A 56,411-nucleotide genomic window follows, 5' to 3' on the forward strand; every position below is an offset into this window, starting at 1 on the left:
CGGACCCGGCTCAGACAGGTCGGCATGGTCGACCTCGATCAGCACATGCCAGGGCGTGCGCGTCTCGATCGGCGATCTTGTGCCGGGGATGTGCCCCAGCACGAACCCCAGCGTCTCGTCGGCGATCACCTCAAACCCCTCGACGCTGTCGCCCAACAGGGTTTCGGTCAGCCGCAGCAGCGCCAGCGCGTCGGCGGGCGAGGCGACCCCGACCCATCCCACAGCCCGCGCGGCGATGGCGGGCGCGAGCCGCAGCGCCGCGGCGGTGACGACGCCCAGCGTGCCTTCCGCCCCGATCAACAACTGTTTGATATCGTAGCCGCGATTATCCTTTTTGAGTGCATCCAGCCCATCGAAGATGCTGCCGTCGGGCAGCACCGCCTCGATCCCCTCCACCAGCGCGCGCATCGTGCCGTGGCGCAAGACCTGCGTGCCGCCCGCATTGGTCGACACCAGTCCGCCGATGGTCGCCGACCCCTTGGCCCCGAGGCTCAGCGGAAACCGCCGGCCCTGTTCCTCGGCCGCGTCGTGCAACACGCTCAGGATTACGCCCGCCTCGCACACCGCCAGATTATCTTGCCGAGACAGGCTGCGAATGTGGTTCATTCGCCGCAGCGACAGGATCAGAGCCGATCCGTCCGCCGGTGGCGTCGCGCCGCCGACCATCGACGTATTGCCCCCCTGCGGCACCAGCGCCACGCCCAGTTCCGCGGCCAGCGCGACGGTGGCGGCGACCTCCTGCGTGGAGGCGGGCGCCAGGATCGCGGCCGCCGCGCCATGATAACGGCCGCGCCAGTCGCTGACCCAGGGGGCGATTTCGTCGGGATCGGTGACCACCCCCTTGGGGCCGAGCAGGGCGATGAATCGATCGATCATATCTTGTCCAATCATGGGACGCACCTATCCCCGGAATTCATCGACGGTTCAACCACCACCCGATAGCATCGCTTCCCATATAAGGGGTCCGTCTTGGTTCATTCCATATTGCTGCTGCTGTCCGCATCGACCGGTGATCCGGTCCAATGGGCGCAATTGTCCATCCAGCAGCGCGTCATCATTCGCGTGCCGATGGTGCGCAAGGGGCGCGCGCCTGCCCGGATCGCGCCCGATGCGCGTGAGCGATGGCAGGAAAAAAAGGGGCCGCGCTGCGTCGCGCTGCGCTCGATTCGCGGCGGCAGCATCGTCGTGGACAATGGCGTGGACCTCATTCTGGCGGACAATCACCGCTATCGGGCGCGGCTGGACAAGGGATGCGACTCAGTGGGTTTCTATTCCGGCTTCTATGTCGAACCGGACGATGACGGATCGCTCTGTTCGGGCCGCGACGAATTGCAGGCGCGCAGCGGCCTGAGTTGCGCAATCGACAGTTTTCGTCGCCTTATCCCGGTCGGCGAGGAGGATTGATCCGCCGCCATCGCCCGGCAACCGCGCGATTTTCTTGACAAGAGGCCGATATTTCCGCAATGCGCGGCCGATTTCCGTCTCGCATCCGCGCAGGACGGATAAGCCTCCTGTTCCCGGACCATTGAATGACTTTTGCCGATCTCGGCCTTTCCGACGAATTGCTCAGGGCCGTAACCGAATCCGGTTACGACACGCCCACCCCCATTCAGGCGCAGGCGATCCCCTCCGTCCTGATGATGCGCGACATTATCGGTATCGCCCAAACGGGGACGGGAAAGACCGCCAGCTTCGTGCTGCCGATGATCGACATCCTGGCCCATGGCCGCAGCCGTGCGCGGATGCCCCGTTCGCTGATCCTGGAGCCGACGCGCGAACTCGCCGCGCAGGTGGCCGAGAATTTCGAGAAATACGGCAAATATCACAAGCTTTCGATGGCGCTGCTGATCGGTGGCGTGTCGATGGGGGACCAGCTCGCCGCGCTCGAAAAGGGCGTTGACGTGCTGATCGCGACGCCGGGTCGCCTGATGGACCTGTTCGGTCGCGGCAAGATCATGCTGAACGGCTGTTCGCTACTGGTCATCGACGAAGCCGACCGGATGCTCGACATGGGCTTCATCCCCGATATCGAGGAAATCTGCACCAAGCTGCCTGCGCAGCGCCAGACTTTGCTGTTCTCCGCGACGATGCCGCCGGTCATCAAGAAGCTGGCCGACAAATTCCTGTCCAATCCCAAGTCGATCGAAGTCGCGCGCCCCGCCAGCGCCTCGACCAACATCACCCAGCGTCTGGTGAAGGTCGATTCGCGCAAGAAGCGCGACACGCTCTCCAAAATGCTGCGGGAAGCGGACGTCACCAGCGCGGTCATCTTCTGCAACCGCAAGACCACGGTGCGGGACTTGAACAAGAGCCTGCAACGCGACGGCTTCAAGTCGGGCGAAATCCATGGGGACATCGACCAGGGGTCGCGCATCGCCGAACTGGAACGCTTCCGCGCCGGCACCGTCAACATCCTGGTCGCATCGGACGTCGCGGCGCGCGGACTGGACATCAAGGGCGTCAGCCATGTGTTCAACTATGACGCGCCCTGGCACCCGGACGATTATGTCCACCGCATCGGCCGCACCGGCCGCGCGGGCGCCAGCGGCGTCGCCTACACCTTCGTCACCGAAGCGGACGCCGAGGCGATCGACAATATCCAGAAGCTGATCGGCACGAAGATCGAGGTCGTTGGCGCCGCCGATGTCGTCGCATCTGCCGAACCCGTCAGGGACGAACTCGCCCGCGCGCCGCGCGGTCGCGGTCGCGGCGCACGCCCCGCGCCGGTCGAGGAAAGGCCTAGCGCGGAGATTGAACAGCCGACGCCGCGTGAAGAAAAGGCCCGTGAGGATCGCCCGCGCGACAATGGTCAGCGTGAAGACCGCTCCCGCGATTCGCGCCCTGATCGCACCACATCTGCCGCGCCGCCGCGCCGCCGCAACGACCAAGCCGATGACGGCCCGGACGATGGCTGGAACGGCCCGGTCCCAGAATTCCTGAACTTCGGCTTCACCCAATAGGCGCGTCATCCCGGCGACGGCTGGGATGATGGATAAAGGCTGCGGATGGAGGTGCTACACGGCGACGCCATAGGCTTCGCGGATGTGTGCCTTCCGCAGCAAAATCGGGAAATCCCCAGGATCAGGCGATAATTGAGAGGTCGCGGGCAGCGAGTTGCCGGTCGAAGCGGACGCGACCCACCCCATCCACGCGCATTCGCCGCCAGCCATAATCACAACAGCCCCTGCGCCCGCAAACTGGCATGACCGCTCGCCGCCATGATGATATGGTCATGCACGCTGATGCCCAGCCGCTTGCCCGCCTCCACGATCTGCCGCGTGATGTCGATATCCTGCCGGCTGGGCGACGGATCACCCGACGGGTGGTTATGCACCAGGATCAGCGCCGCCGACCCCAATTCCATCGCCCGCTTGATGACCTCGCGCACATAGATCGCCGCCTGATCGATCGATCCGTCGCCCATATGATCGTCCCGGATCAGCATGTTGCGGCTGTTCAGGTGCAATACGCGCACCCGTTCCACGCTCAGATGCGCCATGTCCGCGCGCAGATAGTCGAGCAGCGCCTGCCAACTGGCCAGCACCGGCCGCGCCGCCACCTCGTTGCGCAGCGCCCGCAGCATCGTCGCCTGCACGATCTTGATCGCCGCGATGCTGGTATCGCCCATGCCTGGCAACCGCGCGATCGCCTGCCAGTCGGCGCTCATCAGGCCGCCGATGCCGCCAAATTCGCGCAACAACGCCTTGGCCAGCGGTTTGGTGTCGCGCCGCGGAATCGCCAGGGCGAGGAGATATTCGATCAGTTCATGGTCGTGCAGGCCATCGCCGCCGCTCTCCGCCAGCTTGCTCCGCAACCGCGCGCGATGGCCGGCGCCGTCATGCGGGGCTTTTCCATCCTGTTCCGACAACAATTCGCCCCCTTTACCGGCTTTGTGACGCTATGCGTTGCGGAATCGCGGGGCAAGGATATTTAGAAGGTGACAGACGTTATGGTCCCGTTACGGACCATCAGTGTCGCAGCAAGCCGGGGTTGGCCATAAGCATGGAAGAACAGGACGGCGAAGAGACGGTTCGCCGGGCATGGCTGCGCTGGCTGGGCGTTGGCACCGGGTCGCTGGCGCTGGTGCTGGCGGCGCTGTGGACGCAGCGCGCCCCGATTGCGGAGAATTTCGTCAGCCGGGAACTCAACCGGCGCGGGGTGCAGGCCAATTATGACCTGGTCGATGTGGGCCTGCGCACCCAGCGGATCGAAAATATCGTGCTGGGCAATCCGGCCAAGCCGGATCTGACGGCGCGCTGGGTGGAGGTCGACGTCGCCTTTGTCGGCCTGACGCCGCAGGTCGCGGCGGTGCGGGCAGGTGGCGTGCGGATGCGCGGCTCCCTGCATGATGGCGTCCTGCGTCTGGGCGAACTCGACAAGTTCCGCGACCCCGATTCGACTGCGCCGTTCAGCCTGCCCGACATCATCGTGGCGCTCGCCGACGCGCGACTGACGCTGGATACCGACGCTGGGCGCGTAGGTATGCAGATTGACGGCAACGGCAATCTCCAGTCGGGCTTCCGCGGCAAGCTGGCCGCGGCGATGCCCCGCGCGTCGCTGGCGGGCTGCGGCCTGACGCAGGCGACGGCCATGCTCGATGTCGCGATGCGGCAGGGCCAGCCGCATCTGTCTGGTCCGATCCGCGCCGACGCCGTCGCCTGCCGCGACGCAGGCGCGGCGATCGCCCGGCCCGTCGCGGCCATCGACCTCAGCCTTGGGCAGGCGCTCGACCGCTGGAGCGGCCATGTCGACCTGTCGGGCGAGGCCTTCAGGGGCAATGGCCTGGTGCTGGCGTCGCCCGATGGCCGCATCGATTTCGACGGCACGGCTGTGCGCACCGGCGGCAAAGTGCGCTTGGGCGCAAAGGCGGTGACGGGACGCGGCGCCTTGCTGCGCGACGCGCGCCTGACCGGCGACTGGGTGGTCGGCGCGGAGGGGACGAGCCTGAAAGGCGCGCTGTCGGGGCAGGATATCCACCTGACCGGACGTGACCCGCTGGCCGGTGTCCGCACTGCTGCGGCCGGAACGCCGGTGGGGCCGCTCGCCGCGCGCCTGGCCGATGCGGTCGAACGGGCGGGCGCGGCCAACCGCGTTCACACCCGCTTCGCTTTGGTGCAGAAACAGGGCAGCGGCAGCGTCGTCATCACTGATGCGGGCCTCGACGCGCGCAGCGGCGCGCGCGTCGGCCTCGCGCCGGGCGCATTGGCGACACTGGCCTGGCCGGGCAAGGTCGGCGGCCTCGACTGGGCGCTGGACGGCGCGCTGACCACGGATGGTGGCGGCCTGCCCAGGGGTGCGCTGCGCCTGAAGCGGCGACCGGGCGGCGGGTTCGGCGGCGAATTGTTCGTCGATCCCTATGCAGCGGGCGACGCGCGCCTGGCGCTCGACCGGGTGCGCTTCACCGCAGACGCCAGTGGCGCGACCCGCTTTTCCACCGCGGTCCGGCTCGACGGCCCCCTGCCCGACGGCCGCGTGCGGGGCCTCAGCCTGCCGGTCGAAGGGCGCATGGCCGCCAATGGCGCGCTGACCGTCAACTCCGCTTGCGTTCCCGTTTCGCTGGTCGAGGCGCGTTACGGCAATTTCGCGCTGGGCCAGACCCGCCAGACTCTTTGTCCGGTCGGCGGCGGCGCGATGTTCGCGACTGGGTCGGGCGGCGCCAGTGGCGGCGCGGAAATCCGCAACCTCGACTTGGACGGCCGCAGCGGCGACAGCCCGATGCGCCTGACCGCCGATCAGGCGCGGGTCGTGCTGGGCCGCACCGGATTCGCGCTCGCCAATCCGGCCCTCACGATCGGACCGCAGGACGCGCCGGTGCGCCTGTCCGCCGCGGCTCTGGACGGCGCGCTGACCAAAGACGGTTTCGGCGGCAAGGTGACGGGTGCGGGCGGCCAGATCGGCAGCGTGCCGCTGATCATCGAGCAGGGCGCGGGCGACTGGAGTTTTGCCAAGGGCGTGCTGGCTTTCAGCGCCGCCATGACCGTGCGCGATTCGCAGGCGCCTGCGCGCTTCACCCCGCTCTCGGTCCCCGACTTCACGCTCAGCCTCAAGGACGGCCGCATCGCCGCCAACGGCACGCTCCATGCGCCGCGCAATGACGCGACAGTCGCCCGCGCCGATATCGCGCACGACCTGTCGAGCGGGAAGGGCCATGCCGACCTGATCGTCTCCAACCTTGTCTTCGGTCCCGGCTTACAGCCAGAGGATGTGACCCCACTCGCGCTCGGCGTCGTCGCCAATGTGAACGCGACCGTGGCGGGGCAGGGGCGTATCGACTGGACCGGGTCGGCCGTGACATCGACCGGCACCTTCCGCACCGACAATGCCAATCTCGCCGCCGCCTTTGGCCCGGTGCAGGGGCTGTCGGGCGAAATCCGCTTCACCGACCTGATCGGCATGGTCACCGCGCCGGGGCAGGAAGTGCGGATCAAGTCGGTCAATCCGGGCGTCGAAGTACGCGACGGCGTCGTGCGCTATCGGCTGGAGGCCGGGCAGAAGGTGCGGATAGAGGGCGGCGGCTGGCCCTTCTCCGGCGGCGAACTTTCCCTGCTGCCCACCACCATGGATTTCAGCGCCGATGTCGACCGCTATCTGACCTTCCGCGTCGTCGGGCTGGATGCGGGCGCGTTCATTCAGGCGATGGAACTGGACAATATCTCCGCCACCGGCACGTTCGACGGCATCATGCCGCTGATCTTCAATGCGCAGGGCGGTCGTGTCGCCGGCGGTGTGCTGGTCGCCCGGCAACAGGGGATGCCGCCGCTCATCATGCCCGAAGGCGTGCTGCCGACCATACCCTGCGACCCCACGCGCCAGTCCGGCGTGCTGTCCTATGTCGGCCCGGTATCGAACGAGCAACTCGGCGTGATGGGCAAGATGGCCTTCGACGCGCTCAAGGATCTGCAATATAAATGCCTGACCATCCTGATGGACGGCGCGCTGGATGGGGAAATGGTCACCAACGTTGTGTTCAATGGCGTCAACCGCGGCAAGTTGGGCGATGCGCCGTCGGGCATCAGCCGCAGCTTCATCGGCCTGCCCTTCATCTTCAACGTTCGCGTGTCGGCACCCTTCCGCGGCTTGCTCGGCACCGCCCAATCCTTCATCGACCCGTCGCAGCTCATTCAGAACAGCATCGGCGACAAGGTGCAGCAGAAGATGAAGGCGAACAGCAACAACGGCCTTGCGGTTCAGCCTGCGGAAAGCGAAACTGTGCCAAACGGGGAGCAGAAATGAAGATACAGGCAATCATGACAGCGGCTTTGACCGCTTCCGCGCTGGGGGGCTGCATTCAGGTGAAGGCGCCCGACAAGCCGATCGAAATCAACCTGAACGTCAAGGTGCAGCAGGAGGTCGTCGTCAAGCTGCAACGCGACGCGCAGGATCTTATCCAGAATAACCCGGAGTTGTTCCCGCAATGACACGCAAGATGCTCATGTTCGCCGCCGGCGCTGTGGTTGCGCTGGCCAGCGGCTTCGTCATGACCGCGCCCGCGCGCGCCCAGTCAGGCCCCGTCGCCGCCGCGATGGCGGCCGGCACGGTGGGCGAGCAGGCGGACGGCTATCTCGGCATCGCCGGGACGGTCGGCGCGGACGTGCGCGCCGAAGTCGAATCGATCAACATCAAGCGCCGCGCCGCGTACACGCAGCTCGCGGGCCAGCGCGGCGTCACGGTGCAGGACGTCGCGGCCGCCACCGGTTGCCAGACGCTCAGCAGCCGGGTGAAGCAGGGCCAGGCCTATCGCATCGGCGCCGGCGCCTGGCAAACCAAGGGCGCAGGCGCGATCGCGCTGCCCGGCTATTGCGCGACGGCTGGTTGATTGCAGCGGGTTAGAGAATGAAGAAAAGGCGCGGTGGCGATGGTCACCGCGCCTTTTTGTTGGCCCAAATCCTCATCTGTCAGGGTAGGAGCTACCGGAAACGACCAGAAATGGACGCAGAACCAATCGCCATGGGTTCCCAATTGCGGACATTCTCACCCGTAGTTATTAACTCGATAAGTTAGCTTAGTATGAAACGGAATGTGCATGTGGCCTTGGAGAGCGAAAGAAGACACCGCTGACCTAAAGGCGCTGATCGAGCGCATAATCGATGATCTTTGCAAGCCAGCCACGGAAGATGAGCATTCACAGGGATGGAACGCTGCTCTGAAAACCCGATGGCGCGATTGGTTTGTTGAGCTTGATCGTCAAATTGCCGCTGGGAACGACATCCCTCCCGGCTGGGGAATTGCCCGAGCGATGGACTTCGATGGAGTGGGTCGAACGCCTATATCGTTACGGGCCTCCAAAATCGGTCGCCTGCTGGATCAAGGCATCAGATACCCATGATAGCAAAATACGATTATATAAGGGTTCGTTGGCTTCACTCATCACAGGATGAGCCGGTGGACCTTTGGAGCGAGCTTAATTCTAACCGAGAAGAGGTGCGTAAAATCGAAATCTGGCATGACGGGCGTATCGGTTACGCTTCTCAGGATAGAGAGGCGGGAGGGACGCAACTCGGAGTGGGGGCGTTGCCTACGTTGGCCGAAATCGCGTCCAACCCGGAGTTTGAACCAATGGAAATCTCTGCCGACGATTTCGAACGATGCTGGAAAAATAGCGTCCACTAGTCCGTGCCATCAATCTAAAAGGCCGACTGTCTGTTTCCAACCCAACCCTTTTATCCTCCCAACGTCATCCCGGCCTTGAGCCGGGATCCCGCTTCTTCTTGGGCCGCTCGAAAAGCGGGATGCTGGGTCAAGCCCAGCATGACGGGAGGCAAATATCCCCAATCCGCTCCTCAATCCCGCCCACGCCGCCGCGGCCTCGCCTCCACAATCCCGCGCGCCTGCGCGCAAAAGGGCGCCAAAAAATCATACAACTGCCCCGTCAGCGCCTCGCCCACCAGCGTGTAGAGCACATATTGCCCGCGCTTCTGTTCGCGCACGACGCCGGCCTCTTTCAGCACCGCCAAATGCCGCGAAATGGACGGCATCGCCATCTCGAAATTGTCGGCGATCTCGCCCACGGTCATCGGCTCGACCGCCAGATATTCCAGGATGCGGCGGCGCGGTTCGGACGCCAGGGCCTTGAAGATCTTGTCCATTCTTATTTAGCTAAATAGGAAAATGACTAAATGCAAGGCTATCGCCCGTCATAGTCCGAAAGGCTGATTTCCCGGCTTTTGCGCGGGGTTGACACTCTTGCCAACCCTTTCTAGAGGGGCCTCGCCTTGACGGGTGCAGCCGCAAGCGCCATGCCGAACGCCACGGGCTGACAATGCCTGATGGAGACGATGCATGGCTGCGGATACACCCGGACAGGACCCGGCGGGCGAGGACTCGCGGATCGCTTCCCTTGAGGAGCGGATCTCGCAGGCCGAGCAGGTCGAAAAGGTCAGGCAAGGAGCCACGGTGCAGGCGGCGGACGATGGTTCGCGGTTGGGCAACAGGGTTCTGGCGGAACTGATCGGCGGTCTTGTCGGTGGTGCGTTGATCGGCTGGGTTCTCGACCGGCTGCTTGGCACGACACCCTGGCTTCTGCTCGTCTTCCTCGGTCTTGGGATCGTGGCGGCGTTCAGGAACATCATCAGATTGACGACGACGAAGCCGCCCGAACAATAAGGCAGCTTCGCTCCAAGTCCGAAGACATTAGGCGTTACAGGGGTCAACGTGGCAGAATCCGGCAAGATCGATCCGATGCACCAATTCGCTATCGAACCCCTGTTCGGTACGGATCATTGGTCGGTGGGCGGCTTCAACATCGCCTTCACCAACAGCGCGCTCTATATGGTGCTCGCCGCTGTGGTGCTGTGGGTCTTCGTGATCGGCGGCATGAAGCGCGAACTGGTCCCCGGTCGCTGGCAGATGGCGGTCGAATATATGACCGGCTTCATCAAGAACCTGCTGATCTCCAACGTGGGTGAAGGCGGCAAGAAATATATTCCATACGTCTTCTCGCTGTTCATGTTCATCCTGCTGGCGAACCTGCTGGGCCTGCTGCCGCTGGGTCTGGTCGGGATGCACCCCTTCACCTTCACCAGCCACTTCACCGCGACCGGCGTGCTCGCGATCATGAGCTTCTCGATCGTGCTGATCGTCGGCTTCTGGAAGCATGGTCTGCACTTCTTCTCGCTGTTCGTGCCGCACGGCACGCCCCTGGCGATGATCCCGGTCATTTTCCCGATCGAGCTGATCTCGTTCATGGTGCGTCCGTTCAGCCTGGGCCTGCGACTGTTCGTGGCGATGACCGCCGGGCACGTCCTGCTCAAGGTTCTGGCCGGCTTCGTCATCAACAGTTCGAACGCGGGCATCGGCTACGGCCTGACCGTGGGCAGCGCCAGCTTCGTCCTGATGATCGGCATCAGCGCGCTGGAAATGCTGGTCGCGGTCATCCAGGCCTATGTGTTCGCGCTGCTGACCTCGGTCTATCTGAACGATGCCGAGAACCTGCACTAAGATTTCTGTAATTTCGTCAACATTATCATTATTCTAAAGAAGGAGTTTATACCATGGACGCAGAAGCCGCAAAGCTGCTCGGTGCTGGCCTGGCCGCGATCGGTGCGGGCATCGCCGCCCTCGGTGTGGGCAACGTGTTCAGCGCGTTCCTCGAAGGCGCGCTGCGCAATCCGGGCGCTGCTGATGGCCAGCAGGGTCGCCTGTTCATCGGTTTCGCCGCGGCGGAACTTCTGGGTCTGCTGGCGTTCGTTATCGCCATGATCCTGGTGTTCGTGGCCTAACACACGACATTCGGAGCGGGCAGGGCGGCTTCACGCCATGGCCTGCCCGCTCCCCCTATTTGACCGCCCTCTGACCGGACGGACCGTACAATGCCTCAAATCGCGCAAATCGCCGATACCTACTCCAGCCAGATTTTCTGGTTGCTGCTGACCTTCGGCCTCGTCTTCTTCGTCATCGGCCTTGGCATGGTGCCCAAGGTGCAGGGCACGGCGGACGCGCGCGACGCAAAGATCAGTGGCGATCTGGACGCGGCGAAGGCCGCCTTCGCCCGCGCTGATGAAGCGGAAGCGGACTATCGCGTCCGTGACGCCGGCAACCGCGCGGCCGCCCAGGCGACTCTGGCCAAAGCCAAGAGCGACGCCGCCAAGGCGACCGAAGTGAAGCTGGCCGCCGCCGATGCGGTGGTCGCAGACAAGATCGCCGCCGCCGAAGCCCGTATCAAGGGCGCCAGCGAAGCCGCGATGGCAGAAATCGAAACCGTCGCCGCCGATGCGGCGCGCGACATGGTGGCCCGCATCTCCGGCGTGGAAGCGTCGGACGATGCCGCCCGCAATGCAGTAAAGGCGGCACTGGCCCATGGCTGAGGCAGCATCCCATAGCGCATCGGAGGTTCCGCACTTGAACGAGGCGATCCACAGCGAAGGCATGGAGCCTGTCGGCACTGTCGCGCATGAAGGCGTCGTGCCCCATACCGATCCGCAGGCGGTCGGCATGGACGCAACCGCCTGGGTCAGCCTGGCGATGGCGGCCTTCATCGTCATCCTGCTGATCAAGAAAGTGCCTGCCCTGATCGGCGGCGCGCTGGACGGCAGGATCGCCCAGATCAAGGAGCAACTGGCCGAAGCTTCGCGCCTGCGCGCCGAAGCCGAAGCGCTCAAGGGTGAATATGAAGCCAAGCTGGCCGCGGCGGCCGGTGAGGCCGACGCCATGCGCAGGGCGGCGGAGCATGAAGCCGAAGGGCTGATCGCGGATGCCAAGGTCAGCGCGGAGGATCTCGTCGCCCGTCGTCAGAAGATGGCGGAAGACAAGATCGGCGCCGCCGAACGCGCCGCCGTCGCCGGCATCCGGGCGAAGGCCGTGAACGCGGCCACCGCCGCCGCCGCGGTGCTGATCGCCCAGGGCCATGACGCCAAGGCCGACAAGGCGCTGGTCGATAGCGCCATTGGCGGGCTCGGCACCATCAACTGATCGGTTCGAGCATAGTCGAAAAACGCGGGCACAGCGTTAAGCGCTTCTCGACACGCCTGAAGAGAACGGAAGAAGAGGGTTCGATTTGAGCGTCCTCATCTTTCAGGCGGGCGGCCGAAGCCGCCGGCCCTGCCTCACGCCGCCAGCGTGGCGCTGTCGATCACGAAGCGATATTTGACGTCGCTTTTCTGCATCCGCGCATAGGCTGTCTCGATATCGTGGATCGCGATCATCTCGATCTCGGACGTAATGCCCTTCTCCGCGCAGAAATCCAGCATCTCCTGCGTTTCGGCGATGCCGCCGATCAGCGACCCGGCGATCGCCCGCCGCTTGAAAATCAGCGCACCGACATTGGGCGACGGGTGGGCATGTTCGGGAACACCCACCAGCGTCAGCGTGCCGTCCCGCTTCAACAGCGCGGTGAACGCATCCAGGTCATGGCTGGCCGCGACCGTGTTCAGGATGAAGTCGAAGCTGCCCGCGTGCGCCGCCATCTCGTCCGCATCGCGCGACACGATCACCTCGTCCGCGCCCAGCGCCAGCGCGTCCTGCCGTTTGGCCTCCGACGTAGTGAAAGCGACGACATGCGCGCCCAGCGCGTGCGCCAGCTTTACGCCCATATGGCCCAGCCCGCCGATGCCGACGATGCCCACCTTCATGCCCGGCCCGACCTTCCAATGGCGCAGCGGCGACCAGGTGGTGATGCCTGCGCACAGCAGCGGCGCAACGGCCGCCAACTGGTCCTCCGCATGACTGATCTTCAGGACGAAATCATCCTTCACGACGATGCTCTGCGAATAGCCGCCCAGCGTATAGCCCGGCGCATCGTCAGTCGCGCCATTATAGGTGCCTACGAAACCCGTCTCGCAATATTGCTCCAGCCCTTCGTCGCATGACGCGCAGGACTGGCAACTATCGACCATGCACCCAACGCCGACCGTGTCGCCGACCTTGAACTTGGCGACATGGTCGCCGACGGCGGTCACATGGCCGACGATTTCATGGCCGGGAACGCAGGGATACAGCGTGCCGTCCCATTCGGACCGGACCTGGTGCAGGTCGGAATGGCACACGCCGCAATAGGCGATGGCGATCTGGACGTCATGGGCGCCGACTGGGCGGCGCTCGATGGTGATGGCTTCCAACGGCTTGTCGGCCGCATAAGCGCCATAGGCTTTTACGCTCATTGGGTGGTCCCTCTGATGCTGATGATTGTTGATGGGGGGAATGGCCGCATCTTTTTGTACGGTACGGTATAGATAGGCGCTGGACGCGGCGCATCAACCCCGGCCATTGCCAAAGAAGCCGCGCACGCTATCTCTGCCCCCATGTCCGGCCCGCAATCCCCCGATCGCTTCAGCGAAGACAAGGCAAGCTTCACCGTCACCGGCAGCCAGCCGGATATCGACATGGGCGTGGAGGCGATCCGCACCACGCTCAAGACGCTGCCGATCCGTCCCGGCGTTTACCGGATGCACGATGCGCGCGGCGACATACTCTATGTGGGGAAGGCGCGGGCGCTCAAGAATCGCGTCGCCAATTACACCCAGGTCGATCGCCTGCCGCGCCGGCTCCAGCGCATGGTGGCCCAGACCCGCAGCATGACCATCGTCACCACCAACAGCGAAGCCGAAGCGCTGCTGCTGGAAGCGCAATTGATCAAGCGCTACCGCCCGCCCTACAATGTACTGCTGCGCGACGACAAAAGCTTCCCTTTCATCCTGCTGCGGGAGGATCATGCCTTCCCTCGCGTGCAGAAGCATCGCGGCGCGCGCAAATATAAGGGGCGCTATTATGGCCCCTTCGCCAGCGCCGGGTCGGTCACGCGCACCATCAACGCGCTGCAAAAGCTGTTCCTGCTCCGCTCCTGCACCGACAGCTTTTTCGCCAACCGCTCGCGCCCCTGCCTCCTCTATCAAATCAAGCGCTGCTCGGCCCCCTGCGTCGACCGGATCGACGCGGCAGGCTATGCCGAACTGGTCAATGACGCGCAGGATTTCCTGGGCGGCAAATCGACCGCGGTGCAAAAGAAGCTGGGCGTCGCGATGGAGCAGGCGGCGGAATCGTTGGATTTCGAGCAGGCGGCGGTCATCCGCGACCGGCTGAAGGCGCTGACCTTCATTCAAGGGTCGCAGGCGATCAATGCCGAAGGGCTGGGCGATGCCGACATCTTCGCGCTGGCGGCAAAGGGCGGGGCGATGTGCATCCAGGCTTTCTTCATCCGAGGCGGCCAGAATTGGGGCCATCGCAGCTTCTTCCCCGTCCACACGACCGACGTGGCGGAGGATGAGGTGCTGGAAAGCTTCATGGCGCAATTTTACGAGGAGGTGCCGCCGCCCCGCCTGATCCTGGCCGATCGCCAGCCCGCCGAATGCGAATTGATGGCGCTGGCATTGAGCGAACGGGCCGGGGGCAAGGTCCGCATCGAAGTGCCCCAGCGCGGCGACCGCACCCGCCTCATCAAACAGGCGCAACGCAACGCGGTCGAGGCGCTGGACCGGCGGCTGGCGGAAACCACCAGCCAGGGCAAGATCCTCGACGAACTGGTCGAAGCCTTCGGGCTGGAGGGCGTGCCAGACCGGATCGAGATTTACGACAACAGCCACATTCAGGGCGCTCACGCTCTTGGGGCGATGGTCGTCGCGGGGCCGGAAGGATTCCGCAAAAACGCCTATCGCAAGTTCAACATGAAGAATCCCGACATCTCGAACGACGATTTCGCGATGATGCGCGACATGTTCGAACGACGCTTCGGGCGCGCGCAAAAGGAAGACCCGGATCGCGACAGCGGCGAATGGCCCGACCTCGTGCTGATCGACGGCGGCAAGGGGCAGCTATCGGCCGCCCGCGCGATGCTGGAGGAAATGGGCATAGAGGATGTCACCATGATCGGCGTCGCCAAGGGGCCGCATCATGGCCGCGACGGGCGCGAAATCTTCCACATGCTCGACGGGCGCGAAATCAATTTCCCCGTCAACCATCCCGTCCTCTTCTACCTGCAAAGGCTTCGCGATGAAGCGCATCGCTTCGCCATCGGCGCGCATCGCGCCAAGCGCAGCAAAGCGATCACCGTGTCGTCGCTGGACGAAGTGCCCGGCATCGGTCCCGCGCGCAAGAAGGCCCTGCTGATGCATTTCGGCACCGCCCGCGCGGTCCGCGACGCCGCGCTGGACGATTTGGCGAGAGCGCCCGGCGTGTCGAAGGCGGTCGCGCAACAGGTCTATGATTATTTTCATGGATGATGGGGCGAAAAGCGGGAGAGGGCTAAGATTAGCGGGAGCAAATGGTCGTTTGCAGTAACGCCGCTCCTTTCATGCGGGCCTGACCCGGCATCCCGCTGCCTGCCCCATGTGCACCCAAACACCCCTTCCACCAATGTAGGATTTTCTCTGATCTACCATGGTGGATGATCCACACGCTCCGCCGCCTGACTCCCCGCAGCCCGCACCAAAAATCCCGTGACCCACCCGGCGCGGCAGGCTTGCGTCACTATGACCTACATGGCGCGCCGGCGACGCGCGCCAAACAGCTGACCGGGGCTTTCTCGGTACGATCAGCCCCATTTCCCCGCGCTTTTCCATATCCAGCAACGGTGTGAACTTCGGCACCATGACCGCGTTGTGACCCTGCAAAGGCGGCCTGCATCGCCTTCCCCCACCCGAATCACCCCGGAGCCGATCATGAAAAGCATCAACCCCGCCACCGGAGAAGAGATCGCCACTCACGAACAATTCACCCAAGCGCAGATCGACGCCGCGCTCGACCAAGCGACCGCGACCATCGCGACATGGCGGACCACCCCCATCTCGGATCGCACCGCGCTCCTCACCGCCTTGGCCGACGCCTATCACGATAACCGCGATCGCCTCGCCCGCATGGCGACTCTGGAAATGGGCAAGACGCTGAAATCAGCGCTGGCGGAGGTCGACAAATGCGTCGCCGCCTTCCGCCATTACGCGCAAGCCGGCCCGGCCATGCTGGAGGGCGGCAGCATCCCGCTCGCCGCCGGGGGGAAAGCCAATTATGTCTGGCTGCCGATCGGTCCGGTGCTGGCGGTGATGCCGTGGAATTTCCCCTATTGGCAGGTCGCCCGCTTCCTTGCCCCTTGCATCCTCGCCGGCAATATCGGACTGCTCAAACATGCCAGCAATGTGCAGGGCGTCGCCGCGCTGATGCAGGAGATGATGGGCGTGGCCGGCGCGCCCGATGGTTTGTTCCAGAACCTGCCGATCCGCTCGGACGCGGTGGCGGCGATCATAGCCGACGATCGCGTCGCCGCCGTCACCCTGACCGGCAGCGAGGGCGCGGGTCGCGCCGTGGCGGAACAGGCGGGCAGGGCGCTCAAGAAGGTGGTGCTGGAACTGGGCGGTGCGGACCCGTTCATCGTCATGCCCTCGGCCGATCTCGACGCGGCGGTCAAGCAGGCGGTAATGGCGCGGGTCCAGAATAGCGGCCAGTCCTGCATCTGCGGCAAGCGGATGATCGTCCATACCGATATTTATGACGCATTTCTGGACCGCTTCTCGGCCGCGATGGCGGCGGTGAAGGCGGGGGATCCCTTCGATCCGGCGAGCGACATGGGGCCGCTCTCCAGCGAGGAACAGCGCCGCACCGTGCAGGAACAAGTGTGGAAGATGAAGGCGGCGGGCGCGACACTGATCGGTGGCGAAGCGCTGCCCGGTCCCGGCGCCTACATGAATGCCGGTATATTGACCGATGTGCCCACCGACCCCGCGTTGATGGGGGAAGAGATTTTCGGCCCCATCGCCATGCTGTTCCGGGCCGCGGACGTCGACGATGCGATCGCCATCGCCAATGGCATTCCCTTCGGCCTCGGTTCGTCGGTCTGGACGACGGACGCGGCGGAAGAGGCGCGCTTCATCCGCGACATCCAGGCCGGTATGACGGCGGTGAACCAGATGCTGGCCTCCGCCCCGGAAGCCCCTTTCGGCGGCGTCAAGCGCTCGGGCCATGGCCGCGAACTCGGCCCGTTCGGGCTGCACGAATTCATGAATTTGAAGAGCGTCTATCGGAGCGAATGATCGGCGAACCGCTTTCCTACCGCCATGCTTGGACGTACAGATAAGCGTCATGCCCAGCCTCAGCACCACCGCGATCGTTTGCGCCGTGCGCCATCATGGCGAACATGGCGCGATCATACGGCTGCTAACGCCCGATCATGGCCTGCTACCCGGCTATGTCCGTGGCGGTCGGTCGCGGGCTTTGCGCCCGGTGCTGCTTCCCGGCAATATCGTGAAGGCCGATTTCCGCGCCCGGACGGAGGATCAACTGGCCGGCCTGACCGTCGAACTGGCGCAGAGCCGTGCACCGCTGCTGGCTGAACCGCTGCCGGCCGTGGCGATCGACTGGAGCTGCGCCCTGACCGCCGCGGCGCTGCCGGAAGGTACGCCCTATCCGGCGTTGCATCAGGCGCTCGACGGCGTGCTGGGCGCGGTGGAGGCGGCTCCGGCGGCGCGCGGCTGGGCGGTGGCGCTGGTGCGCTACGAATTGCTGCTGCTGGCCGAACTGGGCTTCGGCCTCGACCTGACGCGCTGCGCCGTGGGCGGGGATACGGACGACCTCGCCTATGTCAGCCCGCGCAGCGCTGCAGCGGTCAGCCGCGCGGCGGCGGTCGGCTATGAAGCCCGGTTGCTGCCGCTGCCCCCCTTCCTGATCGAAGGCGGCATGGGCGACTGGACGCAGCTATTGGACGGGCTGCGCCTCACCGGCTTCTTCCTCGAACGCTCCATCCTGATCGATCGGCGCGCCGACATCCTCGCTGCGCGCGAAAGACTGGTAGACCGGCTGAAAAGGGCGGTTGCGTGAAACCTTCTGTCTCCATAAGGGCCAGCCACGCAATATCAGCCACGCAATATAAGGAGTCTCGCCATGTTGATCGCCCTGTTTCCCGGAGACGGCATCGGTCCAGAAATCGTCGCGCAGGCCGTGCGTGTGCTCGATGCGCTGGCGATCGACGGCCTGACCTATGAGGACGGACTGGTCGGCGGCGCGGCCTATAAGGCGGTCGGCCATCCGCTGCCGCCCGAAACGCTGGACCTGGCCAAGCGCGCAGACGCCATATTGTTCGGCGCGGTCGGCGATCCCGACTGCGATGCGCTGGAACGGCGCCTGCGCCCCGAACAGGCGATATTGGGCCTGCGCAAGGAATTGGGCCTCTTCTCCAACCTGCGCCCGGCCAAGGTTTTCCCCGAACTGGCCGACGAATCCGCGCTGCGCCCCGAAGTCGCCAGCGCCATCGACCTGCTGATCGTCCGCGAAACCAATGGCGATGTCTATTTCGGCGAAAAGGGCTTCCGCACCACCGCCGACGGCCTGCGCGAAGGCTATGACGTCATGTCGTACAACGAAGCCGAAGTGCGCCGTATCGCCCATGCCGGTTTTCAGGCCGCGCGCGCGCGTCGTGGCAAGCTCTGCTCGGTAGACAAGGCCAATGTACTGGAAACCAGCCAGCTCTGGCGCGACGTGGTGATCGCCGTGTCGGCCGACTATCCCGACGTGGCGCTCAGCCACATGTATGTGGACAACGCCGCGATGCAGTTGGTCCGCAACCCCGGCCAGTTCGACGTCATCGTCACCGGCAACCTGTTCGGCGACATTCTTTCCGATCAGGCGAGCATGTGCGTCGGCTCCATCGGGATGCTGGCTTCGGCCACGCTGAACGGCAGCGGCCAGGGCCTTTACGAGCCGATCCATGGCTCCGCCCCCGACATTGCCGGCACGGGCAAGGCCAATCCGCTCGCGACGATCCTGTCGGCGGCGATGATGTTGCGCTATTCGCTGAACCTGCCCGAACAGGCCGATCGGATCGAAGCCGCTGTGGCCAAGGCGCTGGCCGACGGCGCGCGCTCGCCCGATCTGGGCGGGACCATGTCGACCGTGGAGATGGGCGACGCGGTTCTGGCTGTGCTCTGACCGCTCGGTTCGTCGCATAACCGGGAAATTTCCTTAACTTTTGCGTCCTTCGACCGATCTAATGGGAAAACGGGGACGCACTATGTTGATGCAATTGACACGGGACCATGATGCCCTGCGGGGCATGATGGGGGAATTTGCGCATATCATGCGCACCCGCGGGCCGGAGGCGCTGCCGGACATCGCCCGCCGGCGCATCGCCTTTTCGCAACTGTTCCGCGACCATATGGGCCGGGAAGATGCGCTGGTGGTGGCGCTGCGCAGCGGGTCGACGGCGGCGCAGGCGGACTCTGTCATGCGCGATCACAGCCGCGCGATGGTCGCCCTGTTCCTGCGCTACAGCGATCATATCAAGGACTGGACCCCGGCGCAGATCACCCAGGACTGGCACGGCTATCGCGACGCCGTGCTGGAACTGCAACAGGGCCTGCTGGACCGGATGACATGGGAGGAGCGGCATCTTCACCCGCTGATGGTGGACGCGCCGCGCCGCGCCGCCTGACGGGCTTGGTTTGACCGGACAGGCTGGCCGGACTGGTCGGGTAGGGCCACTTACAGGGCCAATTGCGCACTATCGGTTCTGTCCTACACTCTGCATAGCCATTAGGGGCGACGGGATGAACGATTTCTCCCTGTCAAGCCTCCGCGCCGCCGCCGACATGGTCCATGCCCAGGTTCCGCCGACCCCGCAATATGCCTGGCCGCTGTTGGGCCAGCGGGCCGGCTGCGACCTGTGGGTCAAGCATGAGAATCACACGCCCACCGGCGCGTTCAAGGCGCGGGGCGCGATCACCTATATCGACTGGCTGCGGCGGACTCATCCAGAGGTGACGGGCATCATCACCGCCACCCGCGGCAATCACGGCCAGGCGCAGGTGCGCGCGGCAACCGCCGCCGGCATCGCCGCCACCATCGTCGTGCCCCACGGCAACGCGCTGGAGAAGAATGCCGCGATGCGCGCATTCGGCGCGACCCTGATCGAACATGGCCATGATTTCGACAGCGCGAAGGCCGAAGCGATCCGCCTGTCGGCGCAGCAGGGCCTGTTCATGGTGCCGGCCTATCATGACGAACTGGTGCGCGGCGTTGCCAGCTATGGCCTGGAACTATTCGATGCGGTGCCCGACCTTGATACCGTCTATGTCCCGGTCGGCTGCGGATCGGGCCTGTGCGGCACGATCGCCGCGCGCGATGCGCTGGGCCTGAAGACCAAGGTGGTCGGCGTCGTGTCCGCCCATGTCGATGCGGCCAAGCGCAGCTTCGAAGCCGGACGATTGGTGTCTAGCCCCACCGCCTACACCTTTGCCGATGGCGTCGCGGTCTGCACCCCGGTCCAGGCGGCGCTCGACTATTTCGGGCCGCGCGCCGATCGCTTCGTGGGCGTAACCGACGATGAGGTGGCGCAGGCGATCCGCATCTATTGGCAGGACACGCATAATCTGGCCGAGGGTGCGGGCGCCGTAGCGCTCGCGGCCGCGCTCCAGGAAAAGGAGCGAATGCGTGGCAAGAAGGTTGCGGTTATCCTGTCGGGCGGTAATGGCGACATGAGCCAGATGGCCGAGATATTGGGCGGCGCCACGCCGCAAGTGACGATGGACATGCGGAAAGCGATATGAAGCGGAAAAGCGGTCAGAACCCTGAAATCACCAAGAACTGGAAGCCTGCAACGCTGGCGATCCGGGGCGGCACGGCGCGCAGCGAATATGGCGAGACGTCCGAAGCCCTGTTCTTGACCAGCGGCTATAGCTACGACCGGGCGGAAGATGCCGCGGCGCGCTTCGCCGGTGAACAGGTCGGCATGACCTATAGCCGTCTCCAGAACCCGACCGTGGAGATGCTGGAACAGCGCATCGCCCTGCTCGAAGGGGCGGAGGCCTGCCGCGCGACCGCCACCGGCATGGCGGCGATGACCGCGGCTTTGCTCTGCCAATTGTCCGCGGGCGACCATGTCGTCGGCGCCAAGGCGGCCTTCGGTTCGTGCCGCTGGCTGACCGATACGCTGCTGCCCAAATTCGGGATCGAAACGACGACGATCGATGGCAGCGACACCGCGGCCTGGAAAGCGGCGATCCGGCCCAATACCAAGGTCTTCTTTTTCGAAACCCCTGCTAATCCCACGATGGACATTGTCGATCTGGCGGCGGTCTGCGCCATCGCCAAGGCGCATGGCATCACCAGCGTCGTCGATAATGCCTTTGCCACGCCCGCCTTGCAGCGGCCGATGGAATTCGGCGCGGACGTCGTCGCCTATAGCGCGACCAAGATGATGGACGGTCAGGGCCGCGTCCTCGCCGGCGCCATTTGCGGCACGCGCGACTGGATCGACAATGTCCTGTTGCCCTTCCACCGCAACACCGGCCCGACATTGGCCGCGTTCAATGCCTGGGTGGTGTTAAAGGGGCTGGAAACGCTCGACCTGCGCATCCGCCGCCAGAGCGAAAATGCGCTGAAGGTCGCCGCCTTCCTCGAAGGGCGCGTCGCCAAGGTGCTCTATCCCGGCCTGCAAAGCCATCCCCAGCACGCGCTCGCCATGAGTCAGATGGCCATGGCCGGCCCGATCTTCTCGCTCTATGTCGGTGGTGGCCGGGCGGAGGCGCACGGCCTGCTCAACGGCCTGGAACTGATCGACATCAGCAACAATATCGGCGATTCGCGTTCGTTGATGACCCACCCTGCCTCGACCACCCATTTCGGCATGGCGGAAGCGGCGCGGCTGGAAGTCGGCATCACCGAAGACATGCTGCGCCTCAATGTCGGGTTGGAGGATGCGGACGATGTGATCGCCGACCTCGATCAGGCGCTGCGGTCGATAGGGCGTTGACGAATGAGGGGGTTAGGGCGCATTTCCGGGACGTGAACGCACTCTTCCCCTTCCACGCCACCACGCGGGACATCATCGTCCATGTCGCGGTCACCTTCCTGCCCGAACAGTCGGAGCCGGACCGGGGCCGCTGGTTCTGGGCCTATCATATCCGCATCGAAAATCAGGGCGACCAGCCGGTGCAACTCCTGACCCGCCACTGGATCATCACTGATGGCCGCGGGGTCCAGCATATGGTCGATGGCGATGGCGTCGTGGGGGAGCAACCCGTGGTGCAGCCGGGGAAAAGCTATGACTATGTATCGGGTTGCCCTCTCAATACGCCGACCGGATCGATGAAGGGCAGCTATCGGATGATCGGCGTTGGCGGTGAGACGTTCGATGTGGCGATCCCCCATTTCGCCCTGATCGCCCCGGCGGTGGCCGAATGAAGCGGACCCATTTGCCGCTCAACGGTCTGCGCGTGCTGGACGCGGCCGCGCGGCACCTATCCTTCACCCGTGCCGCGGACGAACTGGCGGTGACGCCGGCCGCCGTGGGGCAACAGATTCGCGCGCTGGAGGATATGCTGGGCGTCGTCCTCTTCCGCCGCACGCCCAAGGGGTTGGAATTGACGCCGGAAACGGAGGGCGGCCTTGACGCGCTGCGCGCCGGCTTCCTGGAGTTCGAGGAAGCGGTGCGGGCGATGCAGGCGGGCCAGTCCAGCCATGCGCTGACCATCGCCGCGCCGCGCGACATCACGGGCAAATGGCTTCAGCCGCGTCTGGCCGCCTATGCCGCCGGCCAGTCCGACCTGACGTTCCAGCTGATCGCTGCGGACGAGGCGCTCGATTTCACCGAAGCCAATCTGGACATCGCGATCCGCCTGGCCGACGGCGCGGGCGAGCATGAAGGCGTTAAGATCGGCGAAGCCGCTTATGTCACGGTCGAGGCGGCGGCGGGTGGCCCCGATCATCGCATCGATTGGCCCGGTTGCCCGGCGGGCGACAAGCCCGCGATCATTCGCGTTGCCGATGGAGGGCTGGCGATCGAGGCGGCGGCCAGCGGCTTTGGCCGTGCGCGCGTGCCGCTGCTGCTGGCGCAGGCCGATCTGGCGGCGGGCCGGGTGCGGCAGGTGGGCGATACGACCCCGACGCTGCTCGCTTATTGGCTGATCGCGCCGTTGCCGCAATGGCGGCAGAAGAAGGTCAAGGCGCTGGTCGAGGCGCTGACGGGGTAAGGGCTGTTGTCGGCCATTTTCAGCCACTCACCATGGTTGTCCCAGCGAAGGCCGGGATCTCACTTTTCCGGGTTTAAGACAGTCGGCGAATAAGACGTGGTCGTCATCAACGCCCATCTGCCGCCGCCAGATTCATCGCCCGCGTCATCAGCGCCACGAACTTTCCTTCATCCACCCGCGCCGTCGGGTTGTTCCAACCGCCGCTGACGGCATACCAAGCGCCGTTCGGTGCCTGGCCCAGCATGTTCATCGCCATCACGCCGGGTTCGCTGCCGCCCTTATAGCCCAGATAACGCCAGCGTTTCGCATCGGCGGGCGCGATGCCGGGGTTGACGGCCAGGATCGGCAGCGCGTCGCCGCCATGCAGGCGCAGCCAGTCGAGCAGGCCGATCATGTCCCTTGATGATGCGAACCATTCGATGCTGTCGATCGCCGTGGGTATTTCGGCCACGCTGCCCACATCCACCTTGTCCGCGGTCAGGCGGCGAGCCGCATCGTGCAGCAGCCCGCGACGGTCAGCGAGCGATCCCGTTGCGTAACGGTGGCGCAGGTCGGCATTGACGGGCATTTTGAGCGCGAAGGCTTCGGCGGTGCTGAGTATAGGCAGCGCTTTGGCCGCGTCTGAATGGCCGGTCGTGGCCAGCATGGCGTCTACCCGATCCCGCCCCAGCGCGCGAAGCAGCGTATCGCTCGCGCTATTGTCGCTTTCGGCGATCATCGCCGTGGCCAAGCTGTGCAGCGTCATCGGCGCACGGTCGGGCCAGTTCATCAGCCGCCCGGAAAAGCTTTTCGGGCCTAGAGGGATGACATCGCTCCAGCGCCGCTCGCGCGCCGCCGCCGCGCGCGCCAGTTCGGCGAGAATATACAATTTGAAGCTGGAGCCGGTCGCCATCTGCACGTCGGCGCGGTGGACATGCAGCCATTGCGGACCGGAGTCGGTCAGTTGCGCGATCGCGACGGCGGTGGCGCCGGGCAAGGCGGCGACGTCGGCCATGACCTTGTCCAGGCTGTCATTGGCGGTGCGGGCGCCCACGATATGCAGGCCGACGACCAGATGGGGCGTTTGCGGCGCGACCACCAGGGTAAAGCCTACAGTGGCGCGTTCATAGCGGATTTCGACCTGCCCGGCAGTGGCGCTGTCGGTCCGCACCGCGCCGAGCGAAAGCGGTTCGCCATGCTGGGCGCGCAGGTCGGCGGCGATGGCGCGCCAGCGATCCACCGGCACGGCGTCGAGAAAGAGGGTAGAGAAATAGGCCTCCTCGCCGCCGGGCGCGCTGAGGATGCGGAGCAGTTGTACCGCACGGGCCTGATAGGCGGGGGAGGGGGCAGCACGGGAAGGGGAAGGAAATACGGCCATGACGAATAGGGATAGCAGGACAAGGAGCCTGGCACAGCGGGCTCCTGCGAAAGTGGCAGCACGCTTCTGACGGACCATAGCCCTATTCAAGCGTCGATCGCTTCCTCGTCCACCGCCGCGGCATTTTCCTGGATGAAGGCGAAGCGATGCGCGGGGTTGGTGCCCATCAGCCGATCAACCAGATCGCGCACCTGCGCCCGGTCCTCGACATCGTCGGGCAGGGTGATGCGGATCAGCATCCGGGTCTTGGGGTCCATGGTGGTTTCGCGCAATTGCATGGGGTTCATTTCGCCCAGCCCCTTGAAGCGGCTGACTTCTACCTTCTTGCCCTTGAACTCCTTCGCCATCAGCTGTTCGCGATGGGCGTCGTCCTTGGCGTAGAGGCTCTTGCCGCCCGCCACGAGCCGATAGAGCGGCGGCTGGGCGAGATAGAGATGCCCGCGCCGCACCAGTTCGGGCATTTCCTGAAAGAAGAAGGTCATCAGAAGCGTCGCGATATGCGCGCCGTCCACATCGGCGTCGGTCATGATGACGATGCGTTCGTAGCGCAGATGATCCGGGTTGCAATCCTTGCGCGTGCCGCAGCCCAGCGCCAGGATCATGTCGGCAATTTCCTGATTGGCCAGGATCTTGGCGTTATTGGCGGACGCGACGTTCAATATCTTGCCGCGCAGGGGCAGGATCGCCTGGGTCTTGCGGTCGCGCGCTTGCTTGGCCGAACCACCGGCCGAATCGCCCTCGACCAGAAAGATTTCAGCACCTTCCGGGTCGTCGTTCGAACAATCCGTCAGCTTTCCGGGCAAGCGCAGTTTGCGGCTGTTGGTCGCGGTCTTGCGCTTGACCTCCTTCTCCTGCTTGCGCTTGAGGCGCTCATCCATCCGGTCGAGCACATAGGCGAGCAGCGCCTTGCCCCGATCCATATGGTCGGTCAGATAATGGTCGAAATGGTCGCGCACCGCATTTTCCACCAGTCGCGCGGCGTCGGGGCTGGTCAGTCGATCCTTGGTCTGGCTCTGAAACTGCGGATCGCGGATGAAGACGGACAGCATGATTTCCGATGACGTCATGATGTCGTCGGCGGTGATGTCCTTGCCCTTCTTCTGCCCGATCAGTTCGGCAAAGGCGCGGATGCCCTTGACCAGAGCGGTGCGCAGGCCCGCTTCATGGGTGCCGCCATCGGGGGTCGGGATGGTGTTGCAATACCAGCTATAGCTGCCATCGGACCACAGCGGCCAGGCGACCGCCCATTCGACCCGGCCAGCCGTGCCGGGAAAATCCTGATTGCCCGAAAAAAAGACGCTGGTCGCGCAATCGCGGCCGCCCACCTGTTCCTTCAGATGATCGGCCAGGCCGCCGGGAAACTGGAACACCGCCTCCGCTGGCGTATCGTCGCTGATCAGTTCGGGCGCGCATTTCCAGCGGATTTCGACGCCCGCGAACAGATAGGCCTTGGACCGCGCCAGGCGATGCAGACGGGCGGGCTTGAACTTCTGCTCGCCGAAAATTTCGGTGTCGGGGACGAAGCTGACCAACGTGCCGCGCCGGTTGGGCGCCGCGCCGACTTTTTCCAGCGTCGTGACGGGCAGGCCTTGCGCAAATTTCTGGCGAAACAGTTCCTTGTTGCGCGCGACTTCGACCACCGTGTCGGTCGACAGTGCATTGACCACGGAAATGCCAACGCCATGGAGGCCGCCTGAGGTGGCATAGGCCTTGCCCTCGAATTTGCCGCCCGAATGGAGCGTGGTCATGATGACCTCCAGCGCCGACTTGCCGGGAAATTTGGGATGCGCATCCACCGGAATGCCGCGGCCATTGTCGGTAATGGTCAGCTTGTTGCCGGTCTCCAGCGTCACCTCGATCCGGGTGGCGTGACCGGCGACGGCCTCGTCCATGCTGTTGTCCAGCACTTCGGACGCCAAGTGATGCAGCGCGCGCTCGTCGGTGCCGCCAATATACATGCCGGGGCGGCGACGGACCGGCTCCAGCCCTTCCAGCACCTCGATCGTGGAAGCATCATATTGCGGGGTGGCGGGGGTGTTGGCGGCGAACAGGTCTTCGGACATGCCGTAAGCTATAAGCGGGCGCGCGGCGGGCGCAAGCGCCGAGCCATGTCCGGGCAGCAACGATATGTCACAAAAGGCAGTGAAACAAAATGGACGGTGGGTTCGTTAGCGGCAGGAAGATGGGTCGAAAACGGCCCGTCCCGCGAGGAGACTATATTCATGAAGATCAAGCATATCGCGCCGCTCGGCGCCACCCTGGCGCTTGTCATGGCGATGCCGGCCGTTGCGCAGGACAGCGCGCCGGTCGACTGGAGCGGCCCTTATGTCGGCGGCTCCTTCGGCTATAATTGGCAGAAAAGCGACCAGGGCGAACATCTGCGTTTCGATACGGACGCCGATGGCGACTATAATGACGTGATCCGCACCACGTCGGGCGCCAACGCCTTTTCGCCGGGCACCTGCGGCGGCGCGGCGCGCGGCCCCACGCCAGGTGCTGGCTGCGACGACGACAAGGATGCGATCGGCTGGATGGGTCATGTCGGCTATGACCGGCAGTTTGGCAGCATCGTCGCGGGCGTGGTCGCCGAAGCGGGCAAAGCCTATGTCAGCGACAGCGTGACCGAATATTCCACGACGCCGGCTTTCTACACCATGACCCGGCGGATCAACTATAACGCCAACCTGCGCGCCCGCCTGGGTTATACGACCCCCGGCGGCATCATGCCTTACATCACCGGCGGCCTTGCCTATGCGAAGGTGAAGAACAGCTTCAGCACCAGCAATGGCGCCAACAGCTTCACCGAAGTCGATCGCAAGGAAGATGCATGGGGCTACACGATGGGCGGCGGTATCGAAGCCAAGGTGTCGGATAATTTCTCGATTGGCGCACGCTATCTGTGGACCCGCTATAATGTCGGCGACTATCGCGTCGATGTCGGCGCGGGCACGGCTCCGGCGACCAATCCCTTCCGCATCACCCCGTCGGGCGGCGCCAGCATGAATCGCGGCGACAAGTTCGACACGCAGAGCGTGATGGTGACGACCAGCTTCCGCTTCTGATTGCAACGAACACGAAAAAGGCCCGGCTTCCAAATGGAAGCCGGGCCTTTTTCGCGTCTGGCGTGACGCTTCAGCGGACCCGCGGGCCGCCAAAGGGGAGCGGCGGGGGCGGACGGCGTGTGCCGCGGGGCAACTGCGCCTGATAGGCGCGGCCACAATGTTCGACGCAATAAGGGAAGCCGGGATTGACCTGCTCGCCGCAGAAATGAAAGTCCGGTTCGCCCGGATGCCCCATCGGCCATTTACAGATCCGCTCGGTCAGGTCGAGCAGCGTCGTCTTGTCCGCAATCTCGGCGCTCGGCTTTGCCGGCACCAGGCGGCGCGGCGGGGCGGGCGGGATCGGCGCCTGCTGGTCGCCCGGACCCTGGCGCAGGAAGCCGCCGGGACCGACCGAAATGATGCGGGGTTGCGGCGGCGGGGGCGGTGCATCGGTGGCGGCTGCGGCGGCGGGAGTCGGCGTCGCAGGGGCCGCCGGCGCAGCGACGGGCGCACGGATGGGCGCCGGAGCCGACACGACAGGCGCGGCGGCGCGCGACGCTTCCACATCCGGGGCGGTCGCGGGTTTCCGCGGCGCAGGGGCGGCAGCCTTCTTGGGCGTCTCATTCGCCTTCACCGGCGAAGGACGGGATTGCAGGCCCAGGCGATGCGCCTTGCCGATCACCGCATTGCGGCTGACCCCGCCGAGTTCATCGGCGATCTGGCTGGCGGTCAGTCCGCGCTCCCACATCCCCTTGAGCTGGTCGATACGCTCGTCGGTCCAGGACAATGAAAAAACTCCTCACAAATCTTCTATGGCTCCCTATATGGGAAGCCACGCCGCAGGTTCAAATCCTTGGACCTTCCCCCTTGCGGCATAACGGACCAGCCGATAGTCGATCCAACCATGAACGACCAGCCCAAAATTCACGCCGCTCCCGCGGTACAGCCGCCATTCCCCGAACCGGGCGTGCCGCAGATTCGCAACATCAACTGGGCCGGCACCTGGGCGCTCTACGCCAAGGAAGTGCGCCGCTTCCTGAAGGTGCAACTCCAGACCGTCTGGGCGCCGGCGATCACGACGCTGATGTTCCTGGTGATATTCATCGTTGCGCTGGGCGGCAGCGGGCGGACCGTGTTGCTGCGCGGCGAAGCGGTGCCCTTCGCCGACTTCATCGCGCCGGGCCTGATCATCATGGGCATGATTAACGCCTGCTTCGCCAATGCCAGCTTCGCGCTGATGGTGGGCAAGGTGCAGGGCACGTTGGTGGATTATCTGATGCCGCCGATCGGGGTGGGCGAATTGCTGTTCGCGCTGGTCGCATCGTCGGTGACGCGCGCGATGTTCGTCGGCTTCGCCCTGTGGCTGGCCATGGCCTTGTGGCCCGGCGTCCATGTGACGCCCGCGCATATGTGGGCGGTCGCCTGGTTTGGCCTGCTCGGCACCAGCTTCATCGCCTTTCTGGGCGTGTTGACATCGATCTGGGCGGAAAAATTCGATCATGGCGCGGCGATCACCAATTTCGTGATCGGACCGCTGGCGCTGCTGTCGGGCACATTCTACTCAATTGATCGCCTGCCCCCGGTTTTCCAGGCGATCAGCCACGCCAACCCGTTCTTCTACATCATTTCCGGCTTCCGCTACGGCTTCGTCGCGGCAGCCGACACCAATGTCGTGGTGGGCAGCAGCGTGCTGCTGGGCCTGAACCTGATACTGGGTGGATTGTGCTACACGCTGCTCAAGCGCGGCTGGAAGATCAAGGCTTGATCCGCTGCCGCCGCCTCAAATGAAGGCGGCAAAGAGCGGGACGGCGATCCCCATCAGGAACAACGTCGCCGCCGCGATCAGCCAATGATGCGGGCGGGGCTGGCGATGCAGAGAAGGCGGGGCGTTGTGAGGACGCCCCGCCTTCTGCTTATCCACCGACGCGGGAGAGTGCGAGGCCTGCAGCTTCGATCTCGTCTGCGGGATAGATGTTGCGCAGGTCGATGAGCGCGGTGCCGGTCATGGCGGCGGCCAGGCGCTTCAAATCCAGGGCGCGGAAGATGTCCCATTCGGTGACCAGCACGACCGCGTCGGCGGCGTCGGCGGCCTCATAGGCGTCGTTGGCCATGACCACCTTGGGCATCATCGGCGCGGCGACCTCCATGCCTTCGGGATCATAGGCGACGATCTTTGCGCCCGCGTCTTCCAATGCCTGAACGATGGCGAGGCTGGGGGCGTCGCGCATGTCGTCGGTGTTGGGCTTGAAGGTCAGGCCCAGCAGCGCGACCGTCTTGCCGCGGGCGTCGCCGCCCATCGCCTTGACGATCTTGCGGCCCATCGCCCGCTTGCGCAGGTCGTTGACCTGCACCACCGTTTCGACGATGCGGATCGGGGCGTCATGGTCCTGGCCGGTCTTGACCAGCGCCAGCGTGTCCTTGGGGAAGCAGGAGCCGCCATAGCCTGGCCCTGCGTGCAGGAATTTGCTGCCGATCCGGTTGTCGAGGCCGATGCCGCGCGACACGTCCTGCACTTCCGCGCCGACCGCCTCGCACAGGTCCGCCATTTCGTTGATGAAGGTGATCTTGGTCGCCAGGAAGGCGTTGGCGGCATATTTGATGAGTTCGGCGGTGCGGCGACCGGTGAACATCAACGGCGCCTGGTTCAGGTTGAGCGGGCGATAGACCTGGCTCATCACCGCGATCGCGCGTTCCGAACCGGTGGTGCCCACGACGACGCGATCGGGCCGCTTGAAATCGCCGATGGCTGCACCTTCGCGCAGGAATTCGGGGTTGGACACGACCTGGATGTCGAGGTCGGGATTCAATTCGCGCGCGATCCGCTCGACTTCGTCGCCGGTGCCCACCGGCACGGTCGATTTGGTCACGATCACCGCAGGCGCATCCAGCGCCGCAACGATTTCCCGCGCCGCAGCATAGACATAGCTCAGGTCCGCATGGCCGTCGCCCCGGCGCGAAGGCGTGCCGACCGCGATGAAGATCGCGTCGGCGCCCTTGACGCCAGCGGCCAGGTCGGTGGTGAAGGTCAGCCGGCCCGACGCCGCATTGTCGCCCACCAGCTTGTCCAGCCCCGGCTCGAAAATCGGCATCCGCCCGGACTCGATCGCCGCGATCTTGCCGGCGTCCTTGTCCACGCATACCACGTCATGACCAAAATCCGCAAAACAGGCCCCTGACACAAGTCCAACATAACCCGTGCCGATCATCGTGATTTTCATGGACTATTCAGCTCCGTAAGACGTGGTGACTATGCGCAGGCTGTATCATAGTGCGCGCACATTACAATTCGCTGCGTTGCAGCGATGAATTTAGCAAGATCGTTCAGGGGCTGGTTACCAATTTCTGCGACAGGCTGGGCGCAGCAGCAGGCGAAGGAATGGATGTGAAAGTAGCGCTGGTGTTCGGGACGCGCCCCGAAGCGATCAAGATGTTCCCGGTGATCCATGCGCTGCGCGCGCAATCCGGGGTGGAGACGCGGGTCATCGTGACCGCGCAGCATCGCGGCCTGCTGGACCAGGTGCTGGACATTGCCGGGATCGTGCCCGACATCGACCTGGACGTCATGGTCCCCAACCAGACGCTGGACGGGCTGACCGCCAGGCTGATCGTCGAACTGGGCCAGGCGTTCGACGTGGAACAGCCTGACCGCATCGTCGTCCATGGCGATACGCTGACCACGATGGTCGCCAGTTTGGCCGCCTATTACCGCAAGATCCCGGTCGCCCATGTCGAGGCCGGCCTGCGCAGCGGCGATATTCATCATCCCTGGCCGGAGGAAGTGAATCGCCGCGTCGTCGCCTGCATCGCCGACATGAACTTCGCGCCCACCCAGGCCGCGGCCGACGCGCTGCTGCACGAAAGCCGGGACGCCGCCAGCATTCATATCACCGGCAACACCGTGATCGACGCGCTGCTCGCCACCCGCGATCGGCTGTTGGCGCAGCCGGGACTGGCCAGCGGCCTGGACGGTCTGGCCGCGCGCTTCGCGGGCAAGCGAATCGTCGCCGTCACCAGCCATAGGCGCGAGAATTTCGGCGGCGGGATGGAAGCGATCGCGCAGTCAATAGCCGATATCGCCGCGCGCGCCGACGTCGCGGTGATCTTCCCCGTTCACCCCAATCCCAATGTCCGCCCGGTGATGGACGCCGTATTGGGCGACCTGCCCAATGTCGCGATGATCGAACCGCTCGACTATCCCCATTTCGTCCGCCTGCTCGACATGTGCCATCTGGTGCTGACCGACAGCGGGGGCGTGCAGGAAGAAGCGCCCTCGCTCGGCAAGCCGGTGCTGGTGATGCGCGAAACGACCGAGCGGCCCGAAGGTATTGAGGCGGGGACGGCCCGGCTGGTGGGCGCCGACCGCGACCGCATCGTGCGCGAGGTGCTGGCGCTGCTGGATGATGACGACGCCTATCAGGCGATGGCACGGGCGCATAATCCGTTTGGTGACGGCCTGGCGGCGGCGCGAATCGCTGCGGTGATCAGCGCGGGCGCCGCCATGGCGGAATAAAAGGCGACGTCGTGGCGGCTATCTGCTACCGGACGGCATCGCCGCGAAACCTGCCCGCAAGCATTCGCTACGACCGAGAGACAAATCGCGCTCCCGCTTGCCATGCAAGGAGCCTGTCTCATGACCCTGTCGATACGCGCCCACTCAATTCTGAGCCTGACGAGGCCGTCCGCATGAGCCGCGCCATTAATTTGAACGCGCCGCTGGACGACGTGACCGCGCTCTGCGCCCGCCACGCCATCGCCATTTCGACCATCGAACCGCTGACGTCGGGCGGCACCCGCGTCGTGCTGCTCAATCCCGATGGCGCCGATCGCATCCGTACTTTGATGAAGACCAAGATCATCACCACGCCGGTCATCCGCTCGCCCATGCACATGGCGCGCCAGCCTTTACCGCGCTATCGCTAGAGGTTAGACGGCGGCGACCGGAGCGTTACCGAAATCTTCAGCATTTCCGGGCACAAAAGCGGGCGAATTCACCGTTTGAAGGATTGTTCGCCTCATGCCTGTCGACGCAAAGCAGAAGGTTTCCGTCATTGGCCTTGGCTATATCGGCCTGCCGACCGCCGCGCTGATCGCGCGTGGCGGCGCGCAGGTGGTGGGGGTCGACGTCAGCGCCCATGTGGTCGAAACGGTCAATAGCGGCCGCGTCCATATCGAGGAAGTCGATCTGGATGGCTTGGTCCAAGGCGTGGTCGCTCGCGGCAACCTGCGCGCCAGCCTGGAGGTCGAGGAAAGCGACGTCTTCATCATCGCCGTGCCGACTCCCGTGTCGGAAGATCGCGCGCCCGACATTTCCTATGTGCTCAAAGCCGCGCGCACGATCGCCCCGGTGCTCAAGGCCGGCGATACGGTGATCCTCGAATCCACGTCTCCGGTCGGCACGACCGAAGCGATGCGCGACGTGATCGGCGCCATTCGTCCCGACCTTAAAATGCCGGGGCAGGGCGCGCAGGGCGACATCGCCATCGCCTATTGCCCGGAACGCGTGCTGCCAGGTCGCATCCTGGTCGAACTGATCGACAACGACCGCTGCATCGGCGGCATCACGCCGCGTTGCGCGCGCAAGGCGCTGGGCTTCTATCGCCAGTTCGTGCGTGGTGCCTGCATCACCACAACCGCCCGCGCGGCCGAAATGGTCAAGCTGGTCGAAAACAGCTTCCGCGACGTCAACATCGCCTTCGCCAACGAATTGTCGGTGATCGCGGAGAATGTGGACATCGACGTGTGGGAGGTGATCCGCCTCGCCAACCGCCATCCGCGCGTCAATATCCTCTCGCCAGGCCCAGGCGTCGGCGGGCATTGCATCGCCGTCGATCCCTGGTTCATCGTCCATGGCGACCCGGAAAATGCCCGCATCATCCGCACCGCACGCGAAGTGAATGACGGCAAGACCGACTATGTCATAGCCAAGGCGTCGGACATGATCGACGCCTTCGCCGACGAAGACGTCGCCTGCCTCGGCCTTGCCTTCAAGGCGAATATCGATGATTTCCGCGAAAGCCCGGCGGTGAAGGTCGCCGCGCGGCTGGCGCGGCGCTATGGTCGCCGCATCAAGCTGGTCGAACCCTATGCTCAGGCATTGCCGATGGAATTCGCCGGAACGGGGGCCGACCTGATCGATCTCGATACGGCACTGGAACAATGTGGCGTTTTCGTCATTCTAGTCGATCATGACATGTTCAAATCTGTTCCCGTCGATGAACGCGCCGGCAAGGCTGTCTATGACACGCGGGGCATCTGGCCCGATCAGCCGCGCCGCCTGGCGCAGCCCGCGCCCGACCGCCTCGCCATCTGACAGCCATCGGGCGCCTTCGGCCTGTCCCGTCCATGGTTGCCATCATCGTGCCGCGCCGTTAACCCCCGGCCTCATCTGGGTTAGGACGGGGCGGGAGCGCGGATGAAGCGCGGAAACAGCATCAACCGATCGATTGCGATGCTGGCGGCCTGCGGGCTGCTGGGGGCGTGCGCGACCGTGGAGGATGCGCCACGGGGCGAGGCCGCCTATGTGGCGATCCCTCCGCCACCAGCGATTGGAATGGATTATCGTATCGCGCCAGACGATGTGCTGCGCATCCAAGTGTATCATGAACCCGGCCTGTCGCTGGAAGACGCGCAGGTCACGGCGGCCGGCATGATCCGTATGCCACTGATCGGCGATGTGTCGGTCGCGGGTCTGACCGCCAGCGAAGCGGGCGATGTCATTGCCGGGCGCCTGGGGGAACGCTATCTGGTGTCGCCGCAAGTCACCCTGTTTGTGAAAAAGGCCGTGGGCCGCCGCGTCACATTGGATGGCGAAGTGCGCGAACCTGGCCTCTATCCGGTCGAAGGGCGACTGACGCTGTTACAGGCCGTCGCCCTGGCGAGGGGGCCGACCCGGCTCGCCGGCCTCAATCAGGTGGTCGTCATACGTCGGTTGGACGGCCAGCGGCGGGCCGCGTTGTTCGATCTGGCCGCCATTCGCAAGGGGCGTGCGCCCGATCCTGAAATTCTGCCGGGCGACATGGTCATCGTCGGCTTGTCGCGCGCCAAGGCGATCGTGGGCGGCGCGCTGCTGGCCATGCCTGCGCTCGCCACCGGCTTTATCGCGCTGGACGGAAATCACTGATGGGTCTTCCTGCTTTCCCGATGCGTGACGATGCGGATAACGGCGGCGAAGGATTCAGCGCCCGCCTGTCCGCCGCCGCGCAGCGCTGCTGGCTGGTGCTGCGCCGCCACCGCGTCATCCTGTTCGTCACCATGGCGCTCTGCCTGTTGGCCGGCGCGCTCTTCATCCTCACCTCTACGCCTGATTATCGCGCCACCGCCTCGGTCGAGGTGGAGGATGTGCCTGCCGGCGCGGCCGGTTCCGCCGCGGCCCAGCGCGCCGGATCGGCGAACGACACCGAAACGCTGATGCAGACCGAATTGGAGGTGTTGCGCAGCCGGGCGCTGGCGGAGGAGGTCGCGCGCGATCTGTCGCTGGTCGGTACGCCGACCTTCTTCAAGGGCATGGACGAGGTCCGCCCGCCAGAGGGCGTCGGCACCTTGTCGCAGCGTCAGGTGGAGCAGGACATGGTCGTGCGGCTGCTGCGCGATAATCTGGAGGTCGAACTGCCCGGCAAGTCGCGGGTTCTGCGGATCAGCTTCGTCAGCGCCGATCCGGTGCTTTCGGCGCGCGTGGCTAACAGCTATGCGGACAGCCTGATCCGCGCCGACCTGAAGCGCGGCTTCGAATCCGGGGTGCAGGCGCGCCGCTTCCTGCTGGGCGAACTGGACGGCGCGCGCAACGATCTGGCGCGGGCCGAGCGCGACATGGCTGTCTATGCCACGCGCACCGGCACGCCGGCCCAATCAGGCGAAGAGAGCAAACCCGTCAAGCCTGCCGCCCCCGACGGGTCGGTGGCGACGCGGCTGGCGCAGCTCAACGCCTTCCGCGCGCAGGCTGCGGCCGATCGTATCGCGGCGCAGAAACGGTGGGAAAGCGCGCGGCGCGCCAGCGCCGACACGCTGCCCGAAGTGCTGGGCAACGGGGCCATGCAGCAGATTATGGCCGATCGCGCGCAAGCCCGCGCGGCCGTTGCCGAGGAACGGCAGTTTCGTAAGGATGCCCATCCCGAAATGCGCGAAGCGCGGGCGAAGCTGGCGGCGCTGGATGAGCAGGCCGATTCCATGGCCAACACCATCCGGGCGTCGCTGCGCGAACAATATGAGGTGGCGGTGCGCGGCGAGGATCAGATCGCCAAGGAAATCGCGCAGCTCGAACAGCAGGCGCAGGTGGAGCAGGGCCGCGATGTCCAGATGGGCATCATGGAACGCTCGGTCGATACCTATCGAATGCTGCATGACAGCCTGCTCCAGCGCTATCGCGACATGGCGTCGCAGGCGGGGTTTCAAGCCGGTCGCATCCAGCCCCTCGATCGTGCGGCGGTGCCGACGCGGCCCTTTTCACCGCGGATAGGCGTGACCCTTCTGCTGGCCTCGCTCGGCGGGCTGGCGTTGGGCCTGCTGCTGGTCGCGGCACGGCATATGTTCGATGACGCCGTGACCTCCGCCGACACGTTGGCGGAACGGGTCGGGCTGTCCTTGCTCGGCGCGGTGCCGGTTACCGGCGATAATCCCCAGCCGGCGGAGATATTCACCCCGATCGCCGCGTCGCTGCTGTTGGCGTCGGCAGACGGTCTGCCGCGATCGATCTTGGTCACCAGCGCGCAAGAAGGGGAGGGCAAGTCGCTGACCCTCCATGCGTTGGCGCTGGCGCTGGCGGGCCTGGGCAAGTCGGTGCTGGTGATTGATGGCGACATGCGCCGTCCGGTGCAGCATCGCCTGTTCCGCCTGTCCCCCGCGCGCGGCATCAGCGAAGTGCTGACCGGTCAGGCTATGGCGCAGGATGTGATCGTGGACACCGGTATCGCGGGCGTGGCGCTGCTGCCTTGCGGCACGCTGCCGCCCAATCCGTCGGAACTGCTGTCGACCCCGGCGCTGGACGGCCTGCTCACGGCGGTGCGCGACCGCTACGACACGGTGCTGATCGATGCCCCGCCGATCCTGGGAATTGGCGATGCGCCGCTGTTGGCGGCCAAGGCGCAGGCCAGCCTGCTGGTGGTCGAATGGGGCCGCAACCATCATGGCGGCCTGCGCGCGGCGGTCGAACGCTTGCGGCGCAGCGGCGGCGCGATCGTCGGCGCCATCCTGACCAAGCAGCAAGGCCGGGCGATGGATTATGATTATCACCGCGGCGGGTGAATCCTACATTCGTTCGGTGTGAGAATGAAAACAGCGCCTTCCCGATCGAGAAGGCGCTGTTTTCATGTCCAGCAATGAAGCGTCAGGCTTATGCCCGCGCCATCAACCCCTCGACCAGCCCCTGGAACAGGCGCCTACCGTCGGTCGCGCCATGCGCCGGCTCGATCACGCGCTCTGGATGGGGCATCATGCCCAGCACATTGCCCTTGTCGTTCAGGATGCCCGCGATGTTGCGAGCCGAACCGTTGACGCTTTCGGCGTAGCGCAGCGCCACGCGGCTATCGCCTTCCAACCGGTCAAGCGTCGCATCGTCGGCGAAATAATTGCCGTCATGATGCGCCACCGGATAGCGGATCGCTTCACCCGCCGCATAGCGGCTGGTGAAGGCGCTTTCAGCATTCTCGACCGTCAGCGCGACGTCGCGGCACACGAAATGGCCGCCGGCGTTGCGCAGCAGCGCGCCGGGCAGCAGACCGCTTTCGGTCAGCACCTGGAAGCCGTTGCAGATGCCCAGCACGAAAGCGCCGCGTGTCGCTGCCCTCGCCACCGCCTGCATCACCGGCGAACGGGCCGCCATCGCGCCGGACCGCAGATAATCGCCGTAGGAAAAACCGCCCGGCACGCCGATCAGGTCGATGTCGTCGGGCAGGTCCGTGTCGCGGTGCCACACCATGGCGGGCTTCTGTCCGGTCGCAGCCTCGAACGCCACCGCCAGGTCGCGGTCGCAATTGCTGCCCGGAAAGACGATGACGGCGCTCTTCATGCCTTAGACGACTTTTCGACGCGGTAGTTTTCGATCACTGTGTTGGCCAGCAGCTTGCGGCACATGGCGTCGATATCCTCGTCGCTGGTGTCGTCGGCCAGGTCCAGTTCGATCAGCTTGCCGGCGCGCACGTCATTGACGCCGCCAAAGCCCAACCCGTCGAGCGCATGGTGGATGGCCCTGCCCTGGGGATCGAGGACACCGCCCTTGAGAGTGACGAAGATGCGGGCTTTCATGGGACGCGGACTCCTTGGAATCGACTGGCGCCGCGCGATTCCGCACGGCCGACCTTCGCCGCACCCCCTAAGCGCGGCGCGGCGCGTAGGCAAGCCATTATGACTTTGTTAGCGACCATTGCGCTACCGTGACTGCGTGATTTTGGGGGACGTGCGGAACGATGTCCGGGCTGGCGCTGGCGATGTTTGTCGGGCTGTTCGCATGGGGGCAGCAGATCGTGGGATATGATGATCCGCACGGCAAGGTCCAACTCGCGCTGCTCGCGACCTTTTGTTTCGGTTTGCTGATCGGCTATCGCGCCAATAATTGATCGCAGAAAATCTCCATTCTCATCCCCGCGCGCATCGCCTAAGCGGCGGGCATGAACACTGACACCCTCTATTATATATGCGCCATCATCGCCGTCGTCCTTGCGGGCCTAGCCAAGGGCGGTTTCGCCGGGATCGGCGCGCTGGCCATGCCGGTGATGGCGCTCGCCGTCGATCCGGTGCGCGGAGCGGCCATCCTGTTGCCGATCCTGATCCTGCAGGACGTCGTCAGCGTATGGGTCTATCGGCATAGCTGGGACGGCGGCATCCTCAAGGTCATGCTGCCGGGCGCCGCGGTCGGCATCGGCCTTGGCTATCTGTTCGCGGCGCAGGTGTCGGAAACCGCAGTGCTGGGCGTGCTCGGCGCCATCTCCGTGCTGTTCGGCTTGCAACGCCTGTGGATCGAGCGCGGCAAGGCTGTGGTGCTGCCGTCGGATTCGCCCGGCTGGGTCGGCTTCCTGTTCGGCATCGGCAGTGGCTTCACCAGCCATATCGCCCATGCCGGGTCGCCCCCTTTCCAGATGTGGGTGCTGCCCAAAAAACTGCCGCGTGACATGCTGGTGGGGACGACCGCGCTCGCCTTCGCCGCGATGAACTGGATGAAGCTGCCCGCCTATGCCGCGCTGGGGCAGTTCACCCACGCCAATCTGATGGCGACGGCGATGCTGGCGCCAGTGGCGATCCTGTCGACCTTCGCCGGTGTGGCGCTGGTGCGACGGGTCGATCCGGCGCGCTTCTACACGCTCATCTACGCGCTGATGGTGCTGCTGGGCATCAAGCTGATGGCCGACGCGCTGATCGCCTGACATGAAAAACCCGACGAAAGCCTGATGCCTTCGCCGGGTTTGTCCGTTCTGATCGAAGGATCAGCCTTCTTCCTTCTCGCGCTTCTTGCGATGGGTGTCGAGGTCGAGCACAGTGGTGTCCAGTCCTTCGGGCAGCAGGCCAAGACGGCGCGCAACCTCCTGATAGGCTTCGACTTCGCCGCCCAGATCGCGGCGGAAGCGATCCTTGTCCAGCTTCTCGTTGGTCGCCATGTCCCACAGGCGGCAGCCGTCCGGGCTGATCTCGTCGGCCAGGATGACGCGGCTATATTCGCCGTCATAGAGGCGACCGAATTCCAGCTTGAAATCGACCAGGCGGATACCGATGCCGGCGAACAGGCCGCACATGAAATCGTTGATGCGGATCGCCATGTCGGCGATGTCGTGCATCTCGTCCTGCGTCGCCCAGCCGAAGCAGGCGATATGCTCTTCGGAGATCAGCGGGTCGCCCAGCGCATCGTCCTTGTAGCAATATTCGATCAGCGTGCGGGGCAACTGCGTGCCTTCCTCGATGCCCAGCTTCTTGCTGAGCGATCCGGCGGCGACGTTGCGCACCACGACCTCGATCGGGATGATCTCGACCTGGCGGACCAGCTGTTCGCGCATGTTGAGGCGGCGGATGAAGTGGGTCGGCACGCCGATCTGGCCGAGCAGGGTGAAGATATGCTCGGAAATCCGGTTGTTCAGCACGCCCTTGCCCGAAATCGTGCCCTTTTTCTGGGCATTGAAGGCCGTAGCGTCATCCTTGAAATATTGGATGATCGTACCTGGCTCAGGACCTTCGTAAAGGATCTTTGCCTTGCCTTCGTAAATCTGGCGGCGACGGGCCATGCGCGTTCCTGACTTGTCTTATAAAACACTGCGCCCCGGCAATCGCGAATCGTTGAGGATCAGCGGGTGCCGGGGCTGCTTGGGCCGCCCATAGAGCAAAGTCGCAAGGCGTGCAATTCCATGCGTTCTCCATCGGCGCGCATCACGCCCCCTTCATCTTCCGAAATTCGTCGAACAGTCCCAGGAAGCGGTCGATGTCCGCCTTGCTCAAGAAATAGGGCGTCGCGAGCCTGAGTTTGCTGGGGTTGCCGCCGCGGACGCGGATCTTGTGGTTGGTCCACAGCCACTCCTGCAATTCCATCCGCTGCACCGGCGGTGTGTTGACGGTGGCGATCGCCCCGCGCAGCGCCGGATCGGGGGAGGTCCAGCTTTCCGCCCCGCGCTTCACCATCTGGCCATGGATATAGTCGGCCAACAGGCGATTGCGCGCCTCGATCCGCTCCATCCCGATGCTCGTGGCCAATTCAATCGCGGCGTTCAGTCCCATCAAGGTGGGGATGCAGGACGACCCGATCTGCATATAGCGGTCCGCCTTGCGCGTAGGATCGTCATAGCCGCCCGTGGCGACCGTATTCCACACCCGGTCCATCACGCTTTCGTCGCGCAAGTAGAGGAAACCCGTGCCCTTCGTCGCGAACAGCCATTTGTGCATCGATCCCGTGTAAAGATCGCAGCCTATATCGTTGAGATCGACCTTGATCATACCCGGCGCATGGGCGCCATCAAAGGCGGACACGATCCCCTTCGACCGGGCCAGAGCGGCGATTTCCTTGGCCGGCAATACGACGCCCGTCGCCGTGCTGATATGGCTGACGAAGATGATTTTCGTGCGCGGGGTGATCGCATCGTTGATCCGGTTCAATATCGCCGCCGCGTCCTTGGGCGGTTTGGGCATGGCGAACTTTTTCACCACCACGCCATAGCGGCGGTGGCGCAGCATCCAGGGCATTTCGCCTGACCCATGTTCCTCGTCGCTCATCAGCACTTCGTCGCCGGCCTTCATGTCGAAGCCGTTGGCGACATAGCTGTTCGCTTCGGTGCAGTTGCGCAGGATCGCCATTTGGTCGACATGCGCGCCCATGAAGTCGGCGAACGGCTTGCGATAGGCCTCCCACGATCCATAGCCCCAGATCGGATAATCCTCCGATCCGGCCTGCGTCATCTGCTCGGTCGTTTCGAACCCGTCGAAAATCGCCTTGAGGACGGGGCGGGGCGAGGAGCCGACCGTCCCGACATTCAGGTTCACGACATCGGCAGGGATCAGGAATTGTGCGCGGAGCGCCTTCCAATAAGCGTCCTCATCCCGGCCATGGAGGTCGGCAGCGGGCAGGGGCACGGCCTTGAGCGCCTGCGCTGCGGCGGGAGAGGCCATGGAGGCGGCGGTAGCGGAACCGAGGAAACTGCGACGATCGAACATGGGCGCCTTTCCGGGCCGGCATGGCCCGCTGACAAGTCTGCCCGATGTTCAACGATGCTCAAGCGGAAATCCGCCTACAGCACATCCCCGAACATGGCCCACAGCAAGGCGCCCCACGCCACCATGCCCACGGCGGCGATAATGACGCCCGATCGGGCGCGCATGGCGGCGATCAGGCCGCGGGCTTCATCGTCATCCTCCATCATCGGCGACTGCGTTACCCCGCCGTCGGCTCCGGCTCAACCCGTCCCGTTTCGCGATCCACCGCCATCAGCCGGCCGGTGAAACATTGCCGCCACCAGCTGATGTCCTGTCCCTCGACACTATCCATCATCGCCCGCCAGCGCCGCTTGCGCTCGTCAAGCGGCATGGCCAGCGCGCGCAGGATCGCGTCGGACATCTCCTCCGGGCTATAGGGGTTGATGAGCAGCGCGTCCTTGAGCTGCATCGCCGCCCCGGCAAAGCGGGACAGGATCAGCACACCGGGATCTTCGGGGTCCTGGGCCGCGACATATTCCTTCGCGACCAGGTTCATGCCGTCGCGCAGCGGCGTTACCAGCCCGATCTTTGCGGCGCGATAGATGCCGGCCAGCTTGTCGCGCGGATAGCCCTGGTTGACGTAGCGGATCGGGGTCCAGTCGACGTCGCTATATTCGCCGTTGATCCGTCCTGCGAGGGAATCGAGCGTCGCACGGATCTGCTGGTAGCTTTCCACCTCGCCGCGCGAGGGCGGGGCGATCTGGGTCAGCAGCAGCTTGCGATGATGTTCGGGATGATCCTTCAGGAAGCGGGCATAGCCGTTGAACCGCTCCTCCAGCCCCTTGCTGTAATCCAGCCGATCGACCCCGACGATCATCGAGCGGTCCTGCAACGACGCGCGAACCAGGCTCAGCATGTCCTGCGCCTCGTCGCTCTCGGCGGCCTCGGCAAACTCCTTTGCATTAATGCCGATCGGGCAGGCGACCGCCTGGATGGTGCGATCGCCTACGGTGACGAAATCGCCATCGACGCTGCCGCCCATTTCCCGCTCGACATAATGACGGAAGGATTCGAGCCATTCCTCGGTATGGAAACCGATGACGTCATAGGCGAACAGCGTGCTGACCAGCTTGCTGTGATGGGGCAGCGACACCAGCAGCCGGGTCGGGGGCCAGGGAATGTGGAGGAAGAAGCCCATGCGGTTCTTCAGCCCCTTGTCGCGCAGCATCTGGCCCAGCGGGATCATATGATAGTCATGGACCCAGATCACGTCTTCGGGTTCGATCAGCGGGCTGGCGGTTTCCGCGAAGCGCTTGTTGACGCGATTATAGCCGCCTTCGAAATCACGGGCATATTCGGCCAGGTCGATGCGGAAATGGAATAGCGGCCACAGCGTCTTGTTGGCATATCCATTATAATATTCGTCGATATCCTGTTCTTCCAGGTCGATCGTCGCGGTCTTGACCCCCTCATCTTCGGCAAAGCCGATATGGCCGGTGAAATTGTCGGTGACCTCGCCCGACCAGCCGACCCAGATGCCCCGGCTCTCCCGCAAGGCTTGCGACAGGGCGACGGCAAGGCCCCCCTGGTTGCCCGACTTGCTGGGGCGACTGACCCTGTTCGATATGACGATAAGGCGGCTCATCGCATCGCGCTCCATGGTTTGCTCAGCAAGACGGCGCAATTGATGATGCCGACCAATGAGTAAGTCTGGGGATAATTGCCCCACAATTCCCCGGTTGCAGGGTCTATATCTTCGGACAGCAGGCCAGCGGCCGTGCGGCGAGACAACATCTCTTCGAACAAGGCGCGGGCCTCTTCGGTCCGGCCGGTGCGGTGCAGCGCCTCGATCAGCCAGAATGTGCAGACGTTGAATGCCGTGACCGGCTCGCCGAAATCGTCGGGCGCGCTGTATCGCAGCATGTCGTTGCCGCGCCGCAGGTCGGTTTCAAGCGCCGCCAGCGTACCGATGAACATCGGATCGTCGGCCGTCAGGAACCGCAGGTCGAGCAGTTGCAGCAGCGACGCATCGCGCGAATCATCCTCGAAATTGGCGGAGATCGCCTTGCTGTCGGTGCGCCAGGCAGCCTCCAGGATGCGCGCCTTCATCGTGTCCGCACGGTTCTGCCAGTGGATGGCCCGCACCGGCAGGTCGAGCGCGGTGGCGGCATGGGCCAGCCGATCGCACGCCGCCCAGCACATTACCGCGCTATAGCTGTGGACATGGGCGCGGGTGCGCAATTCCCACAGGCCGGCGTCGGGCTGGTCGTACACTGCCCACGCCCGTTCGCCCACCGCCTCCAGCGCCTCGAAATCGGCATGGCCGGCCATGCGCAGCAACCGCTGGTCGATGAAACCCTGCACCGACGACAGCACGATCTGGCCATAGGCGTCATGTTGAATCTGTTCATAGGCGGCATTGCCCACGCGCACTGGCCCCATGCCGCGATAGCCGGGCAGTTGCTCGGCCTCCCATTCGGTCAGCGTCGCATTGCCGCGGACGTCGTAAAGCGGCTGGATATGCCCGCCACGCGCGCCATCGACGATGTTGCGCAGATAGACGAGATAGGATTCCATCACGTCGAGCGCGCCCAGTCGGTTGAGCGCCTCCACCGTATAATAAGCGTCGCGGACCCAGCAGTAACGATAGTCCCAATTACGCCCGCTGTTCGCATGTTCGGGGATGGAGGTGGTCAGCGCGGCGACGATCGCGCCGGTTTCCTCATGCTGGCATAGCTTGAGCGTGATGGCGGAGCGGATCACGGCTTCCTGCCATTCGGCTGGGATAGCGAGGCCGCGGACCCACAGCTGCCATTCGTTGATGGTGTCGTCCAGCATTCGCTCGATCGCCGGACGCAGCGCATCGGAAAAGCCCTCGTCCGGTCCCATGAAGAAATGCGCATCCTGCTCCAGCCGGAACCAGCTTTCCTGCGCGATCAGGCCGATCGGCGCATTGGTCGATATGCGCATCGCCATATAGGACAGGATCATCCGGATATGGTTGGAACCATAGCTGACCGGCACCTTGTCGGCGCCCCAACCCGTTGTCGGACGCAATTTTACGCGAATGCGGGGGGAACCAGCTACCGGCCGGACGATGCGGATGAACCCTACCGGGCGGTACATGCGGCCCTTATGCTTGTGCCGTGGACAGAAATCGATGATCTCGATCGCATTGCCCTGCGCATCGCTCTGGCGGGTCACCAATATCGGGGTGTTGCGGATATAATGCTGCTCGACCGTGACGCAATTTTCCAGTTCGATCGCCCAGAAGCCGCCGGCCTGCGCATCGTCCCATGGTTTATTGTCCAGCAAGGCGGAAAAGACCGGATCGCCGTCCACACGCGGGACGCAGGCCCACACCATACGTCCCATGCGGTCGATCAGCGCGGAGGCCTGGCAATTGCCGATCGGCCAAAGATCGAGCGAGCGCTCGCTTCCGGCCAGTATGGATTCGCCCGGAACCGATTGGCCCAAGATGGCTTGCTGTGGTGCTTGGATCGGTCTGCCCCTTTCGTTGCTCACGACAAGGGACGCCGAAAATCTATCCGGCGACCCCCTCGGCCAGATAATGCCTGACGGCGGCAACCTGTTCCAGAGAGAATACAGCCAATGTCGCGCGCGGCGCCCCGACCAATATGCCGGCGCCGCCCAATTCGGCGGCGGCGGCGAAGCCTTCCTCGTCGGTGACGTCGTCGCCGATGAAGACCGGCACGCCGCCCGCCATCGGCGCGGTTTGCATCAGCGCAATCAGCGCGCTGCCCTTGTCCGCGCCGCCGGGGCGTAATTCATACAACATTTTGCCCCGTTGCAGCGCCAGCCCATGCTCATCCGCCAGGATATTCGCCAACCGACCCGCCTCCTCGCCCCATTGTGGCGCGCCACGGAAATGCAGGCCCACGCTGATGGATTTGCGTTCGACCAGAAGGCCCGGCTTGTCCTCGACAAAGGTGTTGAAGGCGGCCTCCACCGCATCGATCGCGGGCAGGCGGGGCGGGGCGTCCACCGCCGCGCCGGGCCGGGCGAACTCCAGCCCATGGGTGCCCGACAGCAGGAAATCGCCAAAGCCCAGTTCGCGCAGGGTCGCGATCGATCGGCCGCTGATGATCGCCAGCCGCCCCCCCAGCTGATCGCGCAACCGGGCCAGCAGCAAGAGCAGGTCGTCACCGACATCCACCGCGTCGGGCGTTTCGGCCAGCGGCGCCAGCGTTCCGTCGAAATCGAGGAACAGCGCCGCGCCGTCCAGCAACGTGGTGGGTGGAGCAGGAAGGGCGGACGGGGGGGCAAATGCGGATTCGGACACGGGCGCAAAGTGGCGTCCCTGCCCGAAACCGCAACCCCCGATTTGTCACCGCCGGTCGATTTTCCCGACTGCGGCTCAGTTACGGCATCGGCGCTCATGGACGGCCCAGGGGGAGGACCAATGAATTGTATGGAGAACCCGGAACGCCTGCATGATCCTGGCCAATAGCCGGTCGATGCCGTTGTTGATCTGCGCGCGGCCGTCAAGCCGCAGCCGGTCGTCATATTCGTCACGCATGATGCCGTCCTTTCCTGAAAGCGGGAGGTGGATCGAAAAGACCATCCGCGCCTTTGCCTCTGCCTGATTGACGTCAGTATCGCCAACAAAAGGCTGGACGCATTAGATAAGCTCAGCTTATTGATAAACCTATGTCGATCCTGCCGCCCCTATCGGCCATCCGCGTGTTCGAGGCTGCGGCCCGCTTGGAAAATTTCACCGCTGCTGCCCAGGAACTCGGCATGACGCAAGCCGCGGTCAGCTATCAGGTGAAGTTGTTGGAGGAGCGGCTGGGGCTCAGCCTGTTCCAGCGTATCGGGCGCAAGGTCGTACTGACCGACAAGGGGCGGGACATCGCGCCCATCCTGACCCGCGCCTTCGACCAGATGCGCCAGGGCTTTGTTGCCCTGACACAGGATCATTCTGCCGTGCTGACGATCAGTTGCACCAACAGCTTTGCGCATTTGTGGTTGGCGCCCAAGATCGGCGCCTTTCAGATGCGCCATCCGCACCTCGCCGTGCGCATCCAGGCGGAGGACAGCGTCGTTGATCTCGCCCGCGACGGCGTGGATCTGGCGATCCGGGGCGGGAAGGGGCAATGGCCGGGGCTGGAGGCGACATTGCTGACCCACAACCGCCTCGTACCGATGTGCAGCCCGGCATGGCTGGACCGGCACGGCCCGATCGCCGATGCGCAGGCGCTCCATGCCCTGCCGCGCCTGTCGTCTGATGACATGTGGTGGCATGAATGGTTCGCCGCGATGGCGGTGAAGGCCGATCCCGCCGCCGGCCCGCCCGGCATCGCCCTAGATAGCCAGGTGATGGAGGGGCGCGCCGCGATCGGCGGGCAAGGCGTCGCCATCCTCAACCATTTCCTGTGGAAGATGGAGATCGAGTCCGGCCTGCTGGTCGAAGCCGTGCCCTCCTATGTCCGGGAAATCGCCAGCTATTGGGTGGTCTATCCGCCTCATGCCCGCAACACGCCCAAGGTGAAGGCCTTCCGCGACTGGATCGTGGCGGAATTTGCGGCCGAGATCGCCGCCGATCCCGAAGGGCGATACTTGCCGCATTGATAGCCCATGCGTATATTCATGCGCACATGAGATGCAGGAGTCGATCATGACCAAGCATGAACGGATCGCCACGCGCAAGGCGACCAACCTTTCACTGGATGTTGATCTTGTGGCGGATGCCAAGGAACTGGGTATCAATCTGTCCCGTGCATGCGAAGATGCCTTGCGCAGGGAGATTGGATTGGAACGCGGACGGCGCTGGAAGAAAGACAATGCTGCTGGCATCGCCGCCTCCAATGCCTATGTCGAAAAACATGGGTTGCCGCTCGAAAAATACCGGCAATTCTAATGGCGCGCTTTTGCGTCCATCGCCTGCCCGATGGTGTCTACGTCCTGGACTGCCAAACCGACTTGCTGGACCATCTGACCACCCGTTTCGTGGTGCCGTTGGTCCCGCTCGACGATGTCGGAACGCCGATGGCGCGCCTCAATCCGCAATTTAATGTCGATGGGCATCGACTGGTTATGATGACGCAATTTTCCGGCGCGGTGCCTGCGCGGTCGCTGGGGAAGGTCGTGCTGTCGCTGCGGGATCAGGATTATGAGATATCCAAGGCCCTCGATATGCTGATCGCCGGCTTCTGACCAAATCCGTTTCCGTTTCGTGCCCGTCCTGCTATCCGACCTGCGATGACTGATTTTCGCGACCCGTTCGACGCCATCAAGGATCACCCGTTCGACGATGCGCTTTCGCAGCGCTATCTCGTCTATGCGTTGTCGACCATCACCGCCCGGTCGTTGCCCGACCTGCGCGATGGCCTGAAACCCGTGCATCGCCGCCTGCTCTGGGCGATGCGCCTGCTCAAGATGGAGCCGGGCGGCGCGTCCCCGGACGTGCTGGTCGCCAACCCGGCGCGGAACACCACAAGTTACAAGAAATGCGCCCGCGTCGTGGGCGACGTCATCGGTAAATATCACCCCCATGGCGACCAGTCGGTCTATGACGCCATGGTGCGGCTGGCGCAGGAATTCTCGCTGCGCACGCCGCTGGTCGACGGGCAGGGCAATTTCGGCAACATCGACGGCGATAACGCCGCGGCCATGCGTTACACCGAAGCGCGCCTGACACAGGCCGCCGCCGATCTGATGGCGGGCCTGGACGAAGGCACGGTCGATTATCGACCCACCTATAATGGTGAGGATGAGGAGCCGGAGGTCTTTCCCGGCCTGTTCCCCAATCTGCTCGCCAACGGCGCGACCGGCATTGCGGTCGGCATGGCGACCAGCATCCCGCCGCATAATGTCACCGAACTGATCGACGCGGCCGGCCTGCTGATCGACGATCCCGACACCGATCATGCCGCCTTGATGGCGGTGGTGAAGGGGCCGGATTTTCCGACCGGCGGTGTCCTGGTGGACAGCCCGTCGATCATCTCCGAAGCCTATGTCACCGGGCGCGGCGCTTTCCGTACGCGGGCGCGCTGGCACAAGGAAGAGGGCGGACGAGGCACCTGGATCGCGGTCGTCACCGAAATTCCCTATCAGGTGCAGAAATCCAAACTGATCGAACAGATTGCGGGGATCATCAACGACCGCAAGCTGCCGATCCTGGCTGACGTTCGCGACGAGAGCGATACGGAAATCCGCATCGTCATCGAACCGCGCGCGCGCACCGTCGATCCGCAGATGCTGATGGACAGCTTGTTCCGGCTGACCGATCTGGAAAATCGTTTCCCGCTGAACCTCAATGTCCTCGACGCCACCCGGACGCCGCGCGTGCTGGGCCTGCGCCCGCTGCTGATCGAATGGCTCAAGCACCAGATCGACGTTCTGGTCCGCCGCGCCCGGCATCGGCTGGAAAAGATCGCCGGCCGGCTGGAACTGCTCGACGGCTATATCATCGCCTATCTCAACCTCGACCGGGTGATCGAGATCATCCGCACGGAAGATGAGCCCAAGGCGGTGATGATGGACGAATTCGCGCTCAACGATCGTCAGGTCGAGGCCATCCTCAACATGCGGCTGCGCTCTTTGCGCAAGCTGGAGGAGATGGAGCTGCGGCGCGAACATGCCGAACTGGTCAAGGAGAAGGAGGAACTGGAAAAGCTGGTCGAAAGCCCGGCCCGCCAGCGCACCCGCCTGAAGCGCGACCTCGCCGCGCTGCGCAAGCGCTACGGCCCCGAAACCGACCTTGGCCGCCGCCGCACCCTGGTCGAGGAAGCCGCCCCGGCGCGGGAAATCCCGCTGGAGGCGATGATAGAAAAGGAGCCGATCACGGTGATCTTGTCCGAACGCGGCTGGATCAGGGCGATGAGCGGCCATCGCGATCTCGCCGCCGCCGACACGCTGAAATTCAAGGAAGGCGACGGTCCGCAATATGCGTTCCACGCCTACACCACCGACAAACTGCTGCTGGCGACCTCCACCGGCCGCATCTACACGCTGGCGTCGGACAAGCTGCCGGGCGGTCGCGGCTTTGGCGATCCGGTGCGCTCGCTGATCGACATGGACAATGAAGGCGCGATCGTCGCTTTCATGCCGGCGCGCGCTGGCACGGATCTGCTTCTGGCCTCATCCGACGGCCGGGGTTTCGTCGCGGCGACAGCCGAACTGATTGCCGAAACCCGCAAGGGTAAGCAGGTGGTCAACGTCCGCGCCGGCGCGAAGCTGAGCATCATCCGGCCGATCCCGGCGGAGGCCGACAGCATCGCCGTGATCGGTGAGAACCGCAAGCTGCTCGTCTTCCCCTTGACGGAAATGCCGAAAATGACACGCGGGCAGGGCGTACAGATGCAGCGCTACCGCGACGGCGGCCTGTCCGACGCGATCGCCTTCCGCCTTTCCGACGGGCTTAGCTGGACCATGGGCGGCGAATCGGGCCGCACCCGGACGGAAAGCGACATGATGCCATGGAAGGTTGCGCGTGGCGCGGCCGGGCGAATGCCGCCGACGGGTTTCCCGCGCGATAATCGCTTCTGATTTCAGCGATTTCGCCGTTAGTCCAACTTTGTCCATTGCGGCGGTCAGCGTTTCCCGAAAATTTACTCCTTCTCGATACAGCGGGGGTATGGAATCGACGTCGGTGCGCAGTTTGCCGGTCAAAAAGGCCAGCGCCTCCCCCTTGGGGGGGGACGATGCCCCGCATCCTGAACACGCCATCGGCATGGCGCAATGGCTGGAGGCTCTCCCCCAGCTTGCAGCTGTATTCTCATTCGAAAACAATAGTCTAAACCTTATGCGCGGAAATGCGCGTTTTACGCAGGCTTCCAGGTTACAAGCCGAACGAGGTGAAGCTGCCGCCAGCGTCGCCGCGGCATGGCGCGAGCGTGCCAGCAATTTTATCCGGTCTGGACGCGATTCGGACAGTTTCGAATTGCGTCGCGACGGCAAACTTGGGCCGGAATATTTCATGTGCACCATCGGTCGCCTGCCCGCGGCCGACGGGCGCCCCGAACATTATCTCTTCACCGCCACCGACCGGACCGGCGAACGGACGATCGAAAAAAATCTCCGTCGGGAACTGCTGTCGGATGGCTTGACCGCGCTGCCCAATCGCACGGGATTTGGTGAAGAGATTGACGATCGTCTGGCCAATACGGTCTGGCCTGACAAGGCCCAGTTCGGCATCATCGCGATCGATCTCAGTCGCTTCAGCCGAGTCAATGAATCCCTTGGTCCGATGGCGGGCGACGAACTGCTGATCACCGTCGCCAAGCGCCTGAAATCCAGCTTGCGCCAAGGCGACGTGCTGGCCCGTATCGGCGGCAATGATTTTGCTATATTTGCACGCTTAAACAATGGCTTATCAGACGCTCTTCATATCGTTCAGAGGATCAAGGAGGCGCTCAGCTCGCCGATCCGCCTCAGCGATCTTCAAATCCGCGTCGATTGCGCAATCGGCTGCGCTCTCTCGCTCAATCTGGACGATGATCCCGACGATGTCGTTCGCAAGGCGCAGGCGGCGGTAAAGATCGCCAAACGCAGCGGCAAAGTCGAGATATACCGCAATGGCGTGCTCAAGGAGGCGCAGCGGCGATTTTCTATCGAAAGCCGTCTGCGCGAAGCATTGGCCCAAGGCGGGCTGACCCTCGCTTTTCAACCGCTCATCCATCTTCAAACTGGTGAGGTCACTGGCTTCGAGGCGCTCGCCCGCTGGCATGACGAGGAACTGGGTCATGTTCCCCCTGTCGAATTCATCGCGGTTGCGGAAGAAAGCGGCCTTATCACCCCGCTGGGTCGCTGGGCGGCCTATGAGGCGGCCCAGGCGCTGTCGCGCTGGGACGCGAAATTCGGCCAGCCGCTGCCCGTGGGCGTTAACGTCAATCTTTCCCCGATCCAGATGGCGCGCGACGACGTCGCTTCCATGTTCGAGGAGGCTTTGCGCTATGCTGGGATCGCCGGCCACCGATTGACCGCCGAACTCACCGAAAGCGCGATCATCGCCGATCCTGACAAGGCGCGGAAGCTGCTCGTCGCGCTGAAAGGTTTGCAGATGCCGATCGCGATGGACGACTTCGGCACCGGCTTCTCCAACCTCGCCAGCCTGCACAGCCTGCCGATCGACATATTGAAGATCGATCGCAGCTTCGTGTCCACGATGCTGGAGGATCATGACAAGGCGGTGATCGTCCGCACGATCCTGTCACTCGCTGAATCGCTCAATCTCAAGGTTACCGCCGAGGGGATCGAGACGCAGGCGTTGGCCCATGCGCTCCAGCAGATGGGCTGCTGGCAGGGGCAGGGCTATCATTTCGCCAAGCCGATGCCCGAAGCGGAAGCCTTCGACTATTGGCGCGCCCGCTGGAATTTCGAGACGATCTGATCCGCGATCCCCGCGACGCGGTTCGAATCGGGGAAATCTTCCGCCACCCATTGGTCCTGCACCGCACGCAACGCCTTGGCCACATCCGGGCCGGGCGTCAGGCCGCGCGCGATCAGCGCTCCGCCGCCGATCGGCAGAGCGGGCGGGGTCCAGTCCCGCAACTGTTCAAGCGTCGCCAGCGGCCTGTCAGGGTCGAGCAGCATCCGATCGGTTGCGCCTTCGACGCCGATCCGATGAGCGAGCGCGCGCGGACGTTCGATCCCCGCCGCCTGCTCCAATGCCAAGACCAGCCGCTTGCGCGCCTTGTTCGACAGCTTCAACCGCGCACCCACCGAATCGGCCAGCGCCGCATCAGCCGGCAATAGCGCAGCCAGGCGCCGCAACGCGGACGCGCCGATCCCGGCCTCCGCCTCCCGCGCCATCAGCCGATCCATACGCGCGATCCCGGCCGCATCCACTTCCGGCAGCACCGTGCGCAATATGCCGCCCTCCACCATCAGGCTCAGCGCATGGATCGGCGAAGCGACACCCAGTAATTTCAACAATTCGTCCGCGATCCGCTCGCGTGACAGCGCCATCAGGCTGTTGGCTGCGGCGACGCACGCATCATAGGCGATACTGTCCAACTCGTTGTCGCCATAGCGCGCCAGGAAGCGGAAATAGCGCAGGATGCGCAGATGGTCTTCGGCGATCCGCGCCGATGCATCGCCGATGAAGCGCAGGCGCCGCGCCTCCAGATCTGCGATCCCGCCGAAATAATCGCTGATCGCGCCGGTCAACGGATCGGCGTAAAGGGCGTTGATCGTGAAATCCCGCCGCGCCGCATCCTCGCGCCAGTCGTCCGTATAGGCGATGGTGGCGCGCCGCCCGTCCGTGCTGACGTCGCGGCGCAGCGTGGTGATTTCGACCGGCCCGTCGGGCAGGACGGCGGTGATGGTGCCATGGTCGATCCCGGTCGGCACCGTCTTGATCCCCGCGCGCTTCAGCCGATCGACCACGTCCTGCGGGGCCAGCGTCGTGGCAATGTCCAGATCATTGACCGGCAGGCCCAGCAGCCCGTCGCGCACCGCGCCGCCGACGAAACGCGCCTTGCCCTCCGCCGCCTCCAGCGCGGTGAACAGGCCGTCCAGACCGGGGCGATGGCGCCATTCGGCATCAGGCAGGTATATGGTCATGGCCCAGCCTGCGCGAGAGGTTGGCGAGAATGGCGGCGGTAATCCCCCAGATGCGGCGGCCTTCCCAATATATCTCGTAATAATGACGCTGCCTGCCCTCATATTCCATCGCATGGCGCACCCGGCGCGCGGGATCGAGCGCATAAGCGAGCGGCAGTTCGAACCAGTCGGCGACCTCGCTTTCCTGTGCGCGCAGCGGCAGGTCGGGCGGAATGACGCCCAGCACCGGGATAATGTCGAAGCCGGTAAAAGTGTGGTAGCGATCGGACGTCCCGATCACCTGCACCCGGTCGGGCGGCAACGCGATTTCCTCCTGCGCCTCGCGCAGCGCCCCGGCGATCTCGTCGGCGTCGCCCGCATCCACCCGGCCGCCCGGAAAGGCGATCTGGCCCGCATGTTTGCGCAGGCGCGACGATCGCTCGGTCAGGATCAGGCCGGGTTCCGCCCGGTCGGTGATCGCCACCAGCACGGCCGCGGGCGCCAGCGCAATCTCCCCGTCGATCCGCGGATCGCGCATATCGTCGGGCGCCAGATCTTCGCGCCTGTGCCCTTCTTCCAGCGCGGCGCGCAACCGCTGCGCCAGCGTCATGCCGCCCCGTCCAGCGGGAAGAAGGCGCCGTCGCTCCACAGGCCGATGCGCTCGGCGTCTTCTTCCAGCGCCAGGTTCATCAGCTCATAATAGACGCTGCGCGCCACCAGCGCCTCCATTCCGCCGCGCACATGCAGATAGGGATGCGGCCCATCCGGCGTCTCGCGCAGGCACAGCCCATGGTCCGGCCCGGCGGTCACGATGTCGCCATTTTTGATGCGGAAGGCGAGGGTGCGGCCCCGGCCTTCGCCTTCGCTCTTCAGTTCGACCGCAACGAAGGGCGCATCCTCGACCGCGATGTCCAGCTTCTCGACCGGCGTCACCAGCACATGGCTGCCGTCCGGCTCGCGCCGCAATATGGAGGAGAAGAGCCGCACCATCGTTTCCCGGCCGATCGGCGATCCCTGATGAAACCAGGTGCCGTCGCGCGCGATCCGCATCTCGCTGTCGCCGCAATGGTCGGGATTCCACTTCTCGACCGGCGGCAGGCGTTTTTCGGCAGCCAGCCGCGCGATATCGGCAAGCGAGAGGGTGGACAGGTCGGGCAGGGGCTCCATCGGCATGGGGCGGAGATAGGAGCCTCTCGCCCGAAGGCAAAGGGTAAATCAGGCCGCGACGGCGATTCTGGGACCGAGCATCCCGCTTCCGCCGACGGGACGACCATCGATCGACAGCGCCAGCAACCGGCGCGGCTCGAACGGGCCGGGCGCGTCCCAGCCTGCCGTGCCGTCCGCGACAAAGCCCCAGAAACGGCCATAATATTCGGGATCGCCGATCATCATCAGCGGCTCGCTGCCCTGCGCGCGCGCGGCGGCGACCACCGCGTCCATCATCGCCCGGCCATGACCGCCAAACTGATGCGCAGGATCGACCGCCACCGGCCCCACCATGATCAGCGGGATTTGCGCGCCATCCTCATCCGTCAGCGCCACGGGCCAGCTTTGCAGCGACCCGATCAGCGCGCCTTGGGCATCGACGGTGGCGAAGGAGAGGGCGGGCAACCAGGGCATACCGTCGCGGATGCGATAGGCCGTGCGTCCGTGCCGGTCGGCGCCGAACGCCGCGTCGAGCAGTTGCTCGATCGCCGCATCGGGCTGGCTGTCCAGGGGAACAATGTGAGACACGTCTTGCCGATCCGCCATCAATGGCGCATGGGGCAGCGCCGGAAGCGGGGCTTTAGCGCCCGCTTTGTAAAATGAAAGATTAAATTGGCCCGCCCGCACGGCACGGAACGGGTCTGAGTTGGCGAGTTATGCAGACTGGATTTGACGATTTTCTGACGCTGGAGGTCAACAACCTCCATGTCGACGTGCTGACCGGCATTTATTCGGAGGAGACGCATCTCCCCCAGCCGCTGCGCATCTCCATCCGCGCCCGCCTGCGAATCGCCGATCATTACGAGCCGGACACGGCGCTTGGCCAATCCAAAAACTATATGGACCTCAAGCACGCCGCCTCGACCGCGCTGCCCGAAGGCATGCACTTCACGCTGATCGAAGCGGTGGCAGACCATATCATCGACACCATCTTTCTACAGGACGACAAGGTCAGCCATGTCGAGGTGAAGATCGTGAAGCTCGCTTTGTCCGAACGCGGCGAGGAAATCGGCATCACCCTGGGCCGCGGCCGGAAGTAACGCGCCAACCGTCGCTCGTTTCGAGCCTGTCGAGAAACGGGAAGCGCTCCTTTACCTGCTTCTCGACTGGGTTCTAAGCGAACGACGTCAGCCTTTCTTGATCAGCCCGATCTCGATCAGCCGCTCGGTCAGATAATCATGCGCGCTGATCGGCGGATCGCGGCGTGGATTCTCCTCGTTCACGCATTGCGGCAGCGCGTCGATCATGAAATCGGGGCGCAGGTGCAGGAAGAAGGGCATGGAATAGCGCGAATGGCCGCGCCGCTCCGGCGGCGGGTTGACCACGCGGTGGCTGGTCGACGGCAGCAGATGGTTGGTCAGCCGTTGCAGCATGTCGCCGACATTGATCGCCAGCGCGCCGGGCGGTGGCACCACCGGCAGCCAGTTGCCTCCGCGATCCTTTAGCTCCAGCCCGCCTTCTTCCGCGCCGAGCAGCAGCGTGATGAGATTGATGTCTTCATGCGCCCCCGCGCGGATGCCCGGCGCCTGCGGCGACACTGGCGGATAATGGAGCAGCCGCAGGATCGAATTGCCATTGTCGATCGGCCCGTCGAACCAGCGTTCGGGCAGGCCGAGATAGAGCGCGATCGCCGACAGCAATTCCGCGCCGACCCGATCGAACTCGCGATAGAGCCTGGCGAAGACCGGCTCGAACGTCGGCATTTCATCGGGCCATATATTGGGCGGCATCGTAGCGGCCAGCGGATCGCCGTCGGGCAGGTCGCGGCCGACATGCCAGAATTCCTTCAGGTCGTTCTCGCTCGCGCCCTTCGCGATTTCGGTGCCGAACGCGGTATAGCCGCGCTGCCCGCCATTCCCCTTGGCGTTATAGCGCTGCTTCACATCCTCCGGCAGCGCGAAGAAGCGCCGCGCCAGCGCCCAACCATCATCGACCAGCGCCGGGTCCATGCCATGGTCCTTCACCATGGCGAAGCCGAACTGCTGGAAGGATCGGCCGAACGCCGTGGCGAAATCCGCCTTGCTCATTTCCGCCATGGACAGGACAGGCACCTGATCCAGTACCGCTTGCGACACGTCTTATCTCCAAATATCATTTGTCGGGGTCATGCCCTGCATATGGGGCGGCCCGTGCGTGACGCCATCCTTGATCGCGCCGGGACGCTGTTGCAAGGAGGCAGGATGAACTATTGGCTGATGAAATCGGAACCCGATGTCTTTTCCTATGACGATCTCGTCAGGAAAGGGAAGGCCGAATGGGACGGGGTGCGCAACCATGCCGCACAGGGCCATATGAAGGCGATGCGCAAGGGCGATCTGGCCTTTTTCTACCATAGCAATATCGGGCTTGAGGCGGTCGGCATCATGACGATCGTCGAAGAAGCCGCGCCCGACAGCACCGACGACAGCGGAAAGTGGATCGCCGTCCATGTTGCGCCGCATGAAAAACTCGCCAAACCGGTGTCGCTCAAGGCGATGAAGGCCGATTCGACGTTGTCCGACATGGTGATGCTGCGGCAATCGCGGCTCTCCGTCGCGCCGCTGAGCAAGGCGCATTTCGACCATATTGTAGCAATGTCAAAGGCTTGATCCGCGCGCTCTGGCGTGATTGCACTTGATGCAACTGGAACGGCACTTTTTGCGATTGTGGCTCTGCCGCGCCGCAACATAGAAGCGCCCTCAACAAAACAAGAAAAACAAGAGGTGTTTGATCGGCATTCACAAGGAGTTTACCCATGCGAATGCTGTCGAAGTTCATTGTCACCGGCGCCTTGAGCGCCATCGTCGCCATTGCCGCTCCCGCCCAGGCTGAAGAAGCCGGCAA

General features: G+C 64.3%; 59 protein-coding genes (2 of these 59 running past the window's edge). 37 read left to right on the top strand and 22 right to left on the bottom strand.

What is annotated here, in order from left to right:
• Nucleotides 1-891, bottom strand: partial view of an FAD-binding oxidoreductase gene (locus V473_RS06300; RefSeq protein ID WP_066601622.1) — the 5' portion only. It extends 549 nt beyond the left edge of the window; only the first 891 of its 1,440 coding nucleotides appear in the window; it begins with the start codon at nt 889-891; its stop codon lies beyond the left edge, outside the window.
• Between the two features lie 78 nt (nt 892-969).
• Here V473_RS06300 and V473_RS06305 point away from each other — a divergent pair, with 78 nt between their 5' ends.
• Entirely contained in the window at nt 970-1,404 is a 435-nt protein-coding gene (locus V473_RS06305) for a hypothetical protein (protein WP_066601624.1), read from the top strand.
• Nucleotides 1,405-1,529: 125 nt separating this feature from the next.
• On the top strand, nt 1,530-2,960 hold the full coding sequence (locus V473_RS06310; protein WP_066601627.1) for a DEAD/DEAH box helicase: 1,431 nt from the start codon (nt 1,530-1,532) through the stop codon (nt 2,958-2,960).
• A gap of 212 nt (nt 2,961-3,172) precedes the next feature.
• On the opposite strand, the gene radC is transcribed toward V473_RS06310, so the two are convergent.
• The gene (radC, locus tag V473_RS06315) at nt 3,173-3,868 is read right to left on the bottom strand and encodes a RadC family protein (RefSeq protein ID WP_066605205.1); all 696 of its coding nucleotides are present in this window, start codon (nt 3,866-3,868) and stop codon (nt 3,173-3,175) included.
• A gap of 134 nt (nt 3,869-4,002) precedes the next feature.
• On the opposite strand from radC, the gene V473_RS06320 reads away from it, so the two are divergent.
• The 4 genes from V473_RS06320 (at nt 4,003) to V473_RS24610 (ending at nt 8,610) form a co-directional block, all read left to right on the top strand.
• Nucleotides 4,003-7,233, top strand: a complete 3,231-nt coding sequence (locus tag V473_RS06320) for an intermembrane phospholipid transport protein YdbH family protein (RefSeq protein ID WP_066601629.1) — start codon at nt 4,003-4,005, stop codon at nt 7,231-7,233.
• Nucleotides 7,230-7,418: a YnbE family lipoprotein gene (locus V473_RS06325; protein WP_066601632.1), complete on the top strand. Its 189-nt coding sequence runs from the start codon at nt 7,230-7,232 to the stop codon at nt 7,416-7,418. Before V473_RS06320 ends, V473_RS06325 begins: the two co-directional genes overlap by 4 nt.
• Nucleotides 7,415-7,816, top strand: a complete 402-nt coding sequence (locus V473_RS06330; RefSeq protein WP_066601634.1) for a YdbL family probable chaperone protein — start codon at nt 7,415-7,417, stop codon at nt 7,814-7,816. The genes V473_RS06325 and V473_RS06330 overlap by 4 nt, the downstream gene beginning before the upstream one ends.
• A gap of 506 nt (nt 7,817-8,322) precedes the next feature.
• Nucleotides 8,323-8,610, top strand: a complete 288-nt coding sequence (locus V473_RS24610) for a DUF6881 domain-containing protein (protein ID WP_082678993.1) — start codon at nt 8,323-8,325, stop codon at nt 8,608-8,610.
• Between the two features lie 170 nt (nt 8,611-8,780).
• On the opposite strand, the gene V473_RS06335 is transcribed toward V473_RS24610, so the two are convergent.
• Entirely contained in the window at nt 8,781-9,086 is a 306-nt protein-coding gene (locus V473_RS06335) for a metalloregulator ArsR/SmtB family transcription factor (protein WP_066601636.1), read from the bottom strand.
• A gap of 193 nt (nt 9,087-9,279) precedes the next feature.
• Between V473_RS06335 and V473_RS06340 the strand changes: the two genes are divergently transcribed.
• From V473_RS06340 to V473_RS06360, 5 genes are all read left to right on the top strand, one after another.
• Complete coding sequence (locus V473_RS06340; protein WP_066601640.1) at nt 9,280-9,603, top strand: AtpZ/AtpI family protein; 324 nt, start codon at nt 9,280-9,282, stop codon at nt 9,601-9,603.
• 48 nt (nt 9,604-9,651) lie between these two features.
• Nucleotides 9,652-10,437: a F0F1 ATP synthase subunit A gene (locus V473_RS06345; RefSeq protein ID WP_066601643.1), complete on the top strand. Its 786-nt coding sequence runs from the start codon at nt 9,652-9,654 to the stop codon at nt 10,435-10,437.
• 53 nt (nt 10,438-10,490) lie between these two features.
• Nucleotides 10,491-10,718, top strand: coding sequence for a F0F1 ATP synthase subunit C (locus V473_RS06350; protein WP_006961951.1), 228 nt, complete (start codon nt 10,491-10,493; stop codon nt 10,716-10,718).
• 90 nt (nt 10,719-10,808) lie between these two features.
• On the top strand, nt 10,809-11,303 hold the full coding sequence (locus V473_RS06355; RefSeq protein WP_066601646.1) for a F0F1 ATP synthase subunit B family protein: 495 nt from the start codon (nt 10,809-10,811) through the stop codon (nt 11,301-11,303).
• Nucleotides 11,296-11,907, top strand: coding sequence for a F0F1 ATP synthase subunit B family protein (locus V473_RS06360; RefSeq protein WP_066601649.1), 612 nt, complete (start codon nt 11,296-11,298; stop codon nt 11,905-11,907). Before V473_RS06355 ends, V473_RS06360 begins: the two co-directional genes overlap by 8 nt.
• A 134-nt stretch (nt 11,908-12,041) precedes the next feature.
• Here V473_RS06360 and V473_RS06365 read toward each other — a convergent pair whose 3' ends face one another.
• Nucleotides 12,042-13,094, bottom strand: coding sequence for an NAD(P)-dependent alcohol dehydrogenase (locus V473_RS06365; RefSeq protein ID WP_066601652.1), 1,053 nt, complete (start codon nt 13,092-13,094; stop codon nt 12,042-12,044).
• A 141-nt stretch (nt 13,095-13,235) separates the two neighbouring features.
• Here V473_RS06365 and uvrC point away from each other — a divergent pair, with 141 nt between their 5' ends.
• The 9 genes from uvrC to V473_RS06410 all read left to right on the top strand — a co-directional run bounded on the left by uvrC (nt 13,236) and on the right by V473_RS06410 (nt 22,880).
• Nucleotides 13,236-15,149, top strand: a complete 1,914-nt coding sequence (gene uvrC / locus V473_RS06370; protein WP_066601657.1) for an excinuclease ABC subunit UvrC — start codon at nt 13,236-13,238, stop codon at nt 15,147-15,149.
• A 435-nt stretch (nt 15,150-15,584) separates the two neighbouring features.
• A complete protein-coding gene (locus V473_RS06375; protein ID WP_148648380.1) occupies nt 15,585-16,949 on the top strand; it encodes an NAD-dependent succinate-semialdehyde dehydrogenase in 1,365 nt (454 codons plus the stop codon).
• 49 nt (nt 16,950-16,998) lie between these two features.
• Nucleotides 16,999-17,733 (top strand): DNA repair protein RecO, encoded by a 735-nt coding sequence (gene recO, locus V473_RS06380; protein ID WP_066601663.1) that lies wholly within the window; start codon nt 16,999-17,001, stop codon nt 17,731-17,733.
• 63 nt (nt 17,734-17,796) lie between these two features.
• A complete protein-coding gene (gene leuB, locus V473_RS06385) occupies nt 17,797-18,840 on the top strand; it encodes a 3-isopropylmalate dehydrogenase (protein ID WP_066601665.1) in 1,044 nt (347 codons plus the stop codon).
• Nucleotides 18,841-18,922: 82 nt separating this feature from the next.
• A complete protein-coding gene (locus tag V473_RS06390) occupies nt 18,923-19,342 on the top strand; it encodes a hypothetical protein (protein ID WP_066601666.1) in 420 nt (139 codons plus the stop codon).
• Between the two features lie 115 nt (nt 19,343-19,457).
• A complete protein-coding gene (locus tag V473_RS06395) occupies nt 19,458-20,456 on the top strand; it encodes a threonine dehydratase (protein WP_066601667.1) in 999 nt (332 codons plus the stop codon).
• Nucleotides 20,453-21,661 (top strand): trans-sulfuration enzyme family protein, encoded by a 1,209-nt coding sequence (locus V473_RS06400; RefSeq protein WP_066601668.1) that lies wholly within the window; start codon nt 20,453-20,455, stop codon nt 21,659-21,661. Before V473_RS06395 ends, V473_RS06400 begins: the two co-directional genes overlap by 4 nt.
• Nucleotides 21,662-21,693: 32 nt before the next feature.
• Nucleotides 21,694-22,092: a Co2+/Mg2+ efflux protein ApaG gene (gene apaG, locus V473_RS06405; protein WP_066601670.1), complete on the top strand. Its 399-nt coding sequence runs from the start codon at nt 21,694-21,696 to the stop codon at nt 22,090-22,092.
• Complete coding sequence (locus tag V473_RS06410; protein WP_066601673.1) at nt 22,089-22,880, top strand: LysR family transcriptional regulator; 792 nt, start codon at nt 22,089-22,091, stop codon at nt 22,878-22,880. Before apaG ends, V473_RS06410 begins: the two co-directional genes overlap by 4 nt.
• A gap of 106 nt (nt 22,881-22,986) precedes the next feature.
• On the opposite strand, the gene V473_RS06415 is transcribed toward V473_RS06410, so the two are convergent.
• Nucleotides 22,987-24,237, bottom strand: a complete 1,251-nt coding sequence (locus V473_RS06415) for a serine hydrolase (RefSeq protein WP_244884344.1) — start codon at nt 24,235-24,237, stop codon at nt 22,987-22,989.
• 86 nt (nt 24,238-24,323) lie between these two features.
• Complete coding sequence (gene parE, locus V473_RS06420) at nt 24,324-26,300, bottom strand: DNA topoisomerase IV subunit B (protein ID WP_066605209.1); 1,977 nt, start codon at nt 26,298-26,300, stop codon at nt 24,324-24,326.
• A gap of 159 nt (nt 26,301-26,459) precedes the next feature.
• On the opposite strand from parE, the gene V473_RS06425 reads away from it, so the two are divergent.
• Nucleotides 26,460-27,299, top strand: coding sequence for an outer membrane protein (locus tag V473_RS06425; protein WP_066601679.1), 840 nt, complete (start codon nt 26,460-26,462; stop codon nt 27,297-27,299).
• 70 nt (nt 27,300-27,369) lie between these two features.
• Here the strand turns inward: V473_RS06425 and V473_RS06430 are convergent, their stop codons facing one another.
• Nucleotides 27,370-28,065, bottom strand: coding sequence for a GcrA family cell cycle regulator (locus tag V473_RS06430; RefSeq protein WP_066601682.1), 696 nt, complete (start codon nt 28,063-28,065; stop codon nt 27,370-27,372).
• Between the two features lie 117 nt (nt 28,066-28,182).
• Between V473_RS06430 and V473_RS06435 the strand changes: the two genes are divergently transcribed.
• A complete protein-coding gene (locus V473_RS06435; RefSeq protein ID WP_066601686.1) occupies nt 28,183-29,043 on the top strand; it encodes an ABC transporter permease in 861 nt (286 codons plus the stop codon).
• A 148-nt stretch (nt 29,044-29,191) separates the two neighbouring features.
• Here the strand turns inward: V473_RS06435 and V473_RS06440 are convergent, their stop codons facing one another.
• Nucleotides 29,192-30,496, bottom strand: coding sequence for a UDP-glucose dehydrogenase family protein (locus tag V473_RS06440; protein WP_066601689.1), 1,305 nt, complete (start codon nt 30,494-30,496; stop codon nt 29,192-29,194).
• 164 nt (nt 30,497-30,660) lie between these two features.
• Here V473_RS06440 and wecB point away from each other — a divergent pair, with 164 nt between their 5' ends.
• From wecB to V473_RS06465, 5 genes are all read left to right on the top strand, one after another.
• A complete protein-coding gene (wecB, locus tag V473_RS06445; protein WP_066605211.1) occupies nt 30,661-31,788 on the top strand; it encodes a non-hydrolyzing UDP-N-acetylglucosamine 2-epimerase in 1,128 nt (375 codons plus the stop codon).
• A gap of 173 nt (nt 31,789-31,961) precedes the next feature.
• On the top strand, nt 31,962-32,198 hold the full coding sequence (locus tag V473_RS06450) for a hypothetical protein (protein ID WP_066601691.1): 237 nt from the start codon (nt 31,962-31,964) through the stop codon (nt 32,196-32,198).
• 94 nt (nt 32,199-32,292) lie between these two features.
• Nucleotides 32,293-33,588: a UDP-N-acetyl-D-mannosamine dehydrogenase gene (wecC, locus tag V473_RS06455; RefSeq protein ID WP_066601693.1), complete on the top strand. Its 1,296-nt coding sequence runs from the start codon at nt 32,293-32,295 to the stop codon at nt 33,586-33,588.
• A 102-nt stretch (nt 33,589-33,690) separates the two neighbouring features.
• Entirely contained in the window at nt 33,691-34,398 is a 708-nt protein-coding gene (locus V473_RS06460; RefSeq protein ID WP_066601696.1) for a polysaccharide biosynthesis/export family protein, read from the top strand.
• Nucleotides 34,398-36,515 (top strand): GumC family protein, encoded by a 2,118-nt coding sequence (locus V473_RS06465; protein ID WP_408021490.1) that lies wholly within the window; start codon nt 34,398-34,400, stop codon nt 36,513-36,515. The genes V473_RS06460 and V473_RS06465 overlap by 1 nt, the downstream gene beginning before the upstream one ends.
• Nucleotides 36,516-36,603: 88 nt before the next feature.
• Here the strand turns inward: V473_RS06465 and purQ are convergent, their stop codons facing one another.
• Together purQ and purS are read right to left on the bottom strand one after the other, a co-directional pair.
• On the bottom strand, nt 36,604-37,278 hold the full coding sequence (gene purQ / locus V473_RS06470; RefSeq protein ID WP_066601698.1) for a phosphoribosylformylglycinamidine synthase subunit PurQ: 675 nt from the start codon (nt 37,276-37,278) through the stop codon (nt 36,604-36,606).
• A complete protein-coding gene (gene purS, locus V473_RS06475; RefSeq protein ID WP_066601702.1) occupies nt 37,275-37,514 on the bottom strand; it encodes a phosphoribosylformylglycinamidine synthase subunit PurS in 240 nt (79 codons plus the stop codon). The genes purQ and purS overlap by 4 nt, the downstream gene beginning before the upstream one ends.
• A 161-nt stretch (nt 37,515-37,675) precedes the next feature.
• Between purS and V473_RS24015 the strand changes: the two genes are divergently transcribed.
• Nucleotides 37,676-37,825, top strand: coding sequence for a hypothetical protein (locus tag V473_RS24015; RefSeq protein ID WP_169793914.1), 150 nt, complete (start codon nt 37,676-37,678; stop codon nt 37,823-37,825).
• Nucleotides 37,826-37,876: 51 nt separating this feature from the next.
• Nucleotides 37,877-38,629, top strand: coding sequence for a sulfite exporter TauE/SafE family protein (locus tag V473_RS06480; protein WP_066601713.1), 753 nt, complete (start codon nt 37,877-37,879; stop codon nt 38,627-38,629).
• 60 nt (nt 38,630-38,689) lie between these two features.
• Here V473_RS06480 and purC read toward each other — a convergent pair whose 3' ends face one another.
• The 7 genes from purC to V473_RS24020 form a co-directional block, all read right to left on the bottom strand.
• Nucleotides 38,690-39,478 carry a phosphoribosylaminoimidazolesuccinocarboxamide synthase gene (purC, locus tag V473_RS06485; RefSeq protein WP_066601715.1) on the bottom strand — a complete coding sequence of 263 codons (789 nt, stop codon included), beginning with the start codon at nt 39,476-39,478 and terminating at the stop codon, nt 38,690-38,692.
• 142 nt (nt 39,479-39,620) lie between these two features.
• Nucleotides 39,621-40,895: an aminotransferase class V-fold PLP-dependent enzyme gene (locus tag V473_RS06490; RefSeq protein ID WP_066601716.1), complete on the bottom strand. Its 1,275-nt coding sequence runs from the start codon at nt 40,893-40,895 to the stop codon at nt 39,621-39,623.
• A 74-nt stretch (nt 40,896-40,969) separates the two neighbouring features.
• Nucleotides 40,970-41,101, bottom strand: coding sequence for a hypothetical protein (locus V473_RS24525; protein ID WP_269076430.1), 132 nt, complete (start codon nt 41,099-41,101; stop codon nt 40,970-40,972).
• 11 nt (nt 41,102-41,112) lie between these two features.
• Nucleotides 41,113-42,519: an alpha,alpha-trehalose-phosphate synthase (UDP-forming) gene (gene otsA, locus V473_RS06495; protein ID WP_082679109.1), complete on the bottom strand. Its 1,407-nt coding sequence runs from the start codon at nt 42,517-42,519 to the stop codon at nt 41,113-41,115.
• The gene (locus tag V473_RS06500; protein WP_269076444.1) at nt 42,516-44,285 is read right to left on the bottom strand and encodes a glycoside hydrolase family 15 protein; all 1,770 of its coding nucleotides are present in this window, start codon (nt 44,283-44,285) and stop codon (nt 42,516-42,518) included. Before V473_RS06500 ends, otsA begins: the two co-directional genes overlap by 4 nt.
• Before the next feature lie 133 nt (nt 44,286-44,418).
• Entirely contained in the window at nt 44,419-45,177 is a 759-nt protein-coding gene (otsB, locus tag V473_RS06505; protein ID WP_066601720.1) for a trehalose-phosphatase, read from the bottom strand.
• Nucleotides 45,178-45,252: 75 nt separating this feature from the next.
• Nucleotides 45,253-45,414: a hypothetical protein gene (locus V473_RS24020; RefSeq protein ID WP_165363577.1), complete on the bottom strand. Its 162-nt coding sequence runs from the start codon at nt 45,412-45,414 to the stop codon at nt 45,253-45,255.
• A gap of 131 nt (nt 45,415-45,545) precedes the next feature.
• Here V473_RS24020 and V473_RS06515 point away from each other — a divergent pair, with 131 nt between their 5' ends.
• From V473_RS06515 to V473_RS06535, 5 genes are all read left to right on the top strand, one after another.
• Complete coding sequence (locus V473_RS06515) at nt 45,546-46,466, top strand: LysR substrate-binding domain-containing protein (RefSeq protein WP_201785480.1); 921 nt, start codon at nt 45,546-45,548, stop codon at nt 46,464-46,466.
• Nucleotides 46,467-46,512: 46 nt separating this feature from the next.
• Nucleotides 46,513-46,755, top strand: a complete 243-nt coding sequence (locus V473_RS06520; RefSeq protein ID WP_066605220.1) for a type II toxin-antitoxin system CcdA family antitoxin — start codon at nt 46,513-46,515, stop codon at nt 46,753-46,755.
• Complete coding sequence (locus V473_RS06525; protein WP_066601725.1) at nt 46,755-47,051, top strand: CcdB family protein; 297 nt, start codon at nt 46,755-46,757, stop codon at nt 47,049-47,051. The genes V473_RS06520 and V473_RS06525 overlap by 1 nt, the downstream gene beginning before the upstream one ends.
• Before the next feature lie 45 nt (nt 47,052-47,096).
• Nucleotides 47,097-49,385: a DNA topoisomerase IV subunit A gene (parC, locus tag V473_RS06530; protein ID WP_066601727.1), complete on the top strand. Its 2,289-nt coding sequence runs from the start codon at nt 47,097-47,099 to the stop codon at nt 49,383-49,385.
• 88 nt (nt 49,386-49,473) lie between these two features.
• A complete protein-coding gene (locus V473_RS06535) occupies nt 49,474-51,228 on the top strand; it encodes a putative bifunctional diguanylate cyclase/phosphodiesterase (RefSeq protein WP_066601729.1) in 1,755 nt (584 codons plus the stop codon).
• Here the strand turns inward: V473_RS06535 and V473_RS06540 are convergent.
• Genes V473_RS06540 through V473_RS06555 form a run of 4 tightly spaced genes read right to left on the bottom strand, consistent with a single transcriptional unit; the run spans nt 51,192 to nt 54,134 of the window.
• Nucleotides 51,192-52,403 carry a CCA tRNA nucleotidyltransferase gene (locus V473_RS06540; protein WP_066601731.1) on the bottom strand — a complete coding sequence of 404 codons (1,212 nt, stop codon included), beginning with the start codon at nt 52,401-52,403 and terminating at the stop codon, nt 51,192-51,194. The genes V473_RS06535 and V473_RS06540 overlap by 37 nt on opposite strands.
• Entirely contained in the window at nt 52,384-52,992 is a 609-nt protein-coding gene (locus V473_RS06545; RefSeq protein WP_066601733.1) for a CoA pyrophosphatase, read from the bottom strand. Before V473_RS06545 ends, V473_RS06540 begins: the two co-directional genes overlap by 20 nt.
• A complete protein-coding gene (locus V473_RS06550; protein ID WP_066601736.1) occupies nt 52,989-53,555 on the bottom strand; it encodes a DUF1285 domain-containing protein in 567 nt (188 codons plus the stop codon). The genes V473_RS06545 and V473_RS06550 overlap by 4 nt, the downstream gene beginning before the upstream one ends.
• A 42-nt stretch (nt 53,556-53,597) precedes the next feature.
• Complete coding sequence (locus V473_RS06555; RefSeq protein WP_201785482.1) at nt 53,598-54,134, bottom strand: GNAT family N-acetyltransferase; 537 nt, start codon at nt 54,132-54,134, stop codon at nt 53,598-53,600.
• Nucleotides 54,135-54,244: 110 nt separating this feature from the next.
• On the opposite strand from V473_RS06555, the gene V473_RS06560 reads away from it, so the two are divergent.
• The gene (locus tag V473_RS06560; RefSeq protein ID WP_066601738.1) at nt 54,245-54,628 is read left to right on the top strand and encodes a dihydroneopterin aldolase; all 384 of its coding nucleotides are present in this window, start codon (nt 54,245-54,247) and stop codon (nt 54,626-54,628) included.
• Nucleotides 54,629-54,715: 87 nt separating this feature from the next.
• On the opposite strand, the gene V473_RS06565 is transcribed toward V473_RS06560, so the two are convergent.
• Complete coding sequence (locus V473_RS06565) at nt 54,716-55,663, bottom strand: isopenicillin N synthase family dioxygenase (protein ID WP_066601739.1); 948 nt, start codon at nt 55,661-55,663, stop codon at nt 54,716-54,718.
• Between the two features lie 105 nt (nt 55,664-55,768).
• On the opposite strand from V473_RS06565, the gene V473_RS06570 reads away from it, so the two are divergent.
• Together V473_RS06570 and V473_RS06575 are read left to right on the top strand one after the other, a co-directional pair.
• A complete protein-coding gene (locus V473_RS06570) occupies nt 55,769-56,176 on the top strand; it encodes an EVE domain-containing protein (RefSeq protein WP_066605225.1) in 408 nt (135 codons plus the stop codon).
• Nucleotides 56,177-56,328: 152 nt separating this feature from the next.
• Nucleotides 56,329-56,411, top strand: the 5' portion of a protein-coding gene (locus tag V473_RS06575; RefSeq protein WP_066601742.1) for a hypothetical protein. It continues 199 nt past the right edge of the window; only the first 83 of its 282 coding nucleotides appear in the window; the start codon lies at nt 56,329-56,331; its stop codon lies off the right edge, out of view.

It is taken from the genome of Sphingobium cupriresistens LL01, from assembly GCF_001046645.1.
Classification (GTDB): Bacteria; Pseudomonadota; Alphaproteobacteria; order Sphingomonadales; family Sphingomonadaceae; genus Sphingobium; species Sphingobium cupriresistens.

Coding starts and splice junctions, on each gene's coding strand:
- V473_RS06310 (WP_066601627.1), top strand. CDS start 1,530: ATGACTTTTGCCGATCTCGGCCTTTCCGACGAATTGCTCAGGGCCGTA.
- V473_RS06320 (WP_066601629.1), top strand. CDS start 4,003: ATGGAAGAACAGGACGGCGAAGAGACGGTTCGCCGGGCATGGCTGCGC.
- V473_RS06325 (WP_066601632.1), top strand. CDS start 7,230: ATGAAGATACAGGCAATCATGACAGCGGCTTTGACCGCTTCCGCGCTG.
- V473_RS06330 (WP_066601634.1), top strand. CDS start 7,415: ATGACACGCAAGATGCTCATGTTCGCCGCCGGCGCTGTGGTTGCGCTG.
- V473_RS24610 (WP_082678993.1), top strand. CDS start 8,323: ATGATAGCAAAATACGATTATATAAGGGTTCGTTGGCTTCACTCATCA.
- V473_RS06335 (WP_066601636.1), bottom strand. CDS start 9,086: ATGGACAAGATCTTCAAGGCCCTGGCGTCCGAACCGCGCCGCCGCATC.
- V473_RS06340 (WP_066601640.1), top strand. CDS start 9,280: ATGGCTGCGGATACACCCGGACAGGACCCGGCGGGCGAGGACTCGCGG.
- V473_RS06350 (WP_006961951.1), top strand. CDS start 10,491: ATGGACGCAGAAGCCGCAAAGCTGCTCGGTGCTGGCCTGGCCGCGATC.
- V473_RS06355 (WP_066601646.1), top strand. CDS start 10,809: ATGCCTCAAATCGCGCAAATCGCCGATACCTACTCCAGCCAGATTTTC.
- V473_RS06360 (WP_066601649.1), top strand. CDS start 11,296: ATGGCTGAGGCAGCATCCCATAGCGCATCGGAGGTTCCGCACTTGAAC.
- V473_RS06365 (WP_066601652.1), bottom strand. CDS start 13,094: ATGAGCGTAAAAGCCTATGGCGCTTATGCGGCCGACAAGCCGTTGGAA.
- uvrC (WP_066601657.1), top strand. CDS start 13,236: ATGTCCGGCCCGCAATCCCCCGATCGCTTCAGCGAAGACAAGGCAAGC.
- recO (WP_066601663.1), top strand. CDS start 16,999: ATGCCCAGCCTCAGCACCACCGCGATCGTTTGCGCCGTGCGCCATCAT.
- leuB (WP_066601665.1), top strand. CDS start 17,797: ATGTTGATCGCCCTGTTTCCCGGAGACGGCATCGGTCCAGAAATCGTC.
- V473_RS06390 (WP_066601666.1), top strand. CDS start 18,923: ATGTTGATGCAATTGACACGGGACCATGATGCCCTGCGGGGCATGATG.
- V473_RS06395 (WP_066601667.1), top strand. CDS start 19,458: ATGAACGATTTCTCCCTGTCAAGCCTCCGCGCCGCCGCCGACATGGTC.
- V473_RS06400 (WP_066601668.1), top strand. CDS start 20,453: ATGAAGCGGAAAAGCGGTCAGAACCCTGAAATCACCAAGAACTGGAAG.
- V473_RS06410 (WP_066601673.1), top strand. CDS start 22,089: ATGAAGCGGACCCATTTGCCGCTCAACGGTCTGCGCGTGCTGGACGCG.
- V473_RS06415 (WP_244884344.1), bottom strand. CDS start 24,237: ATGGCCGTATTTCCTTCCCCTTCCCGTGCTGCCCCCTCCCCCGCCTAT.
- parE (WP_066605209.1), bottom strand. CDS start 26,300: ATGTCCGAAGACCTGTTCGCCGCCAACACCCCCGCCACCCCGCAATAT.
- V473_RS06425 (WP_066601679.1), top strand. CDS start 26,460: ATGAAGATCAAGCATATCGCGCCGCTCGGCGCCACCCTGGCGCTTGTC.
- V473_RS06435 (WP_066601686.1), top strand. CDS start 28,183: ATGAACGACCAGCCCAAAATTCACGCCGCTCCCGCGGTACAGCCGCCA.
- V473_RS06440 (WP_066601689.1), bottom strand. CDS start 30,496: ATGAAAATCACGATGATCGGCACGGGTTATGTTGGACTTGTGTCAGGG.
- V473_RS06450 (WP_066601691.1), top strand. CDS start 31,962: ATGAGCCGCGCCATTAATTTGAACGCGCCGCTGGACGACGTGACCGCG.
- wecC (WP_066601693.1), top strand. CDS start 32,293: ATGCCTGTCGACGCAAAGCAGAAGGTTTCCGTCATTGGCCTTGGCTAT.
- V473_RS06460 (WP_066601696.1), top strand. CDS start 33,691: ATGAAGCGCGGAAACAGCATCAACCGATCGATTGCGATGCTGGCGGCC.
- V473_RS06465 (WP_408021490.1), top strand. CDS start 34,398: ATGGGTCTTCCTGCTTTCCCGATGCGTGACGATGCGGATAACGGCGGC.
- purQ (WP_066601698.1), bottom strand. CDS start 37,278: ATGAAGAGCGCCGTCATCGTCTTTCCGGGCAGCAATTGCGACCGCGAC.
- purS (WP_066601702.1), bottom strand. CDS start 37,514: ATGAAAGCCCGCATCTTCGTCACTCTCAAGGGCGGTGTCCTCGATCCC.
- V473_RS24015 (WP_169793914.1), top strand. CDS start 37,676: ATGTCCGGGCTGGCGCTGGCGATGTTTGTCGGGCTGTTCGCATGGGGG.
- V473_RS06480 (WP_066601713.1), top strand. CDS start 37,877: ATGAACACTGACACCCTCTATTATATATGCGCCATCATCGCCGTCGTC.
- purC (WP_066601715.1), bottom strand. CDS start 39,478: ATGGCCCGTCGCCGCCAGATTTACGAAGGCAAGGCAAAGATCCTTTAC.
- V473_RS06490 (WP_066601716.1), bottom strand. CDS start 40,895: ATGTTCGATCGTCGCAGTTTCCTCGGTTCCGCTACCGCCGCCTCCATG.
- V473_RS24525 (WP_269076430.1), bottom strand. CDS start 41,101: ATGATGGAGGATGACGATGAAGCCCGCGGCCTGATCGCCGCCATGCGC.
- otsA (WP_082679109.1), bottom strand. CDS start 42,519: ATGAGCCGCCTTATCGTCATATCGAACAGGGTCAGTCGCCCCAGCAAG.
- V473_RS24020 (WP_165363577.1), bottom strand. CDS start 45,414: ATGCGTGACGAATATGACGACCGGCTGCGGCTTGACGGCCGCGCGCAG.
- V473_RS06515 (WP_201785480.1), top strand. CDS start 45,546: ATGTCGATCCTGCCGCCCCTATCGGCCATCCGCGTGTTCGAGGCTGCG.
- V473_RS06520 (WP_066605220.1), top strand. CDS start 46,513: ATGACCAAGCATGAACGGATCGCCACGCGCAAGGCGACCAACCTTTCA.
- V473_RS06525 (WP_066601725.1), top strand. CDS start 46,755: ATGGCGCGCTTTTGCGTCCATCGCCTGCCCGATGGTGTCTACGTCCTG.
- parC (WP_066601727.1), top strand. CDS start 47,097: ATGACTGATTTTCGCGACCCGTTCGACGCCATCAAGGATCACCCGTTC.
- V473_RS06535 (WP_066601729.1), top strand. CDS start 49,474: ATGGAATCGACGTCGGTGCGCAGTTTGCCGGTCAAAAAGGCCAGCGCC.
- V473_RS06540 (WP_066601731.1), bottom strand. CDS start 52,403: ATGACCATATACCTGCCTGATGCCGAATGGCGCCATCGCCCCGGTCTG.
- V473_RS06545 (WP_066601733.1), bottom strand. CDS start 52,992: ATGACGCTGGCGCAGCGGTTGCGCGCCGCGCTGGAAGAAGGGCACAGG.
- V473_RS06550 (WP_066601736.1), bottom strand. CDS start 53,555: ATGCCGATGGAGCCCCTGCCCGACCTGTCCACCCTCTCGCTTGCCGAT.
- V473_RS06555 (WP_201785482.1), bottom strand. CDS start 54,134: ATGGCGGATCGGCAAGACGTGTCTCACATTGTTCCCCTGGACAGCCAG.
- V473_RS06560 (WP_066601738.1), top strand. CDS start 54,245: ATGCAGACTGGATTTGACGATTTTCTGACGCTGGAGGTCAACAACCTC.
- V473_RS06570 (WP_066605225.1), top strand. CDS start 55,769: ATGAACTATTGGCTGATGAAATCGGAACCCGATGTCTTTTCCTATGAC.